General features: G+C 43.0%; 57 protein-coding genes (1 of these 57 running past the window's edge). 6 read left to right on the forward strand and 51 right to left on the reverse strand.

Translation table 11 applies throughout. The features are described 5' to 3' along the window. Positions 1 to 528 (forward strand): transposase (locus AC6H04_RS07230; protein ID WP_497571067.1); only part of this gene is annotated, 528 nt, incomplete at its 5' end. Between the two features lie 237 nt (positions 529 to 765). On the opposite strand, the gene AC6H04_RS07235 is transcribed toward AC6H04_RS07230, so the two are convergent. The 41 genes from AC6H04_RS07235 to AC6H04_RS07435 form a co-directional block, all read right to left on the reverse strand. Beyond that, positions 766 to 975 carry a hypothetical protein gene (locus tag AC6H04_RS07235; RefSeq protein WP_497571068.1) on the reverse strand — a complete coding sequence of 70 codons (210 nt, stop codon included), beginning with the start codon at positions 973 to 975 and terminating at the stop codon, positions 766 to 768. Positions 976 to 1173: 198 nt separating this feature from the next. Continuing rightward, a complete protein-coding gene (locus tag AC6H04_RS07240; RefSeq protein WP_497571069.1) occupies positions 1174 to 2178 on the reverse strand; it encodes a C40 family peptidase in 1005 nt (334 codons plus the stop codon). A gap of 284 nt (positions 2179 to 2462) precedes the next feature. After that, positions 2463 to 3485: a DUF1002 domain-containing protein gene (locus tag AC6H04_RS07245; protein ID WP_497571070.1), complete on the reverse strand. Its 1023-nt coding sequence runs from the start codon at positions 3483 to 3485 to the stop codon at positions 2463 to 2465. Positions 3486 to 3571: 86 nt separating this feature from the next. Beyond that, entirely contained in the window at positions 3572 to 4312 is a 741-nt protein-coding gene (locus AC6H04_RS07250) for a serine hydrolase (protein ID WP_497571071.1), read from the reverse strand. After that, entirely contained in the window at positions 4309 to 5199 is an 891-nt protein-coding gene (locus AC6H04_RS07255; protein ID WP_497571072.1) for a C40 family peptidase, read from the reverse strand. Before AC6H04_RS07255 ends, AC6H04_RS07250 begins: the two co-directional genes overlap by 4 nt. 13 nt (positions 5200 to 5212) lie before the next feature. Continuing rightward, positions 5213 to 6298 (reverse strand): mandelate racemase/muconate lactonizing enzyme family protein, encoded by a 1086-nt coding sequence (locus tag AC6H04_RS07260; protein ID WP_497571073.1) that lies wholly within the window; start codon positions 6296 to 6298, stop codon positions 5213 to 5215. Positions 6299 to 6349: 51 nt separating this feature from the next. Then, on the reverse strand, positions 6350 to 7039 hold the full coding sequence (locus AC6H04_RS07265) for a Crp/Fnr family transcriptional regulator (protein ID WP_497571074.1): 690 nt from the start codon (positions 7037 to 7039) through the stop codon (positions 6350 to 6352). A gap of 311 nt (positions 7040 to 7350) precedes the next feature. After that, positions 7351 to 8316 carry a carbamate kinase gene (gene arcC, locus AC6H04_RS07270; RefSeq protein ID WP_497571075.1) on the reverse strand — a complete coding sequence of 322 codons (966 nt, stop codon included), beginning with the start codon at positions 8314 to 8316 and terminating at the stop codon, positions 7351 to 7353. Positions 8317 to 8421: 105 nt separating this feature from the next. Beyond that, the gene (gene argF / locus AC6H04_RS07275; RefSeq protein ID WP_497571076.1) at positions 8422 to 9450 is read right to left on the reverse strand and encodes an ornithine carbamoyltransferase; all 1029 of its coding nucleotides are present in this window, start codon (positions 9448 to 9450) and stop codon (positions 8422 to 8424) included. Between the two features lie 22 nt (positions 9451 to 9472). Continuing rightward, positions 9473 to 10708, reverse strand: a complete 1236-nt coding sequence (arcA, locus tag AC6H04_RS07280; RefSeq protein ID WP_497571077.1) for an arginine deiminase — start codon at positions 10706 to 10708, stop codon at positions 9473 to 9475. 298 nt (positions 10709 to 11006) lie between these two features. Further along, positions 11007 to 12026 carry a ribose utilization transcriptional repressor RbsR gene (rbsR, locus tag AC6H04_RS07285; protein ID WP_497571078.1) on the reverse strand — a complete coding sequence of 340 codons (1020 nt, stop codon included), beginning with the start codon at positions 12024 to 12026 and terminating at the stop codon, positions 11007 to 11009. Positions 12027 to 12146: 120 nt separating this feature from the next. Beyond that, positions 12147 to 13142 (reverse strand): aldo/keto reductase, encoded by a 996-nt coding sequence (locus tag AC6H04_RS07290; RefSeq protein ID WP_497571079.1) that lies wholly within the window; start codon positions 13140 to 13142, stop codon positions 12147 to 12149. Positions 13143 to 13260: 118 nt separating this feature from the next. Continuing rightward, a complete protein-coding gene (gene murQ, locus AC6H04_RS07295; protein WP_497571080.1) occupies positions 13261 to 14166 on the reverse strand; it encodes an N-acetylmuramic acid 6-phosphate etherase in 906 nt (301 codons plus the stop codon). Positions 14167 to 14451: 285 nt separating this feature from the next. After that, complete coding sequence (locus tag AC6H04_RS07300; protein WP_497571081.1) at positions 14452 to 16098, reverse strand: peptide ABC transporter substrate-binding protein; 1647 nt, start codon at positions 16096 to 16098, stop codon at positions 14452 to 14454. A 111-nt stretch (positions 16099 to 16209) separates the two neighbouring features. Then, positions 16210 to 17172: a ribose-phosphate diphosphokinase gene (locus AC6H04_RS07305; RefSeq protein WP_497571082.1), complete on the reverse strand. Its 963-nt coding sequence runs from the start codon at positions 17170 to 17172 to the stop codon at positions 16210 to 16212. Between the two features lie 59 nt (positions 17173 to 17231). Continuing rightward, entirely contained in the window at positions 17232 to 19748 is a 2517-nt protein-coding gene (gene recD2, locus AC6H04_RS07310; RefSeq protein WP_497571083.1) for an SF1B family DNA helicase RecD2, read from the reverse strand. 20 nt (positions 19749 to 19768) lie between these two features. Continuing rightward, the gene (locus AC6H04_RS07315; protein WP_497571084.1) at positions 19769 to 20485 is read right to left on the reverse strand and encodes a tetratricopeptide repeat protein; all 717 of its coding nucleotides are present in this window, start codon (positions 20483 to 20485) and stop codon (positions 19769 to 19771) included. 12 nt (positions 20486 to 20497) lie between these two features. After that, positions 20498 to 21160: a histidine phosphatase family protein gene (locus AC6H04_RS07320; RefSeq protein ID WP_497571122.1), complete on the reverse strand. Its 663-nt coding sequence runs from the start codon at positions 21158 to 21160 to the stop codon at positions 20498 to 20500. 112 nt (positions 21161 to 21272) lie between these two features. Then, positions 21273 to 22397 carry a tRNA 2-thiouridine(34) synthase MnmA gene (gene mnmA / locus AC6H04_RS07325; protein ID WP_497571085.1) on the reverse strand — a complete coding sequence of 375 codons (1125 nt, stop codon included), beginning with the start codon at positions 22395 to 22397 and terminating at the stop codon, positions 21273 to 21275. Positions 22398 to 22503: 106 nt separating this feature from the next. Beyond that, a complete protein-coding gene (locus tag AC6H04_RS07330) occupies positions 22504 to 22851 on the reverse strand; it encodes a DUF1831 domain-containing protein (protein WP_497571086.1) in 348 nt (115 codons plus the stop codon). 1 nt (position 22852) lies between these two features. Then, positions 22853 to 24016, reverse strand: a complete 1164-nt coding sequence (locus tag AC6H04_RS07335; RefSeq protein ID WP_497571087.1) for a cysteine desulfurase family protein — start codon at positions 24014 to 24016, stop codon at positions 22853 to 22855. A 21-nt stretch (positions 24017 to 24037) separates the two neighbouring features. Then, a complete protein-coding gene (locus AC6H04_RS07340) occupies positions 24038 to 24724 on the reverse strand; it encodes a 5'-methylthioadenosine/adenosylhomocysteine nucleosidase (RefSeq protein ID WP_497571088.1) in 687 nt (228 codons plus the stop codon). A 23-nt stretch (positions 24725 to 24747) separates the two neighbouring features. Then, a complete protein-coding gene (locus tag AC6H04_RS07345) occupies positions 24748 to 25053 on the reverse strand; it encodes a hypothetical protein (protein WP_497571089.1) in 306 nt (101 codons plus the stop codon). Continuing rightward, a complete protein-coding gene (locus tag AC6H04_RS07350; RefSeq protein ID WP_497571090.1) occupies positions 25054 to 25605 on the reverse strand; it encodes an NUDIX hydrolase in 552 nt (183 codons plus the stop codon). It lies immediately after the preceding gene. Positions 25606 to 25635: 30 nt separating this feature from the next. After that, positions 25636 to 25866 carry a cold-shock protein gene (locus AC6H04_RS07355; RefSeq protein ID WP_497571091.1) on the reverse strand — a complete coding sequence of 77 codons (231 nt, stop codon included), beginning with the start codon at positions 25864 to 25866 and terminating at the stop codon, positions 25636 to 25638. 310 nt (positions 25867 to 26176) lie between these two features. Then, a complete protein-coding gene (gene ileS, locus AC6H04_RS07360; RefSeq protein ID WP_497571092.1) occupies positions 26177 to 28981 on the reverse strand; it encodes an isoleucine--tRNA ligase in 2805 nt (934 codons plus the stop codon). 270 nt (positions 28982 to 29251) lie between these two features. Next, positions 29252 to 29959, reverse strand: coding sequence for a DivIVA domain-containing protein (locus tag AC6H04_RS07365; RefSeq protein ID WP_497571093.1), 708 nt, complete (start codon positions 29957 to 29959; stop codon positions 29252 to 29254). A gap of 23 nt (positions 29960 to 29982) precedes the next feature. Beyond that, positions 29983 to 30765 carry a YlmH family RNA-binding protein gene (locus AC6H04_RS07370; protein ID WP_497571094.1) on the reverse strand — a complete coding sequence of 261 codons (783 nt, stop codon included), beginning with the start codon at positions 30763 to 30765 and terminating at the stop codon, positions 29983 to 29985. Positions 30766 to 30780: 15 nt separating this feature from the next. Further along, positions 30781 to 31065 carry a YggT family protein gene (locus tag AC6H04_RS07375; protein WP_497571095.1) on the reverse strand — a complete coding sequence of 95 codons (285 nt, stop codon included), beginning with the start codon at positions 31063 to 31065 and terminating at the stop codon, positions 30781 to 30783. Positions 31066 to 31076: 11 nt separating this feature from the next. Next, entirely contained in the window at positions 31077 to 31523 is a 447-nt protein-coding gene (locus AC6H04_RS07380; RefSeq protein ID WP_497571096.1) for a cell division protein SepF, read from the reverse strand. A gap of 45 nt (positions 31524 to 31568) precedes the next feature. Then, on the reverse strand, positions 31569 to 32816 hold the full coding sequence (gene ftsZ, locus AC6H04_RS07385; RefSeq protein ID WP_497571097.1) for a cell division protein FtsZ: 1248 nt from the start codon (positions 32814 to 32816) through the stop codon (positions 31569 to 31571). A gap of 24 nt (positions 32817 to 32840) precedes the next feature. Beyond that, positions 32841 to 34172, reverse strand: coding sequence for a cell division protein FtsA (gene ftsA / locus AC6H04_RS07390; protein ID WP_497571098.1), 1332 nt, complete (start codon positions 34170 to 34172; stop codon positions 32841 to 32843). Between the two features lie 182 nt (positions 34173 to 34354). After that, complete coding sequence (locus AC6H04_RS07395) at positions 34355 to 35194, reverse strand: cell division protein FtsQ/DivIB (RefSeq protein WP_497571099.1); 840 nt, start codon at positions 35192 to 35194, stop codon at positions 34355 to 34357. An 18-nt stretch (positions 35195 to 35212) separates the two neighbouring features. Further along, positions 35213 to 36307, reverse strand: coding sequence for an undecaprenyldiphospho-muramoylpentapeptide beta-N-acetylglucosaminyltransferase (gene murG / locus AC6H04_RS07400; protein WP_497571100.1), 1095 nt, complete (start codon positions 36305 to 36307; stop codon positions 35213 to 35215). Next, entirely contained in the window at positions 36307 to 37689 is a 1383-nt protein-coding gene (gene murD / locus AC6H04_RS07405; RefSeq protein WP_497571101.1) for a UDP-N-acetylmuramoyl-L-alanine--D-glutamate ligase, read from the reverse strand. The genes murG and murD overlap by 1 nt, the downstream gene beginning before the upstream one ends. Before the next feature lie 51 nt (positions 37690 to 37740). Continuing rightward, on the reverse strand, positions 37741 to 38700 hold the full coding sequence (gene mraY, locus AC6H04_RS07410; RefSeq protein WP_497571102.1) for a phospho-N-acetylmuramoyl-pentapeptide-transferase: 960 nt from the start codon (positions 38698 to 38700) through the stop codon (positions 37741 to 37743). 32 nt (positions 38701 to 38732) lie between these two features. Beyond that, the gene (locus tag AC6H04_RS07415) at positions 38733 to 40880 is read right to left on the reverse strand and encodes a penicillin-binding transpeptidase domain-containing protein (RefSeq protein WP_497571103.1); all 2148 of its coding nucleotides are present in this window, start codon (positions 40878 to 40880) and stop codon (positions 38733 to 38735) included. After that, positions 40877 to 41257, reverse strand: a complete 381-nt coding sequence (ftsL, locus tag AC6H04_RS07420) for a cell division protein FtsL (RefSeq protein ID WP_497571104.1) — start codon at positions 41255 to 41257, stop codon at positions 40877 to 40879. Before ftsL ends, AC6H04_RS07415 begins: the two co-directional genes overlap by 4 nt. A 45-nt stretch (positions 41258 to 41302) precedes the next feature. Continuing rightward, on the reverse strand, positions 41303 to 42244 hold the full coding sequence (gene rsmH / locus AC6H04_RS07425; RefSeq protein WP_497571105.1) for a 16S rRNA (cytosine(1402)-N(4))-methyltransferase RsmH: 942 nt from the start codon (positions 42242 to 42244) through the stop codon (positions 41303 to 41305). Between the two features lie 16 nt (positions 42245 to 42260). Then, positions 42261 to 42692 carry a division/cell wall cluster transcriptional repressor MraZ gene (gene mraZ, locus AC6H04_RS07430; protein WP_497571106.1) on the reverse strand — a complete coding sequence of 144 codons (432 nt, stop codon included), beginning with the start codon at positions 42690 to 42692 and terminating at the stop codon, positions 42261 to 42263. 166 nt (positions 42693 to 42858) lie between these two features. Beyond that, positions 42859 to 43251: a DUF3397 family protein gene (locus AC6H04_RS07435; protein ID WP_497571107.1), complete on the reverse strand. Its 393-nt coding sequence runs from the start codon at positions 43249 to 43251 to the stop codon at positions 42859 to 42861. A gap of 120 nt (positions 43252 to 43371) precedes the next feature. Between AC6H04_RS07435 and AC6H04_RS07440 the strand changes: the two genes are divergently transcribed. Beyond that, positions 43372 to 43494, forward strand: coding sequence for a DUF4044 domain-containing protein (locus AC6H04_RS07440; protein ID WP_098825221.1), 123 nt, complete (start codon positions 43372 to 43374; stop codon positions 43492 to 43494). 90 nt (positions 43495 to 43584) lie between these two features. Here the strand turns inward: AC6H04_RS07440 and AC6H04_RS07445 are convergent, their stop codons facing one another. Together AC6H04_RS07445 and AC6H04_RS07450 are read right to left on the reverse strand one after the other, a co-directional pair. Further along, positions 43585 to 45921 (reverse strand): FtsK/SpoIIIE family DNA translocase, encoded by a 2337-nt coding sequence (locus tag AC6H04_RS07445; protein WP_497571108.1) that lies wholly within the window; start codon positions 45919 to 45921, stop codon positions 43585 to 43587. A gap of 30 nt (positions 45922 to 45951) precedes the next feature. Next, the gene (locus AC6H04_RS07450) at positions 45952 to 46467 is read right to left on the reverse strand and encodes a tRNA (cytidine(34)-2'-O)-methyltransferase (RefSeq protein WP_497571109.1); all 516 of its coding nucleotides are present in this window, start codon (positions 46465 to 46467) and stop codon (positions 45952 to 45954) included. A gap of 374 nt (positions 46468 to 46841) precedes the next feature. Here AC6H04_RS07450 and AC6H04_RS07455 point away from each other — a divergent pair, with 374 nt between their 5' ends. Further along, positions 46842 to 47441: a copper homeostasis protein CutC gene (locus AC6H04_RS07455; protein WP_497571110.1), complete on the forward strand. Its 600-nt coding sequence runs from the start codon at positions 46842 to 46844 to the stop codon at positions 47439 to 47441. A 72-nt stretch (positions 47442 to 47513) separates the two neighbouring features. Here AC6H04_RS07455 and AC6H04_RS07460 read toward each other — a convergent pair whose 3' ends face one another. From AC6H04_RS07460 to yjbM, 3 genes are read right to left on the reverse strand one after another with little or no spacing between them, the layout of a single operon-like run. After that, entirely contained in the window at positions 47514 to 48413 is a 900-nt protein-coding gene (locus AC6H04_RS07460; RefSeq protein WP_497571111.1) for an RluA family pseudouridine synthase, read from the reverse strand. Beyond that, a complete protein-coding gene (locus AC6H04_RS07465) occupies positions 48406 to 49209 on the reverse strand; it encodes an NAD kinase (protein ID WP_497571112.1) in 804 nt (267 codons plus the stop codon). The genes AC6H04_RS07460 and AC6H04_RS07465 overlap by 8 nt, the downstream gene beginning before the upstream one ends. Further along, positions 49209 to 49865 carry a GTP diphosphokinase gene (gene yjbM / locus AC6H04_RS07470; protein WP_497571113.1) on the reverse strand — a complete coding sequence of 219 codons (657 nt, stop codon included), beginning with the start codon at positions 49863 to 49865 and terminating at the stop codon, positions 49209 to 49211. Before yjbM ends, AC6H04_RS07465 begins: the two co-directional genes overlap by 1 nt. Positions 49866 to 50184: 319 nt before the next feature. Here yjbM and AC6H04_RS07475 point away from each other — a divergent pair, with 319 nt between their 5' ends. Next, entirely contained in the window at positions 50185 to 50802 is a 618-nt protein-coding gene (locus AC6H04_RS07475) for a DsbA family protein (protein ID WP_497571114.1), read from the forward strand. Between the two features lie 64 nt (positions 50803 to 50866). Here the strand turns inward: AC6H04_RS07475 and pepF are convergent, their stop codons facing one another. From pepF to AC6H04_RS07500, 5 genes are all read right to left on the reverse strand, one after another. Further along, a complete protein-coding gene (gene pepF / locus AC6H04_RS07480) occupies positions 50867 to 52678 on the reverse strand; it encodes an oligoendopeptidase F (RefSeq protein ID WP_497571115.1) in 1812 nt (603 codons plus the stop codon). A 54-nt stretch (positions 52679 to 52732) separates the two neighbouring features. Next, positions 52733 to 53782, reverse strand: coding sequence for a competence protein CoiA (locus AC6H04_RS07485; RefSeq protein WP_497571116.1), 1050 nt, complete (start codon positions 53780 to 53782; stop codon positions 52733 to 52735). Between the two features lie 155 nt (positions 53783 to 53937). Continuing rightward, a complete protein-coding gene (locus AC6H04_RS07490) occupies positions 53938 to 54657 on the reverse strand; it encodes an adaptor protein MecA (RefSeq protein ID WP_497571117.1) in 720 nt (239 codons plus the stop codon). 154 nt (positions 54658 to 54811) lie between these two features. Then, complete coding sequence (gene spx / locus AC6H04_RS07495) at positions 54812 to 55216, reverse strand: transcriptional regulator Spx (RefSeq protein WP_497571118.1); 405 nt, start codon at positions 55214 to 55216, stop codon at positions 54812 to 54814. 132 nt (positions 55217 to 55348) lie between these two features. Then, on the reverse strand, positions 55349 to 56092 hold the full coding sequence (locus AC6H04_RS07500) for an MBL fold metallo-hydrolase (RefSeq protein WP_497571119.1): 744 nt from the start codon (positions 56090 to 56092) through the stop codon (positions 55349 to 55351). A 112-nt stretch (positions 56093 to 56204) separates the two neighbouring features. On the opposite strand from AC6H04_RS07500, the gene AC6H04_RS07505 reads away from it, so the two are divergent. Beyond that, the gene (locus AC6H04_RS07505; RefSeq protein WP_497571120.1) at positions 56205 to 56708 is read left to right on the forward strand and encodes an antibiotic biosynthesis monooxygenase; all 504 of its coding nucleotides are present in this window, start codon (positions 56205 to 56207) and stop codon (positions 56706 to 56708) included. A gap of 75 nt (positions 56709 to 56783) precedes the next feature. Continuing rightward, positions 56784 to 57671, forward strand: partial view of a DUF2075 domain-containing protein gene (locus AC6H04_RS07510; RefSeq protein WP_497571121.1) — the 5' portion only. Its footprint extends 333 nt past the window's final position; 888 of the gene's 1221 nt are visible here — the first part of the coding sequence; the start codon lies at positions 56784 to 56786; the stop codon falls past the right edge of the window.

The raw sequence follows: 57671 nt of genomic DNA on the forward strand, positions 1-57671 counted from the left end.
GATCGATTTCACATTATTCAGCTAGCTGGACGAGCTCTTGATCAAGCTCGTATTCAAGCTTTTCAGACCATCTCTGATCACTGTTCACGTCTCTATCGCATATTGAAAACTTATTGGCGTTTATTCCATCAAAATCAGGCCACCATCAACGACGTTAAATCTGTCTATTTACGTGGTGTTAACGAATATATGACGCAACAGAACGCCATTGATTTGATTTTGTCGGCTTTTCCACGTTTCGCGGCTGTTTATGCCACTTATCAAACGATTCTAACTGCGATTAAACAGCGTAGCGTAAATCAATTAGCGGCCTTAATTGACCATTATCAACGTAATCGAACCAGTATGGATACAGTCATGAACACCTTCAGAAAAAACCGCCAAGCTATCTTGAATGCCTGCCGTTATCGTAATTCCAATGGCCCCTTAGAGGGTATGAATCGCAAAATTAAGACGTTAAAACGTAACTGTTACGGCTTCCGTAATCTCAATAATTTCTTTAACCGCATTTCACTAATCCAGAAATAGTAAAAAGCACAGCCACAAAGATTGTGACTGTGCCTATGAGGCATCACCAATACGATTTGACGATGACCCAAATAAAGCCTATTCCGAAAAGTTCGGAATAGGCTTTATTTATGTTACCTTCTGAAATCTACCGAGTTTTGTCACGGCTTAGCTTATTTTGAATCTATTCAATCTTTAATAGATACTGCTAAAATCTATTACTCTCTTGTTCCGCCTTATTTTCTAAAAGGTAAACAACTAATCTTCCGAAGCAGCCATTGCTTCTAAAATCATATTCAAATAGTCACACTTTGCTGAAAGTTCTTGCATCTGCTGGCCATATTTTGGTTCGATGGTAATCGTCTCGTGATGACACGGTTCAACCTGTCGAGCTTCAGTCGCCTTTAATTCAGTTAGTTGTTCGTTTGCTTTCTGATATTCAGTGAGGATCTCCGAACGATTACTCATCAGTTTCACGCCTTCTTAATTACAAAATAATTTTGAGCTATTTTCAAACAAGAAAGACTATAACACCAAACTTCAACTTTGTGAACCACCTTTTACAACAAAAATTTCAAAAAGCGCTTTCTTAGTAAAAGTGAAAAAACGCGACGTTTAAACCTCAAACATCGCGTCTTTAAGATATTAAGATAGCATATATAGAATTTAGCCGTTCACTGTACCAGCAAAACTTGGCTTGAAATACGAACTGATTGACTGAATCTGAACGTTTTCACCAGGTTCTGGCGCAGCAACAAACTGATTATTGCCAATATAAATGGCTACATGGTACGTAGCACCCTTTGACCCCCAAAATAAGAGGTCACCAGGAACCGCGTGACTAACAGAATGGGCAGAAACGTGGGCTTCTTGTGCAACGGTATTATGTGGCAAAGAAACGCCAACTGTATGGGCATAAACGTAACTTGTAAACCCTGAACAGTCCATTCCTTTGAGCGAAGAACCACCCCAAACGTATGGAATCTTTTCTGAAGCTAACTTAACCGCATAACTCGTGACAGACGTTACTGGCGCACCAGAAGCATCAGCTTTAACCGTCTTCTTGGCTTTAGTCGTCGTAGCGGTTGCTTGTTTCTGAACTGTTGTTGCGGTTGCTGCCTTGGTGCTTGAGCTTGCCACCTTTTTAACAGTGGTCGTTGCCTTTACCTTGGCTGCAGTACCCTTAATTTTTAAAGTTTGACCAGTATAAATTGTGTCCCCAGTTAAATGATTCAAAGACCGTAGCCGATTAACAGTTATCCCATATTTTGCACTGATCTTGTTCAGCGTGTCCCCCGACTTAACTTTGTATGTAGAGGCTGTGGCTGTTGTCTTGACTGATGAAGTAGCAGCATTTGCTTTTGTAGTGACTTGTGTATTTGATTTCAGCGTCTTAACTGTTGTCTGTTTAGCAGACGTCGTATTTGCTTTAGCAGATGAATTCCCTAAAACAATTTTTTGACCTGCGAAAATCATGTCCTTATTTAAGTGATTAGTTTTCTCAATTGAACTAACTGATACGCCATACTTGTTAGCTAGTTTCCAAACTGTATCCCCAGGTTTAACCGTCACAGTTTTAGCACTGGCTTGAAGTGGCCCGGCAAACATAAAACCCGCAACTCCAATAACACCTGCCGTGATGACCTTGGTTGTCGTGTGTTGTTTTCCCAAATCAGATCACTCCTCCTCATTAACCTTTTGTCCTCGTGAATGCGCTTTACAGAAATTACATGTTCATATTAACACACTTTCTAAATAATCCGCAAAAAAGTTTAAGATTTTCTTGCGATAAGCAATTATTGACCTAATCTTCTTCACTAACAATGCCCGATTTAACACTGTTTATATGGCCTTGTAACATACAAAAAAACTAGTTGCTATTTTCATGAAGAATAGCGACTAGTTAGTATTTTTATGATTATTCAATTACTTTTTACTTAATAAACAAGCGAGCTTTAGAACAAATTACTAAAGAAATCAACAATTGACTGCCAAATTCTACTCAAAGTTCCCATTATTCCGCTGGTATCTGCATTACTAGCAAAATCCTTTAGTTGCGCCATCTTGTTACCTACCGAATTACTGATGCTATTTGCAACTTGTTTTGCGTTGTCAACATAACTCGAAGTCCCTGAAACGGGTGCTTTTTGAACGTTACCCAATGCAACAACAATGTTATTGATCACCGTAGTTGACGTTTGTGACTGAATGCCTTGCTTTGCTAGCGCATCATCCAGCATTTGTTTGATCTCATCCTTAGTCGCATATTGATTATCCTTCTGACGCTGTTTAGCCAGGTCTGAAGAAACGCTCCCCACAGCTGCCATTAACTTCCCAGGATACTTTTTATCATCCTTATTTTGATTAATTGCTGGCTGAGTGGCATCCATAATGCCGTTAGCAGCCTGCGTGTTTTGTTGATTCAACGTCAAGCCATCCGCTGCTAGTGCTTTATAAACACCGGTTAAAGCCGATTCTCCGGATACCGTTTTATCGGCCGTCACCGTAATAATGACATCTTTAACACCAGCCATAGTAGCCACCATCGCATATTGCTGTGAAGTTACTTGGGTGATATTGTTCTGACCATTGTAATCCGCAATATTCACCTTAACTCCGGTCCCAGGATCAGCTGGAGCCAGCGATACTGAACTGATCATACTAGCATCACTAGTACCAGCAGAATTAATGTACGTGCCATAATCCGAACCGGTGACCGTGAGACTTTGATAATTAGACTGAACATTTAATGCTTTTGAAATGGCGTCTTTATCTTCAGAGGCTAACCCTGAACCATAAACAACGTATGGCTTTGATAATGCCTTCGTTTGAACTGCCTGTCCAGAAGACCCGTTAGTCGATTCTGAACTTGACGTGACGTCGTTAGCATTATCTGCCAACGCATGCACTGGCATACCTGCACCCAATAACAGTAATAGCGCACCGCTAATTAAACTGATACGAACTGCTTTCTTCATAATGAAATCCTCATTTCATATAGGTTACTGTAAGTGTATCACGACAAATAAAAGGGCTAAACACTTGGTTAGCCCTTTTAATGAATTCATAATGAGTGGTAAACTAGCTGACCAATCTTTGCCATCAAGGTGATTGCTGCAATCCGATCCGTAAATCCCTGCGTTAAGACAGCAACATCAATGTAGTGGCCATTTTTTGCAAAACGTGCTACATCATGATCGATATTGGGACCCTCGCCCGTTTTATTGTAGATAGCAACATCCTCCGCGGTTTCGTCCATCGTCAAAGGTAACTTACCGCGAAACTGCTGGTTTAAAAACCAACTGTGGGTTTGAGGATAATGTTGCATCAACTCCCTAAAGATTTTTAGGCTGTCAGACGCTGAGATCAGGTTTTCACGACCGTTTTTTTTCGCCTCTGTATCCATCAGCCGTCGTTGCAGACTAGTTTCTTCGTAATGATTAGCATCCAGCCATTGATTGATGGCAGTCATGGATAAATGATCAATCATCACGTTTGCAGCATAATTATCAGAATCCGAAATCATCAATCCTAAGAGATCACGAATCGGTAACTCTGACGGTGTCAACTGCTGCAGTACGCCCGCGCCACCTACTTTTGGCGTTCTAGAAACGTTAATGGTTTGATTTAAATCCTCATTTTGGGCAAGTTGAGTTGCTAAAATGCCCAGTTTAATCAATGAAGCCGCAGGTAATTGTCGATGCTCCTGATGCCCGAAAATTAAGGAACCTGTATTATACATACATATTGAAACTTGATTTTTGTAAGGTGCAATCAGCTCTTTAAGCGCTACTTCTAAGTTCATTGCCAGTACCTTCTTGCTGCAACAAATTCTGGTGCATATCGCATCTCAGTCAACTTGGCAATATCCACCTGCTTACCGGGTGTCCGTGACTGAATCATCTGGCCGTCACCGATATACATACCAACGTGGTGCACGAATCCTTTACCGTGTTCGTAAGCAAAAAACAGTAAATCACCAGGCTGCAGATTTTCCGGCTCAACTGCTTGCCCATTATTACGCTGATCATCGGCATCTCTTGGAATCGCAATTCCCAATACGCGGTGCAGTGTGTACATGAACCCCGAACAATCAAATCCGTACGGTGAAATACCCGCCCAAAGATAGCGTAACCCTAAAAATTGACGGGCCATGTTGACCATCTTTTCGCCAGCAGTCTTGCCCTGGGCATTCACAACAATACTATCAGCTGCAACGTAACCTTCTCCGAGAGGCGTTGCTACACGTAATAAATCCCCCTCAGTTCTTAGCTGGGTTAATTCGGTCCCCATGACGATCTCGAACACTGGTTTTTGTTGTTCATCATACAGTGTTGTGAATGGCACGGCGACACAAAGATGGGCGCTTGCTTCTGGGTACGCTACCGACGAGGGTGACAGTAGTTTGCTTGGTAGCCAGCCAATATAGCCTCTTTCATCAGCATCATCCGCCTGAGTTGTCAGGTAAACTTTGGCCCATTCACCCTCAATACTGTCCACGATCACTTCGTCATTAAAAACGGCCTGCGTTTCTAGTCGTTTAGAATCACACAAGTCAACGGTCTGTTCAGTTGTCAGTCCAGCTACCCACTGCTTGGTTTCACCTTCAAGCGCTAACTGGTCAATATCTCGTGGCGCTTTTGGACTGGTCCACAGCGTTGCCACGGGCACAATAACACGTCTTTTTTCCATCCGCTCACCCCACTTACTTTGTTTGAAACTCAATCCCTAACCCTGCATCGTTAGGAATCGTAATGACTGCACCATCATGAGTGATTCCCCCGGTTGTAGGTTGGGTCTTAAACATCATTGCAGCGTCTAAATCGTAAAACTGAATGTTAGCTTTTGCCGCTGCCATTGCCGCTGCTGCTGTAACAGAAACTTGCGATTCAATCATACTGCCAACCATGCAAGGAACCCCAAACGCTTCTGCAATTGAATTAATCTTCAAGGCGTTATCAATTCCGCCCGCCTTCATTAACTTGAGATTAATAATATCACAACCGTCCATTTTTAGTAGTCTTAACGCATCCTTAACGGAAAAGATACTCTCATCGGCCATGATCGGTGTATCTGTATGTGCGGTAACGTACGCCATACCTTCGAAATCGTCTGCCGGTACCGGCTGCTCTACAAGTTCGATGTCGAGCCCTTCCTGAGCCATTTGATTAATCATTTTAGCCGCCTGTTTTTTATGCCAGCCCTGATTAGCGTCCAATCGAATTTTAACGTCGGTGCCTACCGCTTGTCGAATGGCACGAACTTGTTTCAAATCCTCAAATGGTGATTGGCTGCCAACCTTAACCTTTAAGGTATCAAAACCTTCAGCGATTAATTGTTTGGCATGACTGACCATTTCTTCAGCAGTACCCACACTAACTGTGTAATCCGTTGAAATCGTCTGACGATAGCCACCCAGTAACTCTGATAACGACACGCCGTAATGTTTGGCCAACAAATCATTAACCGCAATGTTCACCGCAGCTTTAGGGCTGTGGTTGCCTACTAGTGCCGTATCAATGATTTGTTTAACCCGTTCAGGCTGATTTAACGGTGCCCCAATCAATTTCGGTGCAATCACCTGTTCCACCGCAAATTTAATACTTGCAGAAGTATCGCCAGTAATGGGCGCAGTTGGAGCAGCTTCCCCAAAACCAGTAAAACCATCAGAATCCGTCAGCCGGACGATTAAACTGCTGGCAGTTGTTACCGTTCGTAAAGCCGTTTTAAAGGGTGATTTCAGTGGTACAGCAATCGGAAATGTTTCAATTTTTTGAATGGTTAATGACATAGCAAAGTCTCCCAATTTTTTAAATTAATAATCGTGTTGTTGACGCCATAGTTAATTGATATTTAAATTCTCCGGGTCAAACCGAAACCGTTTTTTATTATAAGTTAGCTTTCCAGCCACTTCTAACTTGGTCACAACCTGTCCAGCAGTTTCACGGGTCGTCCCACTCAACCGCGCTAATTCAATTAAGGTGATTGGATAAGGAATTAACACATCCCCTTCTGGCGTTTGCTCACCCATGTCAGTACCAAAAATACGCAGTACCTGAACCACTCTACTGGTAGCACTGGATGTGACTAATTTTTGCAGTCGATTCTCCATTTGATTGAGTAACTGACTCATTTGGCTAATCACCTGTCTGGTTACCAAAGGATTCAGAGCAATGATCGCTTCAAAGGTTGACATGGGTACCGATGCGATGGTGATTGGCGTTAGCGCCGTAGCCGTATACGGGTAGTCTTCATCGGTATATAATCCCCGATACGGAAATCCCTTGATCGCCTTGACGTAGTTAATGAAAGAAAAATTACCCGTTTCATCCTGCCGCTCTAGTCGGACAACACCTTTAATCACAAAATAAAAACGTTGTCGCAAATCACCGTGATCAAACAGTACCTGCCCCTTCGGAAAAGTTTTGACCATTAAATCATGAGTCAATTTCGTAAATTCTTCTGAAGTAAAGTCACGAAAATCAGGTAGTTGACGTAAATAGTGGCGATACGTATCTTCCGATTGCAACATGAAACAGGCCCCTTTCTTATCTGGCTATTATTATACGCCAAATGATTTGAAAATTAAGTTTGATTTTTAACGGTAAAACAAGGTGTGAACTAACTTGGTAGATTACAGAATATAACACCCCAAAACGTCATTCCGAGATACTTCTTGTCGGGATGGCGTTTTGGGGTGTTATATGGCCAGAATCTGAGTTGTAGAACTAGTTAAGACTACATTCAAGTAGCAAGTTAGAATGTGTTTCAGTCAAGAAACTAGCTAAATACTTGCCGATGTAGCCTTATGACCCAACCTCTTGCTAGATCACTTACATTCCTCTAGACACTTGACTCCGCGTTGACGGTTGAAACAATCGTCCCTGAGCCATTTTCAATAAATTTGCCAAGATTACTCAGCGAAGTAATCACGGCTTGTCCCTCAGGCCGATGAGTCACGAATTCAATCGCTGCCTCAACTTTTGGCAACATACTGCCGGCTGCAAACTGCCCTTCAGCAATGTACTGTTGCAACTCGTCAACCGAAATCGTATTGAGCTGTTGCTGATCTGGCGTATTGAAGTTCACGTAAACGTGATCCACAGCGGTTAAGATAATCAGTTGATCAGCACCTACCCGCTCAGCCAGTTTCTCTGAAGCAAAATCTTTATCGATTACGGCTTCACAGCCAACTAGCTCATGCCCATGACGAACCACTGGGATTCCGCCACCACCGGCCGCTATTGGAATGATACCAGCGTTAACTAAGTGGTTCACTGCGCCCGCTTCAACCACGTCGATCGGTCGTGGTGAAGGAACTACTCGCCGATAGCCACGCCCGGCATCCTCCACAAAATGAAACTGGGGATTTGCAGACTGGATGGTGGTAATTTCTTCGTGATTATAAAACGGACCAATGGGTTTCGTCGGTGTTTCAAAAGCCGGGTCGTGTTCATCCACAACAACTTGGGTGACCACGGTTGCAACGTCCATCTCTAACCCAAGCGCCGTTAATTCCGCAGCCATTGCGTTTTGCAGCCAATAACCGATACTTCCCTGTGTCATGGCCACCGCCGTGTCTAATGGCATCTCTGGATTATCTGGCGTACTACCCGCTGCTTGCTGTAGCAAGATATTGCCCACCTGCGGACCATTACCATGAGAAATGATCAATGAGTCACCTTGCTGAATAAATTTAACGAGGTACCTAGCCGTTTCTCTTAGAGCGCGTTGTTGCGCTGCCGCACTAGCGTCATTTGCTAAAATCGCATTACCGCCCAGTGCCACCACAATTTTGCGTGCTGTCATGGAAAATCATCCTTTCTACCAAGTTGTCCGTGGAATAAACAAAAAGGGCGCTGCGTAAAACACTCAATTGTGTTTTGCTCAAGCCCCCTAAAAGCAATCTTTAACTTATACAGTTGGAATAAATAAGTTGCCTAACGTTGCGGCCATCATCGCTTTAATGGAATGCATCCGGTTTTCAGCTTCTTCAAACTGACGGGCATATTTACTACGGAAGACTTCATCCGTAATTTCCATTTCAGTTAAGCCATATTTTTCTTCAATTTCTTTACCATAATCGGTAGTTGTATCATGGAAGGCTGGCAGACAATGCATCACGATCAGTTGATCATCTGGTGTCCCCGTCTTCTTTAAGGCTGCCATATTCACTTGATATGGCTGTAACAGGTTGATCCGCTCTTGCCAGTTATTTTCACCCATGGATACCCAAACGTCGGTATAAACGATATTGGAACCCTTCATGCCTTCATCCAGGTCATCTGTGATCAATAACTTAGCTCCTGAATCCTTAGCAAAACCGTTAGCCAAATCTTGAATTTCCTGTGCTGGATACAACTCTTTTGGTGCTACGATGTGGATGTTAACACCAAGGATGGCACCGGTAACGAGTAAGGAGTTGGCAACATTATTCCGGCCATCACCCATAAATGTCAGCGTTAACCCCTTCAAATGACCAAAGTTCTCCTTCACCGTCATGAAGTCAGCCAGCATTTGAGTAGGATGCCATTCATCCGTCAAACCGTTCCAAATCGGTACGCCGCCGTATTCAGCTAAATCTTCAACAACTTTTTGACTGAAACCACGGAATTCGATCCCGTCAAACATACTGCCAAGCACCTTAGCCGTATCTTCAACCGATTCCTTCTTGCCTAATTGGATATCATTAGCACCTAAAAATTCTGGGTGAGCGCCAAGATCGATTGCTGCAGTAGTGAACGCGGAACGTGTCCGTGTTGAAGTTTTCTCAAACAGTAACGCCACGTTTTTACCTTCAAGGTAATGGTGAGGTATGCCTGCTTTCTTGAGGGCTTTTAAATGCAGTCCAAAGTCAATTAAATAATTTAATTCATCAGCACTAAAGTCTTTTTCGGCCAGCACTGACCGTCCTTGAAAAACGCTATTTTTAAAGTCTGTCATGATCATAGCTCCTTTTTTTAGGTTAGAGATCTTCTCGTACCAGCGGCATACTCATGCATCTTGGACCACCACGTCCCCTTGAAAGTTCACTGGAAAGAACTTCCAGAACCTTAAGTCCATGTTCACGCAGTACCTGATTTGATACGTAGTTTCTATTATAGGTGACTACAACGCCTGGTGCAATCGCTAACGTATTGGATCCATCATTCCACTGTTCACGATCCGCAATTAACGGATCACCACCACCAGTTGGAATTAAATCAATATCATCAAGACCAAGTACGTCCTTCAGCACTTGCTTTAAATCTAAATGGTGATCCACGTGCAGTTCACCATCTCGATCTTCAGTCACGATCCAGCTATCAATTTGACCACCCTCACCCAAAATACCTGGATGAACGGTAAACTGATCATGATTGATCATCGTAAAGACGGTGTCTAAATGCATCATGGCATGGTTATGAGGAATCCGAATCGCGAGTACTTTTTCAAAACCGCTTTTCTTCTCAAATAACCTGCGAGCAATATCTTCAATAGCGCCAGCTGAAGTTCGTTCTGACACACCGATTGCAAGCACCGTATCACTGAGGACTAATTCGTCGCCGCCTTCGATTCGGCCAGGTTGATCACGGTCCCGCCAAACGTGCAGCCCTTGATCAGCAAACCGCGGATGATGAGCGATAATCGTTTCCATAAAAAGCGATTCACGCTGCCTTGCTGGGAAAGTCATGTGGTTAATGCTAAGACCGTCACCAATTGATGCAGCTGGATCCCGAGTGAAATACAAGTTAGGCATCGGGTCCAAGAAGAAAGGATAGTCCCGTTCTTCTGCCGCACTCACTAAATCTTTCGGTACGAAGTCTAATTCGTTTTTCCGTACGCCGGCCATGATTTTAACAACCATTTCAGTTGTTGTCATGCTTAATAAATAGTCTTCTAATACGTGGTGGATCATTCCAGCCGCATAGCCGGACTCAGTTAACATTTTATCTAGAAAGTGCCGTTTTAATTCTGAGCCACCGGCATCTAAGGCTTCCACAACTAGTTTTTCGAGATACAGGACTTCAACACCGTTATCTCTTAATGTTTCTGCAAAATTATCATGTTCTTTTTGAGCAATGGGTAGGTAAGGAATGTCATCGAATAAGAGCCGTGGCATCATTTCGGGTGTGAAATTTTCAACTTCGGCACCCGGCCTTTTTAACATCACAACGTCAAGCTTGCCGATTTCCGATGTTACATGAATTGGTTTTGTCATGGTAGTTACCTCCTATCTCTTTTGGACACCTTAATCATATGATGAATCAGAAACCGTTTCACCGACTACTTCACAGTTGGAATGCCAAGGATTTCGCACTTTGAAACTGCCATGATTATTTAGACAAAAATATGCAGAAATTAAATGTATTTAAGCCAAGTTCGCTTAAATATACATTAATTTCTGCATATTATTAGAAAATTAAAATTAGATTAAATATTTTACGGTGTTTCTGCTTGCTTTAAATAAAAGGATATTCGCAGTTTAATCAATTTTAATTCATATTTGATTCACATTTTTATTGTATATCTGACTGAATCAGTTTCACGCTATCACGGACAATCAGTTCTAAAGGCAACTGCTTATCCTGATGAGCTAGCCGTGGGTTGTTAAGCCGTTCAATTAATAATTCAGTAGCAACCTGTCCCATTTCAAAAGCCGGCTGATGAATCGATGTTAACTTGGGGGTAATAAAATTAGCAAGGTCAATATCATCGTAACCCATGATTGACAGATCATCTGGAATCTTTAATCCCCGTTCTTGAACCCCGCGGTAAAGTCCGATCGCCATCTCGTCGTTAATCGAAAACACAGCCGTGGCATCTTTAGTGAGAACCTCTGCCGTAGCCTGATATCCGCCCAATTTGGTCATGGCAGATTGAACAACCATATCGTCTGCCAGCGTTAACCGATACTTCGCCATTCCTGCTCTAAAACCCGCAATTCGTTGCTGAATATTATGGGTAATGTTTTCACCAACAAGCAACGCAATTCGACGGTGACCCCTCGACAGCAAATAATTTGCAGCCATCTGTCCACCCTTATAGTCGTCCACCCAAACGCGATCGCCAATTTGGGCATCGTTTTGATCGAACAGTAAATAAGGAATCCCGTTTCGGGTCAAAATTCGATCAATATCGTTAGCATCCAAAGTTGCACTGGCGATGATCAACCCATTGGCTGCCCGTTTGATCAATTCTTCAATATACATACTCTGTAACTTCTGATTTTGATTTGCATCAAAAATAATGGGTACAAAATGATGAAATTGTGCTGTTTGTTGAATACCTTTGATAAACATACTAAAAAAGGGATTGGCCAAGTTGGGAACTAAGACCCCAATTGTTTGGGTAGAGCCCATAATTAAATTACGGGCATTATAGTCAGGAACATACCCCATTTTCTTTTGCAATTTAAGTACGCGATCTTTAGTATCGCTGCTAAACCGCTCACCCTTACCATTTAAAATCTGTGAAACAGTTGTTACTGATACACCTGCAGCTTCAGCTAAATCCCTGATTGTCACTTTTTGCGCCACGATTTCCTCCTCATTGCAACCTGGTTGGATTGAAGCATTCCTTCGCTTACTCAGATTGTCATGGTAACACTATGTACAAATTCCCCATTTCAAACTAGTTTGGAATGGGGAATGAGTCAACTAACCTTTAATAATCGCATCAATTTTGGCTAATTCATCAGCCGAGAAACGAATATTTTGCACGGCCTTTAAGTTATCTTCCAGATGAGAAACCTTTGATGCACCGGTTACGACGCTTACTACTACTGGATCTTTCAATAACCAGGCCAACGCCATCTGAGCCATGGTTTGATCCCGATTTTTGGCAATTTCGTTCAACTGATTTAGCTTTGCTGCTAATTTTGCCCGTCCCTGATCCATCACTTCTGTACTGCTCCAATGAATCTGGAACTCTTCAGGAATACCACCTAAATATCGATTAGTCAGTAATCCTTCTGCCAAAGGACCATACGCAACCATCCCCAGATTATTTGCCTTCAAAGTGTCCAAAACACCATCATCTTCAACTTCTCGATTAAGCATGTTGTACGACAACTGATTAACGACAAAGGGTGTGTGTAGTTCCTTAAAGGTTTTCATAATGGCTTTAGTTTGCGCATCGTTATAGTTTGAAATACCAACGTAAAGTGCCTTGCCAGACCGAACAATACTGTCTAACGCCTCTGCAGTTTCGGCTGGATCCGTATTTGGGTCAAACCGGTGGCTATAAAAAATATCAACGTAGTCCAAACCCATTCGCTTCAAACTGCCGTCAAGGGCATTAATCAGCGTCTTACGGGAGCTCATCTCACCGTATGGTCCTGGCCACATGTGAAAGCCAGCTTTCGTTGTAATGACCAGTTCATCTCGGTATGGTTTCAGATTAGCCTGATAGATCTGACCAAATAAGCGTTCTGCAGCCCCTGACCCGGGACCGTAGTTATAGGCTAAATCAAAACTAAAAATACCACTGTCAAATGCTTTTAAAATAATCTTTTCACTATCAGAATAATTGGCTTCATTCCCGAAACTGTGCCACATGCCAAATGACACGGCGGGTAGCTGTAAGCCCTTGTTTCCAGCACGACGAACGGGCATCCGGCCGTCGTAACGATTTTCATCCGCTGCATACACCATAATGATTCTCCTTCTCTCATGATTGGTACATATCAATTTTAAAAGGAGAAGTACCCTTGGTCAAGGGGAAAAGGATGTGAATCTAGGTACTCACAAAAGTATTTACGCTATCGGCCTCTTAGGCTTTCAAACTGAGTTTCACAGCATCACTCACATGACCACCGGCCTGTTTCAACAGCGCCTTCGCTTCAGCAATCGTTCCCTTTGTTTCAATCAGCAAAATAGCCAAAGGAACGTTGTTATCGGCACGGTCTAAGGCCCTTTCAGCAGCTAAAGTCGATGTTTGAGTAGCAGCCGCGATAATCCGTTTAGCCCGCCGATTCGTTTTTTCGTTAGTGGGTACCACATTGATCATGAGGTTTTGATAAACTTTTCCGGACCTGATCATGATTCCACTTGAAACCATGTTTAAAACCATTTTTTGAGACGTTCCGGCTTTCATGAGGGTCGCTCCAGTAATCACTTCCGGCCCTACGATTGGGCAAATTGCAACGTCGGCATTTTTCTCTAGGGGACTGTCAGTCACACAAGCTACCGCGATAGCTAACGCACCAACTTGTTTTGCATAATGTAACGCCGCTACCGTGTATGGCGTTGCCCCACTGGCCGCAATACCGATCACAATATCTTTTTTATTTAAGTTAACCTTTTGCAAGTCAATCTCAGCTGATTCAGCCGAATCTTCCACACCCTCTAGTGTGTGGAACATGGCTTCTGGCCCCCCTGCAATGATGCCAAAAGTTTGGGACTCCTCCAACCCATAAGTTGGTCTCAGTTCCGTGGCATCCAAAACACCTAATCGGCCAGATGTCCCGGCGCCGATATAGATTAATCTGCCACCCGCATCAAACCGTTTTGTTGCTAAATTAATTGCTTCCGAGATTTGCGGCAACTGCTTTTGAACTGACCGTGCTACACGCTGATCCTCACGATTAATCATCTCCACCATATCGTCAGTATCGACCTGATCAATATGCGTCGAATGGCGATTCCGTTGCTCAGTTAGTAAGTCTTCAAAGTTCATCTCAAATCCTCCATTTTCATAAACTACCCCTGACTTGTAAAGAGGTCATTTCTATTTGTTATCGCTTTCATCCCTTAATAACAGGTATATCATGTTTCAATGAAAATTTCAATTTAATTTAGAGATGAAGCTTAGATTTTCATTTTTTATTGAAAATATTTAACTTCTTGGGCAAAATCGTTTGGAAACTTTAACATTTTAAAAGGCATGAAACACAAATAAGCGCTGTCCCCAAAAATCAGGACAACGCTTATTTATGTCATATCATATCACCTTTAAAAACAACTACTTGGTAATATAAATATCCTTCAATCCTCGACTCATCCCAGCTGGATTCCAAACATAACCATGGACGTTTGGCCGCCAAAGTTCTGTTGTGGATGGCTGATACAGTGGAATCACACCTTGATCCTTCATGAGAACTTTTTCGGCACTCACTAGATCCTCATAACGGCGTTGCTGATTATTAGCATCCGTTGTTTGAGAAGCATCGATCAGCTTGTCATACTCACTATTTGACCATTTCCCGTTGTTCGTCGGATTATTAGATTCTTGCAAACTCAAGAAGTTAATTGGGTCTGCAAAGTCAGCCCCCCACATCGACACAACCAAATCAAAATTACCGTTTGAAGAACGCGCTAAACGATTCTTATAAGGCACGTTATCGATTTTAACCGTCAAACCTGGCAGCTTTTGAAATTGATCTTGGAGATACTGTGTCGTCGTTTTGGCTTGATCAGTATCATCACTCAGCAATGTCAAAGTGAGCTTCTTTGCACCCACTGCTTTCATTCCTTGAGCCCAAAGCTTCTTGGCACTACTTGCATCGTAAGTGACTCCGGATTTAACGTAGGCATCCGTTGCAAAATCCGCCTTAGTCTTAGGGTTACGACTAAGATTGGTTGATACAAACCCCTTAGGTGCGGTGGAGCCATCACGCAAGACCTTAGTTGCTAAGGCCTGTTTGTTCACAACTTGAGAGAGCGCCTGCCGAATTTTGACATTTTTCAATGCTTTATTGCGCTTCTGATTCATTTGCAGGTACATCATTGAGCCGCCTTCGAACTTCTGAAAGCCCTTGTTACTCTGATAATTGGCAACTTGAGTTCCCGACAACGGTGTAACGTCAAGCTTCTTTTGGTTATATAAGTTTAACCCTGTGCTTGGACTCTTCACTACTTGGTACTTGATCTGACTCAAATGAACGTGTTTCTTATCCCAATAATTGGGGTTTTTCTTCAGATTCCACGTATTATTCGTCCCGTTCCAACCAGCTACTTTAAATGGTCCGTTGTTAGACACTGCTTGACTATTGTTCCCGTATTGTTTGCCATATTTTTCAACGGCTGACTGCTGTTCAGGGAAGAACGTTGGGAACGCTAGCAACAACTTAAAGTACGGCACTGGTCGACTGAGTGTCACAACCAGCTTATTTTTGCTTGGTGCAGTGACCCCTAATTCATTAGGACTCATCTTGCCCTTTTGAATGGCACTGAAGTTCTTAATACCATCAAACAAATAGCTATAGTTAGCTGCCGTCTTTGGATCGGCCGTTCTTCGCCAAGAATAGACAAAGTCCTGTGCTGTAACGGGTTTACCATCACTCCACTTATCATCTGAACGAAGATCAAAAGTGTAGGTCAGACCATCCTTTGAAACTTGAGTTTTAGTCGCTAAAGCATTTTCAATCTTTGAATGCTGACCCAATCGATATAACCCTTCATTGGTGGCATACAACGCCGTCAAACTCACTGATTCTGACGCTGCAGAATTATCCAGTGTTGAGATGGTGTCCGTGGTACTGAGATTTAAAACCTGCTTATCAGCCATTTGATGACTGTTACTGCTACTAGATTTGGATTGGCCGCAAGCCACTAGCGTAACTGCTAATGCAATGCTGCCAATACCCACTAGGAATTTTTTGAAAGTCATGGTGTTTGCGCTCCATCTCTAATTGAAATTGTCTCAGGCTCAAAAATACTATCTGAACGATAATTTTATCCAGATAGTATCTTTGAGTGACATTTAATCATAAATTAACTTCTAACGAATAAATAACTGGCCGACGCTCTGTTCGGAATAGATCCGTCGAATCGCTTGACCAATTAGGTGACCAACTGAAATGATTTCTAGCTTATCAAACTGTTTGGATTCCGGCATTTGAATCGAATCGGTCACAATGACTTTTTTCAACGATGAATCTTGCATTTGCTTAACCGCATTTTTACTAAATACGGGATGAGTGGCAACGGCATAAACGTCTTTTGCACCGGCGTTTTTCAACGTTTGTGCGGAAATTGATATCCGCACGGCCGTATCAATAATATCATCTACCAAAATGGCGTTTTTGCCTTCAACAGACCCAATGACCGCATCCGCAGAAGTCGTTGATTTATCAGGGTCCCGGTTGTCAATGATTGCCAGTGGTGTCTGCAAAAGATCGGCCATTCGACGTGCTTTTGAAACCCCCGCATGGTCAGGTGAAACAACGACCAGATTATCCGTCAAGCCGTGGTCAATAAAATAACCTGCTAATAGCGGTGTCGCCTCTAAGTGATCCATTGGAATGTCAAAGAAACCTTGCAGTTGTGCCGCATGCAGGTCAAGTGTCACTACCCGGTCAACACCATCATCTTCCAATAATGATGCAATCAATTTAGCCGTAATGGGTTCGCGAGACCGTGCTTTACGATCGGCACGGGAATAACCATAGTAAGGAATAACAACGGTAATGGAATGCGCACTGGCACGACGAACAGCGTCCACCATGATCATTAACTCCATCAACATGGTATTTACGGGATCGGAAACTGACTGAATCAAGAAAATGTCATCGCCACGAATACTTTCATCCACTGTAATCGCAATTTCACCATCACTAAAATGCTTGATTGTTGCCTTTCCCAGTTCGACTCCAGCAGCCGCAGCAATTTTTTCTGCAAGTGGTCGGTTTGAATTTAACGCAAACATCTTTAACGGATGTTTAGTTTCACTTTGATTTGACATGTTTTTCCTCCACGATTCTTATTATCGACAAAACTACTTAACCAAATAGTACACTATCGCTATTTGTTAGTAAACGATTTTGGCGTGACTTTTCCCATTCCAATCATTGGATCGATCTGCCCGCTACTGACCAGTGACATGGTTAAAATGCCGTCGTTTAAAAGTTCTGGTTCAGTGTCAGCAACTGATGACGCAGTTTCAGTCTCCGCCGATTTTGCCACTGGCTGGCTCTGGGGCTTCGACTGAACTTCTTTTGGCGCATCCTGTTGTTCTGCCACCGACTCCTGAACTTCGCTGATGGTCACAGTCAGCCGATCCACCAACGCTGTTTGTCGGTTCACTGACTGCCGTTTAACACTCTGTTCAAAAGCCGACTGCTCACCCAGTAGAATTAACGTTGATTTTGCTCGGGTAATCGCCGTATATAACAAATTACGTTGCAACATCCGCGAATATTGCATGACCATCGGCAGAATCACCATTTTAAATTGACTGCCTTGCGCTTTATGAATCGATGTACAATATGCCAAGGTTAATTTATCCCATTCGTTACGCGGATAGGTGACTTCTGTTTGGTCAAAGGCCACGGTAAGCTTATCAACCTTATCCGAATTACCCTTGGCTTTCGCGAAGGTAATCCCAACAATTGAGCCAATATCACCGTTAAACACGTTATTTTCTGGACTGTTGACTAAGTGCAGCACCTTGTCGCCGATACGAAACTTTTCACCGCGAAATTCAACTTCTTTTTTACGGGTGTCGCTTAACGGATTCATAATGTCTTGAATAATGGTATTTAAGCGTGTTACGCCTGCCGGTCCGCGATACATTGGTGCCAGTACCTGAAAGTCATCCGCAGAAAAGCCCCGTTCTTTGGCCTTACCCACAATTTGTTCGATGACTGAAGGCATCTGATAAGCGTTGCAGCGAATAAATGATCGGTCAGCCTTATTTTGCGTAAAGTCAGCAGGTAATCGTCCCATTTTGACATCGTGAGCCAGGGGAATAATCGATGAATCATCGTCCTGCCTGTAAATCGTACTCAGTTCCATGGCTTTGATACGATGACTACTGAGTAAATCAAAGAACACTTGTCCCGGACCAACCGATGGCAGCTGATCCTTATCACCAACGAAAACCACCTGCATTGAATCCGGAATTGCCCGGAGAAGTGTCCGAAACAAGTAAATATCGACCATGGACATTTCATCCACAATTAGTAATGACCCTTCCAAATCCTTAGCAGTGACATCATCATTGTTCTCCCGACCAGTCAGCCCTAGTAGTCGGTGAATCGTACTTGCAGGCAACCCGGTAGTCTCACTCATTCGTTTGGCTGCCCGTCCAGTTGGTGCTGCAAGTAAAATTGGGAAAGGCTTATCCTTATACTGATTAACATCTAACGATAACTCGTGTAATTTGGCATATAAATTAACAATGCCGTTAATAATGGTAGTTTTCCCCGTCCCGGGACCACCCGTTAGTAGGAAAACGTGGGACTGAATTGCCGATAAAATGGCTGATTCCTGAGAGTCATCGTAACTGATACCCAGATTTCGCTCCACAAGCCGGATTTGTTTTTCAATGACCTCATCATCAAAAGTGGTCAGATCAGAAGCCTGCAAAATTCGGTTAAGGTGTTCAGCTGCTTGCCATTCGGCATCATAGAGCCCCTTTAAAAAGATGCGATCTCCTTCGCCAACCACTTTTTTGGCTTTGCCTAACTCAATCAGTTGATCTGCGATAAGTTGAGGATCAATCGATTCATTACGGCTCTCCTGTAAAAGGCGAATCGTCCCGTTAAGTAGCGGCTCAGCACTAGTAAACGTGTTGCCATCGGACATGGCGAGTTCGCCCAAGGTTTGCAGCAAACCGGCTTGAATGCGTTGAGGTGACTGGGTGCCAATCCCAAGTTGTTCAGCAATCTGATCAGCACGTTTGAAACTCACACCGTTAATATCCTCAACCAATTGGTAAGGATTTTCCTGAATCACCTGCAGCGTTTTTTCCTTATACCGTTCAAAAATGGCACTGGCCAAACGACTACCAAACCCATAACCATTAAGCCCAATAATGATTTGTTCAACGCCGTTATTACTGGATAGATTATCAATTAAAGTCTGCTTGACCTCCGTTTTTAAATTAAGCGGGTCCAACACAGACGGATCCTGATTAATCTGATCAATAGCGGTCAAGCCAAGTAAAGCAACAATCTTTTCAGCCGTTTTCTTTCCTAACCCTGGGAAATCATCGCCTGAAAGATACTGGATAATGCCCTCTTTGGTTGTTGGTGCCTCGTTTTGATAATTATCAGCTTGAAATTGCTGCCCGTACTTTGGATGATCAACTAATTTGCCAAAGAAACGATACGGCATTTCCTCAGCAACGTCGGCAAAATTACCCGTTACCACAATTTCATCACCATGCCAATTAAGGTTAGTCGCCGACACCTTTACCAGAAGTACTTTATAAAAACTGTCCGGACTTTCAAAAAAGGTTGCTACCACTGTACCAACAACGTAGGACTGCTGTGGCTGTTGCTCCGCGTCAAACAAATTGATATTTTCATTCGCCATTCAGTCCACCCACTTTCAGCTTAATCCTTTGCTTGATCATCTTTCTTCTTGGTGAGCACGGCTTGAATATCAGCCAACCGCGACTGACCATTTTCATAGTACTTCGGGTCTAGTTTCTGAGCCTGTTCAAAGTATTCAGTAGCATCTTCGCCCATCACAACAGCGGCAATCCCACGGTCAAATTGTGCGTGACCATTTTTGGGATCGCTGGCTAAGGTTTTATCGTAATACTTAGCAGCGTCCTTAAAACTGCCCACTGCCAGCAAATTATCCGCAATGAGCTGATTAACTTGCGGATCCTGCTGATGATTCTCCGCGGCTGTCAATGCAAAAGCCAGTGCCGTTTTATGGTCGTTATTTCCCATATAGCTTTGTGAAAGCATCAGATAGGCATCACTTTTGAGCTTGCTATCTTTAACCTTATTAAACTGTACAATTGCCTTTTGGTATTCACCGGCCTCATAATATACGTTCCCCAAGCCATACGTTAACGTATCCTTGGCAGCGCGACTCTTATCAGCAAATAATCCCAGCGCTTTCATCATGAGTTCCTCTGCTTGAGAATAACTCTTAAGGTTGACTAATAGGGCTCCCAAATCGTAATAAGTATGGTAGTTGTCAGGATCATTATCAATTTCTTGAATCAATCGGTGTAATAACCGTTCTGATTCTTTTTGCTTTGCATCTCGTTCTGCTTTTTTTTGAGCAGTTTCTGCTTGATTATCCGTTTCAGTCATAGTGTCGCCTCTCTAAATGGTGTCTGTTGCATCAAGTTTGCGTTTCAAATAATCCGTTTTATTCCAGGCAATTAACTGATAGTGTGCACCGGAATCATGCGTTTCTAAAATCGTTGTTGACGTATTACTCAAGCCACCGCGGTCTCGTAAATGGGCCAGCGGTGTCCCCAATAAGGCATTGATCTCAGCATTAAGCGCAGCACCATGGCTTACAATCAACACATTTTGATCATCGTTTGGATAGTTCTTAACGATGGCTTGAATAGCAGGTGTCATCCGATCAATGAGCTCTTGAAAACTTTCACCGCCAATTTCAACTGGTTGATATTTATCTGGTGCATTACGAAAGGCATCAAATTCCTCAGGAAAGCGTGCCTGAGCTTCCTTAAATAACATACCTTCCATTTTACCCAGATGAAACTCTTCCAGCCGGCTCACCAAACTTAGCGCTGGTTGACCAGGCAAATACTGACGCACCGTTCTTGCCGTATCCCGTGCTCGTTTAATCGGACTGGCGTATACATGGGCAAACTTAAACTGTCTTAAATAAGCCCCCGCTTGTTTAATCTCGTCATAACTTTCCGGTAAGAGTGGCGAATCACCACCAGCACCCTGATATCGTGATTCAAGGTTCCACTCAGTTTTACCATGTCGCAAAAAAAATAATCTCAATATTCTTCCCTCTCAACTGATGATGGTAAAAAAATAAATCAGTACTATTATGACAGGTTAACTCAAAAAAACCAACCCAAGTTCAGCGAAGAACTCAAGCTGGTTCGATTATAATTTAAACGTATTGAAGTTGACGACTCTTGCTATAAGCTGCGTCAATAATGGCGCTTCCTAAGCATTCTTGACCATCGTAAAATACAACGGCCTGACCTGGCGTAATTGCCCGGACTGGATCATCAAACTCTACCGTGACCTTCTGACGATCATCAGAAAGGTGAACGGTCACGCCAGTATCAACCTGACGATAGCGGAACTTAGCAGTTGCTCGGAAATCCTGACCACGATCAATGTTGTTGACCCAGTGAATATCTGAAGCATCTAAGTGAGTGGCATACAGGTGCTCATTGTGATACCCTTTGCCGACATAAAGAACGTTCTTCTTTAAATCTTTGCCGATAACGAACCATGGCTCGTTATCCTCACCATCACCACCAATACCAAGGCCACGACGCTGACCAATGGTGTAGTACATCAAGCCAGCGTGCTCGCCCTTGACTTCACCGTCAACCGTCATCATCTTACCAGGCGTTGCTGGTAGGTAATGTCCTAGGAAGGACTTGAAGTTTTTCTCACCAATAAAGCAGATCCCAACGGAATCCTTCTTGTGAGCAGTCGCCAGACCAGCTTCTTCGGCAATACGACGAACTTCTGGTTTAGTAATATCCCCGATTGGGAACATCACCCGATCCAGCTGCTCAGTGGAAAGCTGACTAAGGAAGTAAGTCTGATCCTTGTTGGTATCTACCGAACGCATTAAGTGCATATGACCATCTGCATCGCGGTTTAGCTGAGCATAATGTCCAGTCGCGATATAGTCGGCACCAAGATCCAAAGCGTAGTCTAAAAACGCCTTGAACTTGATTTCCTTATTACAGATCACATCAGGATTAGGCGTCCGGCCCTTCTTATATTCATCTAAGAAATAAGTAAAGACCCGGTCCCAATACTCTTTTTCAAAGTTAACAGAGTAGTAAGGAATACCAATCTTGGCAGCAACTTTAGCCACGTCCTTGTAATCTTCCGTCGCTGTGCAGACGCCGTTTTCGTCAGTGTCGTCCCAGTTTTTCATGAACACACCAACAACGTCATACCCCTGCTGCTTGAGCCGTAGGGCGACAACTGAAGAGTCTACCCCGCCACTCATGCCGACAACCACACGTGTTTGGCTGTTGTCTTGCATAAAATCACCATCACTTCATAAACAGATTCTGGAGAATCCACGAGTTGAAGGTCGCAAAAATCCAGTATAAATGATAATACACGCCAATCACTGCTATTGCAAGCGTTTAGTCCTTTACTGGTACGATGATCTCACGTTCTGCCAAATTTTCCATGATGTAGTGGAACTGTTCAAGAAAGGCGTCTTTACGCTCCATTTTGAAGATGTTAACTTCCCGTAGACCATTACCTGCCACAGCAGCCATTTTAAAACCATTTAACTCCGGGTTAACCGTGACTTTTAATTCAACCGTCGCACTATAGGGGGAAGTTGGATCTAAGGACCGTTTCAACGTAAAGCTGCCGTTTTTGCTTTCAACGAAACCCACGTCTCTAAGTGAAAACTTCTTGATGCCGTCACTAATTGTATAAGCTTGGTCATCACCCTGTAATTTGGATGTTTGATTAAATGCCATCTTACTTCACCTCACTGCGTGCCTTTACGCGAGACACAATTTTTGAAATATTAGTTATCAGCGCTGAAATATCCTTTTCAGTCGTGTAGCGACCGAAACTGATTCGAATCGATTCTGAAATTCGTGGACTATCTTCACCAAACATAGCCGTCAACACGTGAGAAGGTTCGATTGACCCCGCTGTACATGCAGAACCGCCAGAGACAGCAATACCTGCTAAATCAAGGTTGGTTTGCATGACGTAAGTTGAAATGCCTTTGATCCAAAGATTCAAAACGTGTTGCAGATTGTTTCGATCTAATGAACCATTCACTTCGAATTCAACACCAGCATCCGTTAAACCCTGAACGATTTCTTGCTTAAACTGATAATATTTAGCTTGACGATGGGCTTTTTCTTCAGTGGTGATGGTTTTAACGGCAGCTGCTAGACCAGCAATTCCTGGCACGTTTTCGGTACCGGCACGCCGCTTTTCTTCCTGGTCGCCACCCTTAACAAAACTAGGAAAGTTGACGCCCGTTTTACGGTATAAGAAACCGACCATTTTAGGTCCGTTAATCTTATGGGCAGAGGTAGACAGCATATCAATATGATCGCGTTTAACATCGATATCTAATAAACCGTAAGCTTGAACCGCATCCGTATGGAACCAAGCCTGATGATCTTTTAATAACTCACCAATTTCGTGAATTGGCATATGAGTGCCAACTTCATTATTACCCGTCATAATCGTAACCAAAATCGTGTCGTCACGTAAAGCCTGTTTCAAATCATCCAAACTGATTTGACCGGTTTCATCCACTGGCAAATATGTGACTTCAAAGCCTTGCTCTTCCAAAAAGTGCAGTGGTTTCAAAACCGCTTCATGCTCAACTGCAGTGGTAATAATGTGTTTCCCTAGTGACTGGCGAGCATAAGCAGTCTGCATGATTGCTGTATTATCACTTTCAGTGCCACCACTTGTGAAAATTATCTCATCTTCGTCAGCATTAATGCTTTGAGCAATCACTTGACGACTGTTTTCGAGTACCGTGTGTGCCTGACGTCCTAAACCATATAAAGTCGAGGCGTTACCATAAACATTCTGCAGCTTATCCGTCATCTCAGCAAGAACTTCCTCTGAAATTGGGGTAGTCGCCGCGTTATCTAAATAAATTTCTTCCACTTTAAAACCCCCTTCTATCAATTAAGCTGCAAACAAAGCCAATAACATTTGAGCTGAGCGCCTACCAGCTTCAATAATGAAGTCGTCAAAGCTAACACCTGCGTTCTCATCACCGACATCAGACATGGCCCGAACAACGACGTAAGGTGTGTTGAACTGATGAGCAACCTGACCAACCGCAGCCCCTTCCATTTCACTAGACAAGGCATCCGGAAAATGTTTTAAGATTTGCGCTATTTGTTCATGACTGGCGATAAACTGATCACCAGAAACAATCAGCCCAGTTTTAACGTTTAAGCCAGTCGATTCAGCAGCCTTCTCTAGCCGAGCAACCCACTCTTTATCGGCATCAAACCGAGCTGGCTGTCCCGGTAGTTGACCGTAAACGTAATCAAATGCCCGTGCGTCAACGTCATGATACGCGGTTTGTGTAGACAAAACAACGTCGCCAACATGCAGTCCTTGACCAATCCCGCCAGCGGAACCAGAATTAATCACGACGTCCACGTGGAACTTGGTAATCAACAGTGCTGTTGTCAGCCCCGCCTGAACTTTACCAATTCCAGAACGAACTAATACCACTTCTTGGTCGTTAATGGTGCCTTGATAAAAGGATACGCCTGAAACGTCAACGATATAATCGTGAGTCAGCGCTTTTTTCAACGTTTCAATTTCTTCATCCATGGCACATAAAATACCGTATTTCATAATATTGCCCTCACTTTATCAGTTTAAAATTCAACAAAAAATAGGATTAAAAAGACCGCGATAACTCCCAGAACTAACCAAAAAATAGCCCAATTTAACCGGCGCTTCAAATGGTTGATCTTATCAGTTGCTGCCGCTTCTTCCTGTTTTGGATCATACTCTGGTTCGCTATGTTCCTTGGCATAACGTCTTTCCGCCCTCAACCGCTCACGGTCACGTCGGTCAAATTCTTCTTGCTTACGACGTTGCTCTTCTCGATAAGCACTGCGGCTCAACGGTCGTTCATCGTTATTTGACTGATCATCATCTTGATATGCGATACGTATCACCTACTTCTTCAATGCCATCATCTCAAAACGCCAAACGGCCATCACCGTTTTAGCATCTTCGATTTCACCATTGGCAACCATCGCCTTCAACTCATCCAGGGAATAAGCCTTAATTTTCAGGTTTTCACCCTGATCACGAGGAAGCTCAGAGTGGACCGGCTGTAAATCAGTCGCTAAATATAACGTCATGTATTCATCGGAAAAACCAACCGATGAATAAAAACCAGCTAGTCGTTCTAGATGATCAGGGTGCAGCCGAATCTCTTCATTTAGTTCCCTAATAGCCGCATGTTTAGGATCTGCTTCATCACGCTGATCCAACTTTCCAGCTGGAATTTCCAGTGTACTGCGACCAATGGGGGAACGCCACTGACGAACTAAAATCATTTTATTTTCGTCCGTAATCGCCATAACCGCCACGGCACCGGAATGATGTACGATTTCACGGTAGGCTTTTTCACCGTTTGGCAATTCAACCGTTTGCCGTTCAACATTAATAATGGCGCCATCGTAAATAGCGTCATGTGCCACAACTTTTTCTTCTAGATTCATTCACTCACCCCTTGTCAGTCAGTCTTGAGGCTATTCTTCAGAATCAGCGTGTTTTTCTTCTCGGATTAACCGCACGCGTGCTGCCATCGGCCCCTTTTGACCTTCAACAACAACGAATTCGACTTCTTGCCCCGGCGTTAATTTCTTGAACCCGGCCATTTCAATTCCCGTATAGTGAACAAAAACCGTTTCACCTGCTTCACTTTTGATGAAGCCAAAACCACTTTGTTCATTATACCGTTCTACTTTTCCTTTTATCATACTGCCACTCCATTCAAGTTGCGTTCATCATTTAGTTTTAAAACATCATTTTTCTTGAAAACTAAGTAGCATCGAATTAGCCTCAACCACCATCAAATTTCACCATAAGACATCTTTTCTTCAATCAAAACAGTTAAATGATGAAATAACTCGCTTTTTATTCTAAACTACCATGCCTATTTAAATCAAGGTAACGGTTCCTGTAAAGCGAACTATTAATAAAAAAATGACGATTACTGGCACTAATAACTAAAAAGAACGGGAATGAGGCGTACATTCGTCGTCCCATTCTCGTTCTGATTAATTAAAATTATTTTTCGTCGAAATCTACGCCAACTGTTTCTGGGAATTCCTTGCGCACAATTTTCGCACAACGATCACAGAAATGAGGGTAGTCCTTGTCATCGCCGACCGTTTCACGAGTCATCCGGCAACGTTCACAAACTTCGCCATCCGCTTCCGCAACAACAACGGCAACACCATCATTGAAGTTCTCGGCATCTGCAGGAGCATCTGCCATTGAAGCAACCGTTAATCCAGATACCAATAGTACCTGACGGACATCCGTATCCAAGTCATTCAATAACTGAGTCTGCTTGTCATCCAAGTATAAGGTCAACTTGGCTTCAGAAGCTTTCCCAATCAGTTTTTGATCACGGGCTTCTTCCAAGGACTTCAAGACATCGGAACGTAATTCCATGAAGTCGTCCCAGTTAGCTACTAACTGATCTTCATTGTCAAAGTGTTGAACAGTTGGCATATCAGCTAATTGCGCGTAGTCTTCAGGTTCCTTCAGAAATGGCCAAATCTCTTCTGCCGTATGTGGCAAAATTGGTGTCAGCAACTTCGTCATCCCTGCTGCAATATCATAAAGCACAGTCTGCATTGAACGCCGTGAATGGCTATCCTTAGCATCGATGTACAAGATATCCTTAGCAAAGTCTAAGTAGAATGCCGAGAGGTCAGAAATCACGAAGTTCATTAATTCCTTGTAAATATCCAAGAAATCATATTGATCGTAGTGACCCTTGACGCTTTCAACAAACTGGTTAAACTGTGCCAACATGTACTTATCAGCAGAAGCTAAGTCTTCAACGGGTACGGCATCGGTCTTTGGATCGAAGTCACTAGTGTTAGCTAACATGTACCGCATGGTATTTCTGATCTTCTTGTAAGAATCAGAAATCTTCGTGAAGGCATCCATGGAAACCCGCACATCAGCGCTACTATCAACGGAAGCAACCCACAGACGGACGATTTCAGCCCCCATCTGCTTGATAACTTCTGCAGGCGCAATCGTGTTACCCAACGACTTACTCATCTTGTGGCCTTCACCATCAAGCGTAAAGCCTTGTGATAGAACCGCTTTGTATGGTGCGTGGCCTGAAACGGCAACACTGGTAATCAAACTTGAATTGAACCAGCCGCGATATTGATCTGAACCTTCAAGATAAAGGTCAGCTGGGTATTCCAATTCTGGTCGTTCAACCAATACTCCTTGGTGAGATGAACCAGAATCAAACCAAACATCCATAATGTCAGTTTCTTTAGTAAACTTGCCGTTTGGTGAATGTGGTGATGTAAAGCCTTCTGGTAACAAGTCCTTAGCATCACGGTCAAACCAAACGTCTGAGCCGTACTTCTCAAATAACTGAGCTACGTGTTCAATCGTTTCTGGTGTGATAATGGCTTCACCATCTTCACCGTAGAAAATTGGCAGCGGAACGCCCCAAACACGTTGCCGTGAAATGACCCAGTCGCCACGATCACGAATCATGTTGTGCAGACGTTTCTTACCCCAATCTGGGAAGAACTGAACGTCATCAATGGCAGCCAAAATTTCATCACGCATCTTATCAACTGACGCAAACCATTGTGGTGTTGCCCGGAAAATAACTGGCTTCTTAGTCCGCCAATCAAATGGGTAACTATGCTTATATGGCATGTAGTCCAACATCAGACCTGCTTCTTTTAACTTATCCAACGAAATCTTGTTGGCATCGTCGTAGAAAACACCTTCAAAATCAGGACCAGCTTCACTGGTCATATAACCCTTATCATCAACTGGGACGATAACATCGAGGCCGTATTCTTTACCGACGTTGAAGTCATCTTCACCAAGACCAGGAGCGGTATGAACAAGTCCAGTACCATCATCCAAGGTAACGAAATCACCTAACATGGTAACCAACTTACGTTCTGGATAGAATGGGTGTTGTGTCAAAGTCCGGTCGAGTTCCTTACCCTTGACAACTTTCAGAGTCTTAACGTCTTCCCAACCGAATTTCTCAGCACACTGATCAACTAATTCAGTTGCTAAAACGAACTTACGATCATCGCCTTTAGGCTGAACAACGGAGTAATCAAAATCGGCACCAACTGTGATCCCTGCAGAAGCGGGAATCGTCCATGGCGTCGTTGTCCAAACAACCATGTATGTATTGTCGTTTTCCAAGACACCCTTGCCATCAACCACTTGTTCGCCGTAGTAAGCTGAAGGCGAAGTAACGTCGTGATATTCAACTTCGGCCTCGGCCATTGCTGATTCAGATGACCATGACCAATAAACTGGTTTTCTACCCTTAAAAATCAAACCACGTTTAGCAAAAGCACCAAAAACACGAACTTCTTGCGCTTCAAATTCTGGCTTTAAGGTCAGATATGGATCATCCCAGTCACCAGCAACACCTAAGCGCTTGAATTCTTCACGTTGACGGTCAACTTGTTCCAGAGCATATTTCCGGCATAACTTCCGGAACTCAACCGTAGACATCTTCTTACGATCATAACCCTGTTGTGTCAACTTTTGTTCAATTGGCAAACCATGTGTGTCCCAACCAGGAACGTATGGTGCCCGAAAACCATTCATTGACTTGTAACGAACAATAAAATCTTTAGAAATCTTGTTCAATGCATGACCCATATGAATATCACCGTTAGCATATGGTGGGCCATCATGTAAGATAAACGTTGGTTTACCTTCGTTTAATTTTTGTCGCAATTGGTACACTTTATTATCAGCCCAAGCCTTTTGACGTTCAGCTTCTTTGACTGGTAAATTACCGCGCATTTTGAACTTGGTCTTGCCCAAATTCAGTGTGTCTTTTACCCGCAATTAGGGTCCCTCCTCGAATTATCAGATGGTACAAAAAAAGGCCTCACCCAAGGGACGAAGTCTTCGTGGTACCACCCAATTTTAGAATCAATAACTCTCTTATCTTAGCCGTTAACGGAGCCGACCCGTTCTGACTTACGTTTCAGTCAGACAGCTAGAAGATGATCTGCATATCAGTAGGGGTTACCGGATTTCCACCATCACACCGGCTCTCTGAAACTTGCTGCTATGCTTTCTGTTCTCCATACCGCATTAAAGTTTAACTGCAGGCTATTTGTTAGACTCATCATCAGGGAAAATAACAACTGTCTCAGTCTCTTGATCCTTATTAGGATCGACTGGCTGGTCAGCATCATAAATCTCATCTGATGAATCTGACTGATCATCTGCCTGTGAAGTCGAGTTTACGCCATCATCATTCTCATTGTCAAGCCCGTTCTGCTTAATTGCAGCCTGAATCTCATCATAAGTCGATGAGCCATCATCTTTAAGCAGGTTATCCCAGCTATCACTCTTGATTTCCGCCAACTGACTTTCAAGCATAACTTGCAACCGCTGACGAAAAACCCGGGTACTCTTCTTCAGATCATCCGTCTCAACAGCTAGGTTTTGTGCCCGCTTAGAAGCTTCAGAAATCAATTGGTTAGCCTTGTCAGAAGCCTCACTGATCGTGTCAGTAGCCTGTTTTTGAGCCTCTTGGTTAATGATTTCAGCTTCTTTTTGTGAGTTTGATTTTACCTTATCAGCCGCTTCTTGCGCCACGATAATGGATTGATTCAACGAATCTTTCAAATCATTAAAGTATTTTAGCTTTTCTTCTGCAGCATCTAACTGATCCTTTAACTTTTTATTTTGATCTAAAGTAATCTGATAGTCCTTAATAATCTGCTCTAAAAAGTCATTAACTTCATCAACATTATATCCCCGTAGCTTTGTTGAAAACTCTTTATTATGAATGTCTAATGGGCTAAGTACCATTGCTTGTTCCTCCCCGATTGCAATTATTTATGCAGCACTGCCAGTGTGACTTTTAGCTTATCCTTCTTGGTCACGCCGTTAACACTTGTCAATCTAACCCGTCCGAAACCGCGAACTGAAATGATGTCTTGGTGCTCTAATTGATAATCAGGCCGGTCAAAATCATTCCAGTTCAGTTGAATTCGACCAGCTTCTATTAACTCTTTAGCGTGGTGTCTTGAAAGATGAAAACCAGTCGCTACTACGTTATCAAGTCGGGTTGATGAAAGTGTTGTACTTTCTTCTTCCCAAGCATCAAGTGGGATCAGATGATCCTCTAATGCCACCTGATTCAGCCGAATCTTAATTTTGCCCATTCGGTCCACTTGAGAAACAACGTAGCGACTCATATCCGCAGTAATAAAGAACTGCCAGTGATCACCGTCAGTAATAATGTCGCCAAGGACATCCCGATCTATGCCAGCACCAAGTATGGACCCAAGTATCTGACCATGCTGAAGCTGGGTGAACTTCCTTGGATAATCAATATCATACAAATTAATTTCAAAATCGAGATCAGCTGAATCAACATACGTCGGGTAAATAACAGCCCGCTTCATTTCTGCGCCAAGGTAACCACCCTGAAAACTCAACTTCAGTTCTGAATCACTGTTAACCAACGTTGATAAAATATATTGCTGTCTCGGATTTAAAAAATGGGTCAAAATTGGCCGATACTCATCACTGGCCTGTTGAATCCAACCCGTTGCACTTTCAATGAAAGGTGCTTCTTCTATCCGAAAATGCTGCGCAATGCGATCAGCCAAAGTCAACTCCTCCTACTACATTCCCATAAGTCGAAAAATAATTTGTTCAAGATAGGCTAGTCCGCCACGAACAATACTCAAAACAAAGATGGCAACCAATGGTGCAAAGCCAATCATCCCAATGGTTGCAAAACTAAACCAGCGTTGAAACGGTTCAACAATTGCACCTAAAAGCTGTCCTAGTTTAGTCTGATAAGCCCCTGGAAACCAGCTCAATAACGCATAAACAACAATGGCCATCATGTAAAGATCAATTGCCTTACCTAGCAGCCAAAAAATAAACGTCACAAACGCGACCAAATACTCACTCCTTACTTCAACTTCTCACCAAGAGTGGCTGAGAGATCTCCAGTTATTTCAAAGTTCTTGGGCGTGCATAAAAAGATTGCATCCCCAATTCGTTCAATATCACCATCAATAGCGAACACAGTTCCCGTTAGAAAATCAACGATTCGACGGGCATTATCATCATCAATCCGACCAAAATTTACGATCACAGCCTGTTGATTCAACAGCTGGCTAGCAATATCTTGCACATCCGCATACAATCGCGGTTCAAATAGTGAGATTTTACTAGCTTTACTAGTGGTTGCACGTGGCGCATTTAACGAAACAACCTTATTATCCTCATGACGTTGATGAAAATTATGTGCCAATGGTTGATCAGCAAGCTGTTGCTGAGTGTCCTGGGAGGTTTCAGCATCATCTTCGTAATTATCGTCCATACCGAAAAAGCGACTCATACTAAATTTTCCCATGAAAAACGCTCCTTTCGCTATTTATCAGGGGTACCCGCTAATACACTAATCGTTTTTACGACGATGTTTGAAAAATGGCGGTGTATCAAGACTAGTATCATCATCCGATGAATTTGAAGTATGCTCATCATTGTTAAAAACGCTAAAATCAGGTTTTGAAACACCATCAAATTCGTTAGATGCTGGTCGACGTGATTCAGTTGACGCTTGATTTTGACCACTCTGACCAGCATTAAAACTATCCATTTGACTATCGTCATTGTTACGATGCGAATTATCAGCTGGTGTTGAGTCATCCGCCAAACGACGAGCTGTACGGGTCTTACCGGAGTTCTTCTTTTTATCGATACCAGTAGCAATGACAGTTACCCGAACTTCATCACCGAGGTTTTCATCAATTGACGTCCCAAAAATAATGTTCACATCACTGGTAGCTGACGACGAAACAATCTCTGAGGCTGCCTGTGCTTCAAACAAGGACAGATCTGGCCCACCGGTAATGTTTAACAGCACTTGCTCAGCACCATCAATAGAAACTTCAAGCAGTGGTGAAGAAATGGCCTTCTTAGTAGCGTCTTCTGTCCGGTTTTCACCATTGGCAGAACCAACACCCATCAAAGCGGCACCTTGATCCTGCATAACCGTTTTAACGTCCGCAAAATCCAAGTTGACGTATCCTGGACTGGTAATCAAATCTGAAATCCCTTGCACCCCTTGACGAAGAACATTATCAGCTTCTTGGAAGGCTTCCATCATTGGCGTCTTCTTGTCGACAATTTCAAGTAAACGGTTATTAGCAATGACGATTAACGTATCCACGTTTTCCTTCATTGCTGCAACACCCTCAGCGGCAAAACGAGAGCGTTTAGGCCCTTCAAAAGTAAATGGCCGAGTAACAACACCAACGGTCAACGCACCCTGTTCCTTGGCTAATTTTGCAACAACAGGTGCGGCCCCGTTACCGGTCCCGCCACCCATACCAGCAGTGACAAACACCATGTCAGCACCAGCTAATGCTTCACTGATTTGATCTTCGCTTTCCTGAGCTGCTTTCGTTCCAATCTCAGGATTAGATCCAGCACCTAGCCCACGAGTCAGCTTAGGTCCTAATTGAATCTTAGTTTCAGCTTTCGATGCCTCTAATGCTTGCACATCAGTATTGGCAACAATAAACTCGACACCTTTAACATCTTCTGTAATCATCCGGTTGACGGCATTACTGCCACCGCCACCAACACCAATAACTTTAATATTGGCTCCTCGGTTTTGTGTTGAATCTAACGAAAATTCCATTTTTAAATCCCTCCAGTAATCGGGTTAATCAAAGAAATCCGTAAAGAATTTCCTGATCCCCTGTCCACGTTGTTTTTTCGGCTTATTCGACTTAGTAGTACGACTTTGAGCAGGTTTAACATGTCGTGTATCACTTACTTCCAGGTTCTGTTGCGGTTCAGGCCGCGTTTCAACTTGTGAAGCCAATTGATCATTACCCGCTAAAGCTGATTGAACCAGCAAAGCGACCTCACCCATCTTGCCACGATAGTTAACTAGCGACAACGCTTGGGTGAACGACGGATGCCGAAGTCCCATTTGATCAGGAATCGACACTCTGACCGGTACATCAAAAACGTCCTGAGCCAATTCAGTAATGCCTGGAAGTGCTGCTACACCACCGGTCAAAACGATCCCGCCCGGCAAAGATAACGCGTTCGTTGCATCTAAACGTTTCTTAAGTTTCCCTAAGATCTGCATCAAGCGTGCTTCAATAATCTCTGCTAAATACTTTTCTGAAATATCGCTTGGTCTGCTCTGGCCGACAACGTCAACTGGAAATTGGTTATCCTCAGATGCACGAGATGAATCAGCGAAGCCATAGTTACGCTTTAATTTTTCAGCGTTCTCTATGGAAGTGTTCAGAACCACCGAAATATCCTTGGTAATATAATCTCCGCCCTCAGGATCAACCTCTGCGAACTTCAACCGGTGATCGTGAATCACCGCTGCGGTACTCTGTCCACCGCCTAAATCCAGAAGAACAGTCCCAAAATCCTGTTCGCCATCACTCAAAATGCTTAACCCTTGAGCAATCGGACTGACAACAGCCAGTTGTGCGTTCAACCCTGCCTGCTCAACCGCTTTTTTTGTGTTATGTACGATTGTCTTAGGGCCAGTAAACAGCATGCCGTTCATCTCTAAACGAACACCAACCATTGATCTCGGATCCTTAATACCATCAAAACCATCGACGATAAATTCATCCGGTACTAAATTAATAATTTCTCGTTCTGGTGGTAAATTCTGTATAATCGCTGCGGATGCAACATCTCTAACATCTTGATCAGTAATCTCACGTGCCTGATCACCAATGGCGATCATACCCGTAACTGGTTCAATTTTTAACATATTTGCCGAAATACCTACAATCACATCGTGAATCTGAATGCTGGCTTTTTCTTCAGCAGCTTTTACTGCTCGTTTAATCGCTTCACTTGCTTTGTCAATGTCCACGATTACGCCCCGGCTAAGCCCGGCTGCACGTTCATTACCCACGCCCAGTACGTTCAGCTGTCCCTCTAAATACTCTGCCACGATGACTTTAATTGAGGTTGTTCCGATATCAAGTCCTACATACATGCCTGAAGTATCCATAGTAGCAGGAACCTCCTCCGATTTCGATTTGATGAATGCTCATGAAAAGTCTTATTTTACTTTCCAGTTTACCACAAACACCACTGGTTAAAAAAGGCATTATTGCCCTTGTATTGCGCAATGACGTGCAAAATGTAAAAACGCTTTCACTAACTCTGGAATAATTTGGTTTATTCCTCATCCTAAAATGAATATGAATAAGCGCCAATCTCTAAGTTCACAATACCTTTATGCGACATTTTAGCCGCAATACTGGGATAGTACGCCATTTTACTAGCAAAAGTTGAAATCGATGCATAAACTTCATTGCCGTCATTCATGTATAAATGAACCCTTTGGGAATTCGATTTCGTTGGTGAAAACTGAATTTCAGAAATCCCAGTCTGAATCTTTGGGGAAAGTTTTGCATACTGCTGAATCATTTTAGAAAGTTGCTTAGATGACTTAAACTTATCGTAAACCGGATAACTGCCCGTTGGCTGTTGTTCGCGCTCGTTTGAAATCACGCCGCTAGTTAACGCAACCCGGTAGTAACCGTTAGCTGGCACAAACCCTGCCGTGGCATATTCCTTCACACGGATAGTGAGTTGGTTGAAATGGGCAACGGAAAAAGCAATCTTTTTCACCCTCGGCGTACGGTTTTCAGCCTTCTTACTCAAACGTTGTTCCTTTCCAACGACTCGGTATATTGAATCACCCTGTTTGATACCGCTAATTTTGACCACTTGCGACTTTGAAAGCGCGTGGTTACCAATAACGTTAATTCGTCCGATGTGGCTTAACGGTGAAACGTAATAACCTGAGATTAACAAAACGATCCCAAAAATACCGATTAAAATCCCCATTCGTTGTGCAAGACGACGATGTTTCTGTTGTCTCAATCGTGGCAATTTTGCGCCAATCCGCCGTACACGGTTATTCTTTTTAGCTGCCGCACGCTGCCGTTCCTCTGATTGGTACTTTTCCCATGGCGTAATGGCAACGTGCCGTTTTGATTTGTCACGATTGATTTTAAAACTCATCTTGCACTCACCTCGATATTACGATTGGCTAACCTCTTTTAAAAGTGACAGCATTTCTGTTGCAGCTTCAGGTTTGCCAAGTTTTTTTGCAGCCGCAGCCATTACTGAACGCTTCTGATCATCATTCATCAATTCATCCATGGCTGAAACCAATGTTTGACTTGTTAAATCGGCTTCTTTAATCATTAACGCTGCATTCTCATTAACCAAACTCATGGCGTTCTTAGTTTGATGATCCGCTGTCACGTATGGACTTGGAATCAAAATTGAGGGTACCCCTAACGCAGTTAATTCTGCTAGGGTTGTCGCTCCAGAACGTCCAACTACTCCGGCAAGCTTTGGCAGCACCTCCGGCATATTATTGATATATGACTGGATGGAAATGTTTTCAGCAGAAGCCATTTGATTGACTTGATCCATAACGTGATCATAACGTTTGGGACCCGTTACGAAAACAACTTGGTACGATTTCTTTGCCAATTCAGGCAATGCTTCAACCATTACTTGATTCAGCTTTAAAGCTCCTTGACTGCCGCCAACCACCATAATCGTTGGCACATCATCCTTTAAGTCAAAGGCTGATAAACTGAAATGGCTTTGAATGTTGGCTACTTCCTGTGCCCGTGGATTACCGGTCATCACAACCTTATCAGTTGGAAATTGAGCCCGTGCATCCTCAAAATTAATGGCGATCTTATCCACATATCGGCTGAGAAACTTGTTCGTCATCCCAACTACGCTATTTTGTTCATGGATCACCGTTGGAATGTGCTGCTTAGCTGCAGCGTACAAAACGGCACCGGAAACATAACCGCCCGTACCAAGAACAACATCTGGCTTAAAGGAACGAACTAACTTTTTAGCTTGATAGACGCTCTTCAAAAACAAGTAAACCGTTTTGAAGTTTTCTAAAGACAATGACCGCTTAAAGCCCTGAATCGTCATGGCTTCGAAAGGGATTCCTAAATCTGGCACAATTTTACTTTCAATGCCCCGATGAGAACCTACATAGAGAACTTCAGCGTCAGGATCCTGCCGCTTTAATTCATTGATCACCGCTAGTGCCGGATAAATATGACCGCCTGTACCGCCGCCAGAAACCATTAATCGCATTAGTTCTCCTCCTTCTTGCCAGTTAACTCTTCAACGGCTTTAATAAACCGGTCACCGCGAACCTCAAAGTTGGGGTATTGATCCCAGCTGGCATTAGCTGGCGACAATAAGATAATATCGCCTGGTTCACTATCTTGATAAGCCATTGGCACCCCTGCCTCGGCATTTTCAGCAAACTGAATCTGTTTGATACCGGCTTTCTTAGCAGCATCCGCCAACAGATTTTTCGTTTCGCCAAATAAGACTACCGCCTTAACGTGTTCCTTGAAAAATGGCACTAACCGCTCAAACGTATACCCCCGGTCTAAGCCACCGGCTAAAAGCACAACCGGCGCCTTAAATCCCTTCAACGCCATCTCGGTAGCTTCAATATCAGTTGCCTTAGAATCGTTATAAAACTCTCTTCCCTCACTGGTCAGTACGTACTGGGTTCGGTGACGCACCCCACTGAAGGTCGTTAAGACGTGTTTGATGGCCTCGCTTGAACGGCCCTTAATTTTAGCTACGGCAATTGCCGCTAATGCATTTTCAATATTGTGATCTCCAGGAACTTTAACGTCAGCTGCGGCCATGATTGGTTCGTCTTTGTAATAGAGTGTGCCATTAAGCTCATAGGCGCCATCCTTACTTTTTGCGAGCCGTGAAAACGGCACGATTTGAGCCTTGCTTTGCTGGCTTAAACCAACTAATTCTTCAGAATCAAAGTTAACGACAAAATAGTCGTCAGCTGTTTGATTTTGAGTAATCCGCATCTTGGCCTTAACGTAATTTTCCCGAGTCTTATGATAATCCAGATGATTGGCAAAAATATTAGTTAGCACTGCAATGTGTGGATGAAACTGGGTGGTTCCTAACAACATGAAACTGGAGACTTCCATCACCAGCGTATCCTGATCTGTCAGCTGCTGAGCAACTTGGGAAGCTGGAACGCCAATATTGCCAGCATAGGCACTTTTTCCCACCTGTCGTTCTTGATTCATCATTTTAGTAATCATGGTTGTCGTCGTGGTCTTGCCGTTACTACCAGTAACGGCAACCAATTCTGCATCCGCAATTTCACTCGCTAGTTCAATTTCCGTAATGATTGGTAGACCTGCGTCTACAGCCGCTTTTACCAATGGAACATCATAGGGTATCCCGGGATTTTTCACCATTAAATCAAAGCCAGCATCAAGTTGAGAAGGATCCTGCTCACCCGTCAAGATGGTATAACCGCCTTCGGTTTGCAGCTCTTTTGCTTCTGAATTCTTTTCTAGAGGCTGCTGATCACTAACCGTAACTTCAGCCCCTAATTTTTTAAGCAGCCGAGCTGCATTTAAACCACTCTTAGCTAATCCAACAACAATCACTCGTTTACCTTCATACGTCTTGATACGCTTCATACCTTGTCCGCCACCTATTTAATTTTTAATACGATTAATCACTTGAAAAAATTACCACATTACCCAAATACCTGTAACAGCTGTTATGGCACTAATACACCAAAAAGTAATATCAATGCGCCATTCACTCCAGCCCTTCATCTCAAAATGATGATGAATCGGCGACATTAAGAAAATTCGCTTACCAGTCGTCTTAAACGACAGGACTTGTAAAATCACACTAGCAGTCTCAATGACGTAAATTAAGCCAATCCATAATAATGAAACTTCATGATGAACTAAGATTGAAACAGCAGCCAAAGCACCGCCTAGAGCTAATGATCCCATGTCACCCATAAAAATTTTAGCGGGCTTATGGTTGTAGATCAAGAAGGCTAGCAGACCACCGACAACTGCCAAACAAAACATTGCAACATCTAACTGATGCTGATGCAGGGCAATCACACCATAGGCAATAAAAGAAATAGAAGCTACACCTGCAACCAGACCGTCCAAACCATCCGTTAAATTAACGGCATTAGAAAAGCCAACTAACCAGAACAAAATGAACAAAAAGTAGCCAAATAAGCCTAAATTAACGGCACCAATACCAGGAAGTTTCAGTAACAATGGTAGGCCTTCGTGGAGATAAACGGCAAAGAAAACCGCACCACCAATAATCTGGCCCAATAACTTTTGCCAAGCCTTGAGTCCTTCATTTTGCCGACGGAAAAGTTTGATGGAGTCATCCCACATCCCTAGTAAGCCGTACAAAATCAAAATAAACAGCAGGATCAGCGCCACTGGACCTAATTGTCCAAACACCACGCCACTGATCAAGGTGGCGACGATGATGGCCAAAATAAACATCAAACCACCCATAGTTGGCGTGCCTGATTTTTTTTCGTGCCACGAAGGCCCTTCTTCACGAATCATTTGACCTTCGTGTTTAGCACGAAAATAACGAATCAATGCTGGCATAAACGCCGCAGTAATCACAAAACTAATTAGAAATGATAAAACCGAACTCATGACTTTCTCCTCTTATGTCCCCACGAAGTGAGTTACTTTAAACTAACTGTTAGTTTGTCAGATTGACCAATCTGTTTACCAACTGCAATACTTTGTTTTGAAACGAATCCATTACCCTTTGTTTTGACGTTCAGCCCAAGCATTTGACCAAGCCGTAAAACATCGCTCGCTGACCAACCGGTTAAATCTGGCATGCTTTGCGTACCACTGGTAATTAAAATCACACGTTGATTGGTCAAAAGCGACTGTCCGGCAACTGGCGATTGTTTTAGAACTCGTGTACCAGTCCCAATCGTTGTAACTTTATAACCCTTTGAGACGAGGTCACTTTTAGCGCCAGAAGCAGTCCGATTAACGTATGACAGCATTTTATCCGCTGCCTTCTGATCGCTGGTTGTCGTATCCTCTTGCAATGCGCGCTTCATGACTGGTTTAAACACGTCTGCCATCAATTGAGTCGCAGTTTCAGTGCCAGGTAAGGTTGGCTGTTTCATGGTAATGTACATCACGTACTTTGGATTCTTTGCTGGTGCCATACCAGCAACCGAATAGAGGTAACTGTTGTCGCCACTCAAATAACCCGATTTGCCGTCACTTACTTGAGCCGTACCCGTTTTAGCAGCAACCCGAATACCATTGATTTTATAGTCAGACCCAATCCCGTACTTCTTATACACAACGTCTTGCATATGGTCACGAACCGCTTTGGCTGTAGCTGCTGAGACTGGCTGGCCAATTTCTTTCTTACCGTATGATTTCACAACTTTGCCAGTATTTGGATCAACAATCTTACGTACAAGGTAAGGCTTTAACATTTTACCATTATTCGCGATTGCAGATAACCCCTGCATCATTTGAATTGCTGTGACTTGAATACCTTGTCCAAACGCCGTGTCAGCTTGTTCAATCGTCCGGTTAAACGCGATATTACCGCTTTGCTCACCGGGTAAACCAAAGTGGGTTGATTGCAAGAACTTAAATCGTTTAATGTATTTCTCCCAGGTCTTGGCACCCATTTGCTGCTCTAAATGTGCCATGGCCACGTTACTTGAAAGTGCAAAACCCTTGTTATAGGTAATTGTTCCCCACCCACCAGGATTCCAGTCAGGCACTGTACGACCACCAATTTCATACCGTCCTGATTGATAAGTGGCGTTCCCATTATAGTTACCACTGTCGATGGAAGCCGCCATAGTAAAGACTTTCATGGTTGAACCAGGTTCATAAGCATCCTGAATTAACGTATTACGCCAAACTGAATTCAAGCCTTTTCCAGTTTGCGGATCAAACGTTGGCCGCTGAGTGGCCGCTACGATTGCCCCAGTTTTAGCATTCATCAGTACCGCATTCATTGTCTTAGCATGGGTTTTATCTTCTAAAGCCGACATTTGGGTCTCTAGTAACGTTTGCAATCTACTGTCAAGAGTCGTGTAGACATTATCCCCATTACGTGGCTTTTTAGCTTTTTGATTAGAATTAGGAATCTGATAACCGTTATTATCCTGGCTGACTTTCTTGAAGCCATCTGTCCCTTTTAACAAATCATTATCCGCGCCTTCGATTCCCATGGTGCCAACTAATTGGCCCTTGGCCGTCGAGGTAACGTTACCGATTAGGTGAGACGCAAAAATACCGTTAGGATATAGTCGCGCTTGACGTTGGACAAAGGTCAGGCCAGTTAAATGTGCCCGGTCAATTTTTTGCTTTGTTGTCAACGATATATTCTGACCTGCGGCGCCAAATTCAACCTGAAAAGCATTCTTACTCTCAGGTGTGAGATAAGCCAGTGCCTTTTTTTCGCTGATTGGCAAATACTTTGATAACACCTGTGCCGTTTTAATTTTATTAGTAACGTACATCGGTTTACCAGCAATAGAACGCTGATTTTTATCCAAAACCGCATAGAGTGAATATGTGCTAGTATCTTCAGCTATGGGTTGATTTGAATCATCATAAATAGTACCCCGTTGCGCTTTTAAGGTTTGATTTGCAGTGTATAGTTTTTTGGCCTGACTGCTTAAATTCACGTTTTGAACGTTCTTACCAATTGCAATATAAGAAAAACGACCAATGAATAGCAAAAGTGCTAAGGAGAAAAGCACCAGCAGGCTTCGTCCAAAAACCCGCTGATTGCGTCGCACTTGTTTGCTAGTCACCGTTCGTTTAGGTGATTGTTTCATTTATTCACATTCCTTACTTTACTATTTGAAAGTGTCATGCCGTTCTGTTTAGCGACTTTCTCCAATCGAGAACGATTCATTAACTCATTAATGGTTTGTCGGTCACTGGTATTCTTATTTTCAAGATGGGTTATCTGGGTATTAACGTCTTGTAAATGTTGCTGTGCGGATGAAACACCAATCGTAGCACTAACCAACATCAGCATCATGCCAATTAAAACGATTCCCCCAACAGTTAAAAGGCACTTTTCAAACTTAGAAAACGGGAGCCTTCCAGGCTTACTGACAACCTGTGTTGAATGACTATGTAATGGAAGTGTCGGTTGCTTTGGAAGCACCTGTGGTTGAAATTGAGTTGCCAAATTATTTTGAGCCATACTTCATCATCATCCTATCCCTTAGAATATTAAATCATAAAAGCGTCATTTTTGCTCAATTACTCGCAGTTTTGCACTGTGCGCACGATGATTTTCTGCTAACTCATCTTCAGCAGGTAAAATTGGCTTGCGGGTAATAAGTTTAAAATCTGGTTGCAAGTTATCTGGAACGACAGGCAAACCCGCTGGTAAATCAGGCAAGCTGCTTTTTTCCTTAAACATTGTTTTAACCAAACGATCCTCCAAAGATTGAAACGTGATCACACAAATCCTACCCCCAGGATTTAATAGTGTGAGCGCTTGTTCCAGTGATGCTTCAAGAGCTGAAAGCTCATCGTTTACAGCAATTCGAATCGCTTGAAAAACTTTTTTAGCCGGATGACCACCATGCCGCCGAGCTTTCGCTGGAATGGCCTCTTTGATCAGTTCTACCAACTCGCCAGTCGTCTCAATCGGCTTTTCAGCCCGTACTGTTTCGATTCGTCTGGCAATTGACTTCGCAAACTTTTCTTCGCCATAGCGGTAAAAAATCCGAACTAGGTCTTGATAAGGCCACTCGTTAACCACTGTTTGTGCGGTGAGTGAAGCGCTTTGATCCATCCGCATATCCAGTGGTGCATCATAGCGATAACTGAAACCCCGATCAGCATCGTCAAATTGAGGTGAAGAAACCCCCAAATCATACAGAATGCCATCCACGCGATCCACCTGCTGTTCCGCTAGGGCCTTTTTTAGATCCCTGAAGTTAGCATGAATCAAAGTCAACCGATTCGCTTGAATGTCCTGTGCTAACTGTTCTTGGTTAAAATCAATCGCTGTTTGATCCTGATCAAATGAATACAAATGACCGGTAGTCAATTCCGTGAGGATCTTATGAGTATGACCGCCACCACCAAGGGTACAATCTACGTATGTGCCATCTGGCTGAACATTCAGTTCACGGACAGCTTCATTTAATAATACGGTTCGATGATGAAACTCTGCCATAGTCTTCTCCCTCATCCTAAAGATCAAAATCAATTAGGTTTTCTGCAATGTCATCAAAATTTTCTTCTGCTTTATCCGCAAAAGCCTGCCAGCGCTCTTGACTCCAAATTTCAAAGCGGTCTGAAACACCGACAATAACGCACTGTTTAGCCAATTCCGCATGTTTGATCAATGTTTGGGGCAGATTCACCCGCCCCTGTTTATCAAACGAACACGTCGTCGCAGCGGAGTAGAAAAAACGAACAAAAGCACGCGCATCCCGCTTGTTTAACGGTAACGCACTTAACCGCTTTTGCATGACCTCCCATTGAGCCATTGGATAGCCAAACAAACAGCCATCCATACCCCGAGTGATCACAAATTCTTCCCCCAATTGACTACGAAATTTGGCCGGAATAATTAGCCGCCCCTTAGTATCGATCGAATGCTCAAATTCTCCCATGAACATTCGACTCGCCTCCTAATTACTCGCTAATTTAACTAAAGTTTACCACAGGTCCCCACTTTCTACCACAACTCCCCAAGCATTAATTATATAAATTTAAAAAAAAACCGTCCAAACAATGTTTGAACGGGGAAAGGTTTGGATAGCAGGCGATTAGCCAGCTAAACAACTAACTAATTAAAGCTCTAATTACTGTCAAAAGGTAAGTTAAAAAAAGTAAAATATCGGTCAGTCGCCAATAAAAAAGAAGAAATTTATTCCACAGTAGTTCACCTTTGGATAATCCCCACCAGAGGGTCAACAAGATTGAAATAATCATCCAAATAAAGATTGCGGTGGCAAACCAGGGATCGGGCCACGTGTGGGATAATTGCCAGATAAACCAAAGACTGAGCAAGGGTAAACAATCGATTGGATGCAGTTTAGGCCGCCGTTCTTTGGGAATCAAGCCCCTAAACATCCTCAGAACGAACAGGACCGCTATCAGTATAATAATTTGAATGATAATTTGAGTCACCGGAGTCCGTCCTTTCGTAAAGTTATCAGTTTCCGTAGTTAACACACAACCGAAATTTTACCGCATTCGGTCGTTTAAAATCAAGAAAGTTTAGCAACTAGATTGCATTTCTTAATCGTCCACGTTAAACTATTTGAAGTAATACAGATGAAAAGTGGTGCAGATATGCAAAAAAAACAAAAATCAACCTTCCAAAAAATTACCATGGTGCTTGTTTGGATCATGATTATTGCAACTTTGGGTTCATTAGTTGCAAGCGCCTTGCAAGCCATCGGCATGTTTGGCTAAATCTTTGGTGGGGGTTCGTCCCATATTACAAACAAAAAGCTTCTGAAGTGTGACCTTTTATCACTTCAGGAGCTTTTTTAATTGATTCATTTACGCATCTGAGTTCTTCTGTTTGTAGACTTGACGTGGCTTACTACCGTCTTGAGGGCCGATAAAGCCGCCCTGTTCCAAATCATCAATCAACCTAGCTGCCCGATTGTAGCCAATTCTAAAGTGGCGTTGTAACAGCGACGTACTAGCTTTCTGCTGATCAACGACAAACGCCAAAGCATCGTTAAACAAATCATCATCTGATTGAGAGGCTTCTTCAGAAATCTCTTCATCACTAACCATCATGTTCTCATCATATTCAGCAGTCTGCTGATCGCGAATGAAATCAGTAACGTGTTGAACATCCTTGTCCGGGATATACGCCCCTTGAATCCGAATCGGTGAATTTTGGTCAACTGGCATATAAAGCATATCACCTCGTCCCAATAGCTTTTCAGCACCATTAGAATCCAGTATCGTTCGTGAATCAACCCCACTGGAAACTGCAAATGCCATTCGGGATGGCACGTTTGCTTTAATTAACCCGGTGATGACGTCCACCGAAGGCCGTTGAGTCGCTAAAATCATATGGATTCCAGCAGCACGTCCCATTTGAGCCAAGCGAATAATGGCATCTTCAACTTCATTGGAAACCGTCATCATTAAATCAGCTAATTCATCAACGATCACAACGATATATGGCAAGGTGGGCAACGGCTTATCAGTGGTTTCATTTTGCGTTTGAACAAACTGATTATAACCAGAAATCTTTCGTTGCCCGACTTTAGCAAACAAATCATAACGTTGTTCCATTTCGTGGACGACCTTATGTAATGCCTTAGCCGCCTTCTTAGGATCTGAAACCACTGGTGTCAGTAAGTGTGGAATCCCATTATACACACTGAGTTCAACTTTTTTGGGATCAATCAGCATTAACTTGACCTGACTTGGTTTGGCATTCATCAAGATACTGGTAATAATGCCATTAATTGCCACAGACTTCCCACTACCAGTCGATCCGGCAATCAGTAAATGCGGCATTTTGGTCAGATCCATGGTAATCACCTTACCCGTCACGTCTCGACCCAACGGTACCTGCAATAGATGGGCTGCTCCATGTGAAACAGCTTCACTCACATCACGGAATGAGACGGTTGAAATCTCCTTATTAGGGACTTCAATACCGATTAATGATTTGCCGGGAATTGGCGCTTCAATCCGAATTTCTTTGGCTGCCAAAGCTAGCGCTAAATCATCAGCTAAATTAACAATTCGCGACACTTTCACCCCAATTGCAGGATGAAGCTCATACTCGGTCACGGAAGGGCCAAGATTAACATGCTTAATTTCAGCGTCAACACCAAAGCTGTCCAACGTTTTCTTTAAAATTTTGGTATTTTTTTCAATCGTTTTGTAATCATCCTGCTGATCCTTTTGCGGAATTGGCGTTAATAGGTCAGTCCCAGGCAGCTGATAATTTGGATCATCCCCCACCGTTGAAATCATCGTGGGTTCGGATTCTTCACTATCTTTTTCCAGCGTCTGCGGTGAGATCGGTTCTGGTTCGTTTTTACGGGTTGCCACACTAATCGGAATATCTGGTGATTTCGTTTCTACCCGCTGTTCTGGAGTTGAATGACGCTCAGCAACGGGTGTCGGCAAGTCTTTTTCGGTGGCCGATACCACTTTTGCAGGTTTGGCTTTAGCTGGGTGTTTGGTTGATTTTGACCGTGCCTGTTTTATTCCTGCGATACCTCGGACCAAGGTTTGACCGACTTTCTTAACAGTTCGGCCGAACCATCGACCCCCAACTTGTACCCACCTGAGAATCTGAGCACCAGAAACGTTAAAGGCAATCATTAACCCAATTAAGACTAACAGCACAGCAATCACTTTAGCACCGCCGAAGGCTACCAAAAAATGAGTGACTGCGAGCAAAACCGCTCCAAGCGTCCCACCACCCACGGCAGTACTAACACTGTTGTTTACTAAATCACTGCTGAGCAGCTGCCAAGTATAGCTCAAAAAACCAGTATGCTGATTTTCAGATAAAAATAAATCAACGTGTAGCCACAGCAATATTCCCAGATACATCGTTCCAATGCTCCAAAGCCACTTGCTGGCAATTTTGGGTAACTGACCAGTGATCAATAAGGCCAAACCAACCGCTAAGCCAACTAAACTGACAAACGGATAAGTATCACCAACCACAAAACGAATTAAATTGGCTGCTAAGTTACCAATGAAACCAGCTTTAAAGAACGCCAAAAGGCACAAAGTTAACATGATGAGGCCTACCGCATTGGCAGTGTATGTAACGCTGCTTTGACGTCCCTTTTTACGCCGGTTAGTCGACTTTGTATTTCGACGTCGCGTGGTCTTTCGCTTTTGTGCCAAAAATGTCCCCCCTTATTTCATTTGATTTACCTATTTTAGTTTATCATTTTCGTAACGGTGACTGAGCTCCAATTTAGGAAAACTTTGCTGGCGCAGCACTTCGTAAATCACAATCGCCGCAGAATTCGAGAGATTCAAAGCCCGAATATGGGTATCATCTTGCGGAATTCGAATGGCCTGCTCACTATGTTTACGCATGAACGGTTCGGGTAGTCCAGTGGTTTCCTTGCCAAACATGAAGTAGTAATCACCATTGTCAACGTCTGTATATTCATGCTGCGTATAAGCAAATTTAGCGAACTTAGAAACCAAAAACAACCGCTTAATATCTGGTAACGTGTTCATAAATTCCTGAAGATTTTTATGGTAACGAATATCCACTTTATCCCAATAGTCCAAACCGGCACGTTTTAAATGCGCGTCGTCGACTGAAAAGCCTAAGGGTTCAATTAAATCTAAAATAGTATCGGTACCAGCACAGGTTCTGGCAATATTACCAGTATTAGCTGGCATTAAGGGTTCAAATAAGACAATATGATTGGACATAATCATGCTCCTCGTTAGTAAAAGTTATAAAAGTCACCGCATAAAAAAACGCAACCCCTCGGTGTCAGCACGGCGAGGAACTGCGTTAATGAAGTGCAAATTCGACAGAAGCTGACGATTTCTCGACATCCACTCCCGAACGATTTCTCAACAGTTAATATAACGCGAATTTGTGAATAATGCAAGCTGATTACGAGACCGTCTATAAATGAATGTTACCGCATCTGTTTGAATTATTAATTCTGTGGTGAAGTGACTTTTCAATCATCGCCTTAATGACTATATTATAAATGAACTGTCATCAATCCACACTAATCGCCAAAAATTGTTATAATGACTGATGGATTATAAACTAACTTTAAAGGAGACCAACCTTGAAATTTTCTGAACCGCTTGCTAATAACTACGACCAACTGACACAGGCCCTTGGTGATCAAACTACCCGGGTGACGATCGGCAATAACGGCACAACACCCAGCAAAGGTACAATTGCTGAGGCCGTCCTCTACGCCCACGAACATGATTTGTCTTTAACCGTCTTGATTCAGCCACGGTTGGGCAGCTCAAACTTCACTGACCCAGAACTTAAAATTATGGAAGCTGATATTTTAGAAGCTCAGCAACTAGGTGCCGATGGCGTTATTATCGGCGCCCTCACTACTGACCACCAGTTGGACACTGAAGCCATGAATAACTTGATTGCTGCAGCTGGCGGCATGTCGATCACCTTCAGTACAGCAGTTGATGAACTTACAGCTAGCGAACAAGCCGGTGCATTAAAGTGGCTGTCTGATAACGGTGTAGATAAGGTTTTGACCGGGTTAACGGGTAAAACTGACACCGCCCAGTTATCGAAACTGAATAATGTGGCTCAAGCCGCAAACTTGCAGTTGATCGTTTTAAGTCATAGCGAGACTAAGAGCAATCAACTGAACGAACAGCTCAACTTGACTTATTTTCTCCAGGAAATTTAAATTCATTTGGGTAGTCACCAAAGTTTTACCAAAAACGTCATCCTTGCTTTCCTCGGGATGGCGTTTTTGGTGTTAGATGGTACTTTCGCGTTCAATTAGCGTTGCAAAATCATCAGGCATCGGCGCATAACACGTAATCTGCTGCTGCGAAAACGGGTTATAAAAGCTCACTGAAGCGCAGTGCAACGCCTGACGATGAATCCACGGATTCGTTTGCTGACCATACAGAAAATCACCCACTAAAGGATGCCCAATACTAGCCATATGCACCCTGATTTGATGCGTACGGCCAGTATGTAAACGGACTCGTAGCAGCGTTGATTGCGCCATCCGTTTAGCCAGCCAATATTCGGTTTGAGCCGACCTGCCGTCTTGGCGAACCATCCGTTTAATGAATGACCCGGGTTCTCTGCCAATAGGGGCATCAATCATACCGTGCTGCTGTGTCACAACCCCCGAAACAACGCAAAAGTACGTTTTTTTCAAGCTATGCTGCTTAAGTTGTGTGTCTAAAACGGTGTGGGCAAAATGATGCTTGGCAAAAATCACGATACCACTAGTTTCGCGATCTAGCCGAGTAACGATGTGAGTCACCTGACTAGCAGCGTGGGTACGCATCAAATAGCCTTTTACTCGGTTGACCATGGAATCATCCGCATAAATGTGTGATGGCACCGATGCGACTTCCGCTGGTTTATTAACCACCAGAAAATGAGCGTCCTCATAAAGAATCTCCAGCGGTGTATTGGATACCCTTAAATGATCACTGGGAATTTCCGGTGGCAAGGTCACTTCTAGCCGTTGATCAGTTTGCATTTTGTAGGTTACTCGGACTGGTAGTCCATCTACACAGATACTGCCACCTGAAAACTTAATTTGTTTCAGAAGCGTTCTGCTGATGCCCTGCTGACGCATAAACGTACGTACATAGATTGGCGAGTCGCCAGTATATTGCCAATCAAATTTAATCAACCGGTTTCACCCCAATGAAGGATTCTGACACCCGTTTCCAAAATTGCGTATGGCGGTACTGAGCAAAGGCAATCCGTTGCTTAGAAATTCGGTAGGTGACCGACTTAATCTGACGGTTTTCAACCATTTTCTGATCGCAAGTCATCAAGCTATCATCTAATTCGACCGGTTCTACCCGCACCCACTCGTTGGGTGAAATAATAATGGGCGAACCCAACGTTCGAAAAACACGGTTATTGATCGATGCGATCTCAGAAACTTGGACGACGTTTAACTCCGAACTGATCACTGCACCACCAGCGGATTTATTATAGGCTGTAGAGCCAGTTGGCGTTGAAACACACAGCCCGTCTCCCCGAAAAAGTTCAAATAACTGATCTTTAATATAGACGTTTGCCAGCATTGTGCCAGTAACTCTTTTGAGCGTTGATTCATTCAACGCCAGCATCTTTTCCTTATCCCCATTATTGTACTCAATCAAAATATCTAAGAGTGGATAACTGACGCTTTGGCCGTTATCGTGAACCAGACTATCAACCAATTCATCGACTTCATAATCACGCCAGTCAGTATAAAAGCCCAAATGACCAGTGTGAATACCCACAAACCGGATGCTGGCAAGTTGATCTTCATAGTGGTGAAAGGCAGATAACAACGTGCCATCACCGCCAACAGTGATCAGAATATCTGGATGGTCATTGTCTAAGGTCAAATGTTCAGCTTTAATCTTGGACTCCAGCGCGTTTGAAACACGCGTTGAGGCCGAACCCGTATTACTAAAAATACCAATTTTCATCACTGATCATCCCTTTTATTAGGTGGTTGCGGATCTGATCCTTTACCATACGAAAATAAGTGTTGCGCTTCTTGAATCTCTTCTCTGATCTCCGACATTTCGGTATCCAGTTTAAACGCAGCCTCTCCAGCACGCTGTAATCTGGCACTCAGTTCTTCTGGAAATTCACCTTGATACTTATAGTTTAAAGAATGCTCGATAGTCGCCCAAAAATTCATGGCAAGTGTTCGAACCTGGACCTCGGCTAAGATTTTTTTCTCACCTGTCACCATCTGAACCGGATACTCGATCACGATATGATAAGAGCGGTACCCACTGGGCTTTTCGTTATGAATATAATCACGCTCTTCAAGGATGGTCATGTCCGAACGTTTTCGGAGAATATCGACCACTTGATAAATATCTTCGACAAACTGACACATAATTCGTAACCCTGCAATATCTTGCATATCTTGTTCAAGTCGTTCCTCTGACACGTGCCGGCGATTCATTTTTTCCTTGATACTATCTACCGGTTTCACTCGGCCAGTCACAAATTCAATGGGTGAACGCTGATTTTTGTTTTGAAATTGCTTGCGCATTCCCCGTAATTTTACTTTTAGTTCATCTACTGCCTGGTTATAGGGCAGTAAAAAATGATTCCAATTTTCAATCAAGCTGTTCACCTCGATATAGTTTAAATTGACTGTGGTTGTTTTACAAACAGACTTTATTTTAGCATATTTTCAATTATGTTGGGTCACCGGATACTAGAAGAATCTGTCAACTCGATTGACATCCGTGCAGAACTTCAAATGTATTTGTATAACAGCGGAAAACAATAACACTGATTCTAGCAACCTTTGAAACCGTTTTTACCCTTTCTAACAGGATTTACACAGCCTAAATCCTTGCATTTCGCTCAAAATGCTTTATGATTATTTTTGAACTGAAGGTCGTTTACTAGTTAACGGCTAATTAATGGAGGAAATTACTTTGCTAGAAGTATATCTATTTATCAACCCATTAGGCAGTCGCTGTATGAAGTCGGAAAAATGTATTCTACGTCTCGCTGATCAAATTTTTGGTAACATTTCTTATCAATTTATTCCGCTTCTCAACCCGCAAATGATTGATCAGCATTTGAAAGCGACCAATCAAGACTGTCATGACTTAAATTTACGCAATGAACAATTCAACCTGCACTACCGCACCATTCTAGACTACAAGGCTGCTCTTTTTCAAGGAAAGAAAAAGGGCCGGTTATTTTTGCTAAACCTACAGAACCAAATCGTCGATCAGGGTCAACCCTATTCCGATAAATTAGTTTTGGAAGTTGCTAAGCACGTACACCTGGATCTTGAAATGTTTTCGGAAGATCGTCAGTCTGAGTTAGCCAGACGTGCTTTCCAAGCGGATCAACGTTTAGCTTCTGAGATGAACGTTGCCGATCCGTCCACTGCCATTTTGTATAATGCCGATGTTTCTGACTATGGCCTCATGTTGGAAGATGTCACTTATCAGGGTTTGTACGAAATCTGTGAGAACAATGGTTTACTCGCTAAGAAAGCATTAGAACATCAAAAATCTACACCTAACTTACATATTCTTTAATCCATGTGAGTTGCTGCAACAAAAAACGATCTGCAAATTTGCAGGTCGTTTTTTGCTTTGAGAATTACATTGTTTTTGCTAATGCCTCAAACTGATTTAATCGTTTTTCAAATTCAGCAAACGCTTGATCCAGATAAGCTGTTTGCGTCATATCAACACCCGCCTTTTGCATGACATTGATAGGATAATCCGAACTTCCTGATTTCAAATAATTCAAGTAAGCATCCCGTTTTGCAGTGTCGCCACTGGTAATTCGCTGAGCAAGAGTATTCGCTGCCGCAAAACCAGTTGCGTATTGGTACACGTAGTAGTTGTAGTAGAAATGAGGGATCCGTGACCATTCATCCGCAATTTCTGGATCTGAAATAACGGCCTCGCCATAGTACTTCTTGTTCAATTCCAAATAATATTGACTTAAAAACTCAGCCGTCAGCGGTTGGCCTGTAGCATCTTGTTCATGAATAAAATGCTCAAATTCAGCAAACTGCGTCTGACGAAAGACAGTCCCTTTAAAGCCGTCAAGATAGTGGTTAAGTACAAAGGCTTGCACTTGCTTTTCAGGATACTTTTTCAGCAAGTAATCCGTTAGCAACGTTTCGTTGGTAGTGGAAGCAATTTCAGCCACAAAAATTGAATAGTCTCCATACTGATACGGTTGATTATGGTTGGTGTAATAACTGTGCATACTATGACCCATTTCATGTACCAGCGTAAACAAACTTTCGAGATTATCCTGCCAGTTCAATAAAATATACGGTGCCGTATCATACATACCAGAAGAATATGCACCGGAGCGCTTACCCTTATTCTCCACCACATCGATCCACCGCGAGTCAAAGGCCTCTTGAACGTGACTTAAATAATCTGGTCCCATTACAGCCAGCGCCTTTAATGCTTCAGTCTTTGCTTCCTCGAAGGTATACGATAATTGAGGTTCCCCAGTAATCGGCGTATACAGATCATACATATGCAGTTCCGGTAATTTCAAAATCTGCTTACGTAAAGCAACATACCGATGTAGCAGTGATAGATGATCGTTCACGCTGGTTACCAGCGAATCAAACACACTGACCGGAATATGGTTAGCATTCATGGCAGCTTGACGAGCATTATCGTAATGATGCACAGAAGCTTCAAAATTATGGGTTTTAACGTTCCCAGAAAGGGTTGCAGCCAAGGTATGGCGGAACTGATGGTAGACCGCGTAAAGCTGCTTAAATGCCATTTTCCGCACTTCAGGCTTAGTTGATTGAATTAACTGATCGTACACCCCTTGCGTTAATTGGACGGTACCACCATCTTCATCCTCAACCACTGGGAATTCCAAATCAGCATCGTTTAACACGCCAAAGGTATTACTAGATGCACTCAACGCATCCCCTGCTTGAGCTAATAGTTTTTCAGCAGCGGGGGTTAAAACGTGTGCGCGTTCATCCGTAATCGTATGCAGATAGTGCTCATAAGGTTTAAGCGCCGGTTCACTTTTGAGCCACTGATTCAGCGTAGCCGGTTCAATCGCCAGCAGTTCTGGTTCAAACCAAGCAATGTTGCTTTCTAGCTTAGTGAACATATTCTGAGTGCGACCACTCAAAGCTTGATTCTCAGCATTTGAAGTATCCTGATCATGTTTTAAAGAAGCATAAACATAGAGTTTCTCAGCTGGTCGAATGGTGGTCATAATGGTTTCAATCACCTTCACCAAATCTTCAGAGCTATGGGCCATCTTACCCTCTAATTCAGGTAGGGTATTAATCTGTTTCATAACCTGATCAAAAGCTTGTTCAAAGGCTTGTCCATCTTGAAAAATAGGCGTCAGGTCCCAAGTTAATGCGGGATCAACCTGTTCTCGGGTTGGTAATTGCTTGATATCTGCCAACAGCAGCACTTCCTTTTCATCGAAATTTGTCACTGACCATAGCTTACCACACGACTAGTCAGGTAGTGCAACCAATTGCCATGATTTTTCATCCAGCGCTTTTAAAACTCCCTGCCGTTCTAACAGATCAACGTACCGTCGTAACTGTCTTCCCCAACTATTGACTAACTCCTGGGTCGTGCACTGGACAAGCTGAGATCCTTCAAAATGAGTACTGATCTTGGCTGCCCATTTTTCCAAATCAAGTTGTCGAATTAACGAACTGACTGGCCTTTCCATCAGTAAAACTGTCATCAACGCTGCCCAAATAACGGGTGAGCCGCAAATTAAGGGTTCACCATCAGTAAATTGATAGCAAACTTGTGGTATAGCCTGTAGCAAACTATGATGTTCATAGCAAAACTGTTGCATTTTTAGCCATTTAGGCATTTTGTAGTGTAACCCCATCTGAATTTGACGCTGAAGCTGTTTTTTTAGCGCCTTAATTGTCGGTTGCGGTCGTTTGACGGATTGATTACCGGTACTGGTTTTGGCCCAGCCTTGCAAGAATCCGGCGCCATCTATCGTCAAATGATGCCAGATGATCAAACACTGCTGACGCGTCTGCCAAAAAATAATGTACCACCCCAATTTGTAAGAATATTGAAGCCATTTTTCAGCGTGTCGAACAGTCGTGATTTTTTGTAAGTATGCCTCTCCTAATATCCAGACAACTTCCAACCCGTAACTACTGTAACCTTGGTTACGTTGCTGTAACTTGCCCACGGAAATTGGTGAACATTGGTATTCAACTGCCATTTTGCCGTTATTTCGTTTTAACAATAAGTCTGGACGTTGCGCCAGTGTTTTAATATAGGGTTCTAATTCAACGTTACCTTCGCCAAAATAGTCAGCTAACTGCCATTTACCCGTTAAATGTGCCTGACTTTCTGATTCACTAAATGGCTGACACGACGAATTGGGCCGATGGGCAAAATGCGCTATCGTTCGGGTACCACGTTTTAGCGTGACTTGTTCTCGACAACTTGGACAAAAATAACTTTTCTTTCGGTGAGCATTTATCGCCTGTACTGGACTGCTTTGTTCAGTTTGAGCAATTAGCATCTAGACACCTGCTCTCTTTTAGAGATTTAAAACTAACTACGAAAATAAACTCGCTTAATTTTTGTTCAAAATAACTGCTGCTGATCATGACAGTCGACACAAAAAAGCGTTAAACCAACTAAATTGGCTTAACGCTTTTGTATTACAACCATTGACTATTCTGCAGCAAAATAACGGCGGGTTAGTTGTAGCGCACTTTGCGCCATAATCTTTTTCCCATGTTCATCAAGAACATCGGCGGTAATCTTCGTTTTTTCTGCATACTCATAAGCAACGGCTAATTCATCTTTAATACTCTCAGGAGACATTTCATTCACACGGAAAATCAATTCCAAATAATAATCGTTCTTATAGTGATACAAGTTAGAAGCAGCGTCTGATAACTTCAATGCCTCAGCAATCGCAATCATATCGTCAAAGCTATGAAGGCGTAAAACTGTTGTATGAAGCGGTGACACTCTGCTGACCTTCGACGAGGTCTTATCCTCTGACTCAGCAACCCCTGATTCACCCTGGCCATCGTCGCTGTCAGTCTGCATCAATTGTCGCTTCAAAAAGTCAGGCACTTCGTCTTCGTTAACCATTTCAATGTCAGGAGATTCTGCGTCATCTTCATTATCGGTTGAATCATCATCCGCCCCACCTTTGCTGATAAACAACTCAAGTCCATTACGGTTAGGCAAGACTTGAAAAGTAACGGCATCTGTTTCTTGGAATTGGTGATCAACGTCAACTTCTTCCAAAATACTATAAAAGAAGCTTTCAATTTGCTTGTGGTTACCAAGCAGATCAAGGACGGTAATACCCCGTTGGGTTAAATCATCATTTCCGATCAAAACGCGAATCGTGTTCTCATTAATTCTTTCCATTTCCATGACCCAACACCTCTTTCTGCCCGCACCAAGATTTACCTATCTCCATACTAAAGAATTTTCGCAGTTTGTAAAGTATCTGGCTTAAAATTTTTAAAATATTGTGAATTAGACGTTACCGAAAAGAATCAAACGAACACTTTCAGTAATAATGATATTAGCCAGCATCTGCAGCTTCAATCGCTTTTTCAAGCTCTCTGACCCGAATATGTCGGGGTAAGAAACGCCGAATCTCGTCTTCATTAAAACCAACTTGTAGCCGCTTTTCATCGAAAAGTATCGGACGTCTTAGTAAACCCGGATGTTGCGTAATTAAGTTGATCAGTTCGCTTACTGGCAGGGTATCGATCTCGACCGTCAAACGTTTATAATCTTTCGACCGTTTCGAAATAATATCTTCCGTCCCATTTTCAGTCAACTGTAAGATCAGCTTAAGTTGTTTGGCATTTGGCACCTGAACAAAAATATTTTGCTCTACAAAGTCGACCTCGTGTGTCTTAAGCCATTTTTTGGCTTTTCGGCATGATGTACAACTTGGTGAAGTAAATAGCGTGACTGTCATAGGAATTGCCTCCAAACTTATAAGAACTGGGGGAATAATCACCATTGAACCATTTGCTATCTCAACTATAACAAACTCCCGGTTCACTGAGAATGGAATTCACTAAAACATCACGAACATCTCAGTTAATCGTCACAATTTGACCTGAAAGGTTTTGCGTAACTCGGCAAGCTTAACTGGAATTTGACCAGCCGGAATTTGCGCCTCGTGTTGTAACACAGTCAAATCCCCCACTTGCGGCAAGTGGGTCAGCATCAGTTGACCCACATGAGCATCAGCTGCCAACTGACCGGATTCACCGGCAGTCATGTGCCATTTAGTCCCAGTTTTATCATCAAAGAAGTTGGTATCTGTCATCAAGAGATCAGCATGATCCGCGAAATGTACCAATTCGGGAATATAGGCGGTATCGGCAGTGAAAACAAGGGTTTCACCAGTGGCGTCCTCGACAATTCGCATACCGAATGCGGGTACCGGATGCTTCATCGCCAAAAACGAAATCGTCAGTGGACCCAACTGTAAAACATCTGCCGGTGCGTACCCTTTCCCTTCGGAAGCATGGGGCCAAGTTAAACTACCAAACATTAAGGGGTCAGCAGTTGCCCCATAGATGGGCAGTACCTGTTGATTGGGTCTTTCTTCATGTAATTGCCAATAATATTGCAGTACCCCCACATCGGCCACATGATCATGGTGATAATGTGAAAGGATTACTGCGTCTAACTGTAATGGATCTAAGACTTTTTCTAAACTTAATAGCGCACCACTACCGCAATCCATCAGTAAATGATAACCATTTGACTCAATTAAATAACTACTCGTTCCAATACCGTTAGCGGGATAACCGCCATAATATCCTAGTACCGTTACCTTCATCTCTAAACTTCCCTTCAAATACTTTTTAGATAAAGACTTATGAGCGCCTTAAATTACCATTTTAGTTCAGCAAATTGTATAATAATGGTGATCCAGTCAGGAGGAATGAATTATGATTACTCGTATTAGTATCACCTATGGCACCAAGCAAGTTTTAACAAAGCTCCAAAGTCGCTACTCAGACCGACAATTATTGCTGCTGGATTCTTCTGCCTCTGGTGACAAGCTTGCGCTACTTGACGTTTCTGGAGAAGAATCAGTATTTAGCTCACCCATTCATTATGACATCAAACTCCACCGTGGAACAACTGATTGGCAGGGATTTATAAACTTTATTTACATTGATAACTTATCACCTGACGATCAAAAAATCTTTAATTCAAAAGCTAACCATTTCGTTACAACTGATCAAATGCCAGATGGAATGCGTTCAATCTATTTCATGAAAGAAGAAAAGAACCGTTCAAATAATATTGTGCTTTCAACTTGGGAAGACGCTGCTGACTTTTCCGCTTGGAAACAGGATGCTTCGTTTAAGCCATTCATTTATTTCCTAACTGGTAATAATAATTATCATGAAGCCAGCTATCACTTCTTTAAGCCTGAAAACAAGTAACCGTTAATGATGATCCATACGACCATGGCCGTGTGGATTATTTTCTTCGCAATTAATTAAGGAGAGAGAATTGATTTGCAAAATCAAGCAACAGAAAAATTATCACCTTTTAAAACACCTTCTCAAGAACAAAACCAGTTAATCGAAGAAGCTAAACATTTCATCTATGCGCATCTTCACGATACAACACCAGCTGTGTTTGTAATTACTGGTGATGCCGGCACCGGGAAAAGTGTGGTTTTAAGTCAGCTATTTTATCAACTTCAGCAGGCCGCTCACGATAGCACAAGTACCATGGCAAACACCAATAACTACTTTATGGTGAACCATCCAGAGTTACTCAAAGTTTACCGTAATATTGCTGGTGAATTACCAGTGCTTCTTAAGAAGAATTTTCAACGGCCGACAACGTTAATCAATCAAATGAATAAACGTCATGAATCTTTTGATGTGGGAATCATCGATGAATCGCATCTTTTGCTGTCTCAACCCGATCACTACAACAACTTTTACGGTCAGAATCAATTGTTATCATTATTAAAATTATGTCACGTCTTAATCATTGTTTTTGACGCCCACCAAGTATTAAGACTAAAAACATACTGGACGAAGGAGCGTTTACAGAAGCTGCTAGCCCCCTACACTCAGCGATGGGTTCACCTAAACCACCAATTTCGCATGCAGGCTGACGCTAGTTTGATCAATTGGATCAATCACTTTACTGAGGATAGAACCCTATTACCATTACAGTCGAGTTTTCGCCACCATTATGATTTCAAGATTTTTTCGGACGCAGAGGAAATGCGTCAAGCAATTGTTAATCAAAATAAGCACTTCGGGTTAGCCAGAATTGTTTCAACAACTGGTTACCCGTCCACTTTAGACGGTGGACAGCACTTTATTACTGAAGGACGCTTTAAACTGCCATGGGATCAGTATAATTATACTTCAACGCCTTGGGCA

This window comes from Secundilactobacillus sp. MJ173 (assembly GCF_059704265.1).

Excerpts from the sequence above, each read along its gene's own strand:
- AC6H04_RS07260 (WP_497571073.1), bottom strand. The coding sequence starts at position 6,298 with ATGTCATTAACCATTCAAAAAATTGAAACATTTCCGATTGCTGTACCA.
- murQ (WP_497571080.1), bottom strand. The coding sequence starts at position 14,166 with ATGAACTTTGAAGACTTACTAACTGAGCAACGGAATCGCCATTCGACG.
- AC6H04_RS07250 (WP_497571071.1), bottom strand. The coding sequence starts at position 4,312 with ATGAACTTAGAAGTAGCGCTTAAAGAGCTGATTGCACCTTACAAAAAT.
- AC6H04_RS07305 (WP_497571082.1), bottom strand. The coding sequence starts at position 17,172 with ATGTCAAATCAAAGTGAAACTAAACATCCGTTAAAGATGTTTGCGTTA.
- AC6H04_RS07505 (WP_497571120.1), top strand. The coding sequence starts at position 56,205 with ATGATTACTCGTATTAGTATCACCTATGGCACCAAGCAAGTTTTAACA.
- AC6H04_RS07440 (WP_098825221.1), top strand. The coding sequence starts at position 43,372 with ATGCAAAAAAAACAAAAATCAACCTTCCAAAAAATTACCATGGTGCTT.
- AC6H04_RS07355 (WP_497571091.1), bottom strand. The coding sequence starts at position 25,866 with ATGATAAAAGGAAAAGTAGAACGGTATAATGAACAAAGTGGTTTTGGC.
- AC6H04_RS07500 (WP_497571119.1), bottom strand. The coding sequence starts at position 56,092 with ATGAAGGTAACGGTACTAGGATATTATGGCGGTTATCCCGCTAACGGT.
- AC6H04_RS07290 (WP_497571079.1), bottom strand. The coding sequence starts at position 13,142 with ATGGTGTATGCAGCGGATGAAAATCGTTACGACGGCCGGATGCCCGTT.
- murG (WP_497571100.1), bottom strand. The coding sequence starts at position 36,307 with ATGCGATTAATGGTTTCTGGCGGCGGTACAGGCGGTCATATTTATCCG.
- rsmH (WP_497571105.1), bottom strand. The coding sequence starts at position 42,244 with ATGGCAGAGTTTCATCATCGAACCGTATTATTAAATGAAGCTGTCCGT.
- AC6H04_RS07300 (WP_497571081.1), bottom strand. The coding sequence starts at position 16,098 with ATGACTTTCAAAAAATTCCTAGTGGGTATTGGCAGCATTGCATTAGCA.
- AC6H04_RS07255 (WP_497571072.1), bottom strand. The coding sequence starts at position 5,199 with ATGGAAAAAAGACGTGTTATTGTGCCCGTGGCAACGCTGTGGACCAGT.
- AC6H04_RS07330 (WP_497571086.1), bottom strand. The coding sequence starts at position 22,851 with ATGGCATTTAATCAAACATCCAAATTACAGGGTGATGACCAAGCTTAT.
- AC6H04_RS07245 (WP_497571070.1), bottom strand. The coding sequence starts at position 3,485 with ATGAAGAAAGCAGTTCGTATCAGTTTAATTAGCGGTGCGCTATTACTG.
- AC6H04_RS07315 (WP_497571084.1), bottom strand. The coding sequence starts at position 20,485 with ATGACTGAAACGGATAATCAAGCAGAAACTGCTCAAAAAAAAGCAGAA.
- AC6H04_RS07365 (WP_497571093.1), bottom strand. The coding sequence starts at position 29,959 with ATGGTACTTAGCCCATTAGACATTCATAATAAAGAGTTTTCAACAAAG.
- AC6H04_RS07450 (WP_497571109.1), bottom strand. The coding sequence starts at position 46,467 with ATGTCCAATCATATTGTCTTATTTGAACCCTTAATGCCAGCTAATACT.
- AC6H04_RS07265 (WP_497571074.1), bottom strand. The coding sequence starts at position 7,039 with ATGTTGCAATCGGAAGATACGTATCGCCACTATTTACGTCAACTACCT.
- AC6H04_RS07415 (WP_497571103.1), bottom strand. The coding sequence starts at position 40,880 with ATGAAACAATCACCTAAACGAACGGTGACTAGCAAACAAGTGCGACGC.
- ftsL (WP_497571104.1), bottom strand. The coding sequence starts at position 41,257 with ATGGCTCAAAATAATTTGGCAACTCAATTTCAACCACAGGTGCTTCCA.
- murD (WP_497571101.1), bottom strand. The coding sequence starts at position 37,689 with ATGAAGCGTATCAAGACGTATGAAGGTAAACGAGTGATTGTTGTTGGA.
- mnmA (WP_497571085.1), bottom strand. The coding sequence starts at position 22,397 with ATGCAAGACAACAGCCAAACACGTGTGGTTGTCGGCATGAGTGGCGGG.
- AC6H04_RS07340 (WP_497571088.1), bottom strand. The coding sequence starts at position 24,724 with ATGAAATACGGTATTTTATGTGCCATGGATGAAGAAATTGAAACGTTG.
- mraZ (WP_497571106.1), bottom strand. The coding sequence starts at position 42,692 with ATGTTCATGGGAGAATTTGAGCATTCGATCGATACTAAGGGGCGGCTA.
- AC6H04_RS07490 (WP_497571117.1), bottom strand. The coding sequence starts at position 54,657 with ATGGAAATGGAAAGAATTAATGAGAACACGATTCGCGTTTTGATCGGA.
- argF (WP_497571076.1), bottom strand. The coding sequence starts at position 9,450 with ATGACAGACTTTAAAAATAGCGTTTTTCAAGGACGGTCAGTGCTGGCC.
- spx (WP_497571118.1), bottom strand. The coding sequence starts at position 55,216 with ATGACAGTCACGCTATTTACTTCACCAAGTTGTACATCATGCCGAAAA.
- AC6H04_RS07380 (WP_497571096.1), bottom strand. The coding sequence starts at position 31,523 with ATGGGAAAATTTAGTATGAGTCGCTTTTTCGGTATGGACGATAATTAC.
- AC6H04_RS07235 (WP_497571068.1), bottom strand. The coding sequence starts at position 975 with ATGAGTAATCGTTCGGAGATCCTCACTGAATATCAGAAAGCAAACGAA.
- recD2 (WP_497571083.1), bottom strand. The coding sequence starts at position 19,748 with ATGGCGAATGAAAATATCAATTTGTTTGACGCGGAGCAACAGCCACAG.
- AC6H04_RS07350 (WP_497571090.1), bottom strand. The coding sequence starts at position 25,605 with ATGAATCTAGAAGAAAAAGTTGTGGCACATGACGCTATTTACGATGGC.
- mraY (WP_497571102.1), bottom strand. The coding sequence starts at position 38,700 with ATGAGTTCGGTTTTATCATTTCTAATTAGTTTTGTGATTACTGCGGCG.
- arcC (WP_497571075.1), bottom strand. The coding sequence starts at position 8,316 with ATGACAGCACGCAAAATTGTGGTGGCACTGGGCGGTAATGCGATTTTA.
- arcA (WP_497571077.1), bottom strand. The coding sequence starts at position 10,708 with ATGACAAAACCAATTCATGTAACATCGGAAATCGGCAAGCTTGACGTT.
- ftsA (WP_497571098.1), bottom strand. The coding sequence starts at position 34,172 with ATGGATACTTCAGGCATGTATGTAGGACTTGATATCGGAACAACCTCA.
- AC6H04_RS07395 (WP_497571099.1), bottom strand. The coding sequence starts at position 35,194 with ATGAGTTTTAAAATCAATCGTGACAAATCAAAACGGCACGTTGCCATT.
- AC6H04_RS07485 (WP_497571116.1), bottom strand. The coding sequence starts at position 53,782 with ATGCTAATTGCTCAAACTGAACAAAGCAGTCCAGTACAGGCGATAAAT.
- AC6H04_RS07465 (WP_497571112.1), bottom strand. The coding sequence starts at position 49,209 with ATGAAAATTGGTATTTTTAGTAATACGGGTTCGGCCTCAACGCGTGTT.
- ftsZ (WP_497571097.1), bottom strand. The coding sequence starts at position 32,816 with ATGGAATTTTCGTTAGATTCAACACAAAACCGAGGAGCCAATATTAAA.